At 39.4% G+C, this 54,332-nt stretch carries 46 protein-coding genes and 1 tRNA gene (1 of these 47 cut by a window edge); 15 read left to right on the forward strand and 32 right to left on the reverse strand.

The features are described 5' to 3' along the window. Window positions 1-1,177: the 5' portion of a hypothetical protein gene (locus ACO1XM_RS07170; RefSeq protein WP_486227323.1), read on the reverse strand. 524 nt of this gene lie to the left of the window's left edge; the window shows 1,177 of its 1,701 coding nt (coding positions 1-1,177); its start codon is at window positions 1,175-1,177; its stop codon lies off the left edge, out of view. A 263-nt stretch (window positions 1,178-1,440) separates the two neighbouring features. Here ACO1XM_RS07170 and ACO1XM_RS07175 point away from each other — a divergent pair, with 263 nt between their 5' ends. Next, window positions 1,441-1,980: a DinB family protein gene (locus ACO1XM_RS07175; protein ID WP_486227324.1), complete on the forward strand. Its 540-nt coding sequence runs from the start codon at window positions 1,441-1,443 to the stop codon at window positions 1,978-1,980. 410 nt (window positions 1,981-2,390) lie between these two features. Here ACO1XM_RS07175 and ACO1XM_RS07180 read toward each other — a convergent pair whose 3' ends face one another. The 4 genes from ACO1XM_RS07180 to ACO1XM_RS07195 form a co-directional block, all read right to left on the reverse strand. Further along, a complete protein-coding gene (locus tag ACO1XM_RS07180; RefSeq protein WP_486227326.1) occupies window positions 2,391-3,263 on the reverse strand; it encodes a thioredoxin family protein in 873 nt (290 codons plus the stop codon). 307 nt (window positions 3,264-3,570) lie between these two features. Next, window positions 3,571-4,080, reverse strand: coding sequence for a hypothetical protein (locus tag ACO1XM_RS07185; protein WP_486227328.1), 510 nt, complete (start codon window positions 4,078-4,080; stop codon window positions 3,571-3,573). Between the two features lie 143 nt (window positions 4,081-4,223). Continuing rightward, window positions 4,224-5,057, reverse strand: a complete 834-nt coding sequence (locus ACO1XM_RS07190; RefSeq protein WP_486227330.1) for a hypothetical protein — start codon at window positions 5,055-5,057, stop codon at window positions 4,224-4,226. Window positions 5,058-5,259: 202 nt separating this feature from the next. Beyond that, on the reverse strand, window positions 5,260-6,741 hold the full coding sequence (locus ACO1XM_RS07195) for a hypothetical protein (protein WP_486227332.1): 1,482 nt from the start codon (window positions 6,739-6,741) through the stop codon (window positions 5,260-5,262). A gap of 265 nt (window positions 6,742-7,006) precedes the next feature. Here ACO1XM_RS07195 and ACO1XM_RS07200 point away from each other — a divergent pair, with 265 nt between their 5' ends. Further along, the gene (locus tag ACO1XM_RS07200) at window positions 7,007-10,219 is read left to right on the forward strand and encodes a beta strand repeat-containing protein (protein ID WP_486227334.1); all 3,213 of its coding nucleotides are present in this window, start codon (window positions 7,007-7,009) and stop codon (window positions 10,217-10,219) included. After that, window positions 10,216-10,686, forward strand: a complete 471-nt coding sequence (locus ACO1XM_RS07205; RefSeq protein WP_486227336.1) for a T9SS type A sorting domain-containing protein — start codon at window positions 10,216-10,218, stop codon at window positions 10,684-10,686. The genes ACO1XM_RS07200 and ACO1XM_RS07205 overlap by 4 nt, the downstream gene beginning before the upstream one ends. Window positions 10,687-10,781: 95 nt before the next feature. Here the strand turns inward: ACO1XM_RS07205 and ACO1XM_RS07210 are convergent, their stop codons facing one another. From ACO1XM_RS07210 to ACO1XM_RS07245, 8 genes are all read right to left on the reverse strand, one after another. Next, on the reverse strand, window positions 10,782-12,710 hold the full coding sequence (locus tag ACO1XM_RS07210; RefSeq protein ID WP_486227338.1) for a sensor histidine kinase: 1,929 nt from the start codon (window positions 12,708-12,710) through the stop codon (window positions 10,782-10,784). A gap of 32 nt (window positions 12,711-12,742) precedes the next feature. Then, a complete protein-coding gene (locus ACO1XM_RS07215) occupies window positions 12,743-13,114 on the reverse strand; it encodes a hypothetical protein (protein WP_486227340.1) in 372 nt (123 codons plus the stop codon). Window positions 13,115-13,117: 3 nt separating this feature from the next. Further along, window positions 13,118-14,458, reverse strand: a complete 1,341-nt coding sequence (locus ACO1XM_RS07220) for a DUF4476 domain-containing protein (protein ID WP_486227342.1) — start codon at window positions 14,456-14,458, stop codon at window positions 13,118-13,120. Window positions 14,459-14,480: 22 nt separating this feature from the next. Then, window positions 14,481-16,652 (reverse strand): TonB-dependent receptor plug domain-containing protein, encoded by a 2,172-nt coding sequence (locus ACO1XM_RS07225; RefSeq protein ID WP_486227344.1) that lies wholly within the window; start codon window positions 16,650-16,652, stop codon window positions 14,481-14,483. 30 nt (window positions 16,653-16,682) lie between these two features. After that, window positions 16,683-17,186, reverse strand: coding sequence for a YfiR family protein (locus ACO1XM_RS07230; protein ID WP_486227346.1), 504 nt, complete (start codon window positions 17,184-17,186; stop codon window positions 16,683-16,685). A gap of 262 nt (window positions 17,187-17,448) precedes the next feature. Next, window positions 17,449-19,272 carry a tetratricopeptide repeat protein gene (locus ACO1XM_RS07235; protein WP_486227348.1) on the reverse strand — a complete coding sequence of 608 codons (1,824 nt, stop codon included), beginning with the start codon at window positions 19,270-19,272 and terminating at the stop codon, window positions 17,449-17,451. Between the two features lie 386 nt (window positions 19,273-19,658). Continuing rightward, complete coding sequence (locus tag ACO1XM_RS07240; protein WP_486227350.1) at window positions 19,659-20,936, reverse strand: acetyl-CoA C-acetyltransferase; 1,278 nt, start codon at window positions 20,934-20,936, stop codon at window positions 19,659-19,661. Between the two features lie 129 nt (window positions 20,937-21,065). Continuing rightward, window positions 21,066-22,124, reverse strand: a complete 1,059-nt coding sequence (locus tag ACO1XM_RS07245; protein ID WP_486227352.1) for a hypothetical protein — start codon at window positions 22,122-22,124, stop codon at window positions 21,066-21,068. 215 nt (window positions 22,125-22,339) lie between these two features. Here ACO1XM_RS07245 and ACO1XM_RS07250 point away from each other — a divergent pair, with 215 nt between their 5' ends. After that, window positions 22,340-22,801 carry a DUF4268 domain-containing protein gene (locus ACO1XM_RS07250; protein WP_486227354.1) on the forward strand — a complete coding sequence of 154 codons (462 nt, stop codon included), beginning with the start codon at window positions 22,340-22,342 and terminating at the stop codon, window positions 22,799-22,801. 50 nt (window positions 22,802-22,851) lie between these two features. Here the strand turns inward: ACO1XM_RS07250 and ACO1XM_RS07255 are convergent, their stop codons facing one another. Then, on the reverse strand, window positions 22,852-23,184 hold the full coding sequence (locus ACO1XM_RS07255; protein ID WP_486227356.1) for a hypothetical protein: 333 nt from the start codon (window positions 23,182-23,184) through the stop codon (window positions 22,852-22,854). 95 nt (window positions 23,185-23,279) lie between these two features. Here ACO1XM_RS07255 and ACO1XM_RS07260 point away from each other — a divergent pair, with 95 nt between their 5' ends. Then, on the forward strand, window positions 23,280-23,495 hold the full coding sequence (locus ACO1XM_RS07260) for a helix-turn-helix domain-containing protein (RefSeq protein WP_486227358.1): 216 nt from the start codon (window positions 23,280-23,282) through the stop codon (window positions 23,493-23,495). 223 nt (window positions 23,496-23,718) lie between these two features. Here the strand turns inward: ACO1XM_RS07260 and ACO1XM_RS07265 are convergent, their stop codons facing one another. After that, window positions 23,719-24,333 (reverse strand): transposase, encoded by a 615-nt coding sequence (locus tag ACO1XM_RS07265; protein WP_486227360.1) that lies wholly within the window; start codon window positions 24,331-24,333, stop codon window positions 23,719-23,721. 104 nt (window positions 24,334-24,437) lie between these two features. On the opposite strand from ACO1XM_RS07265, the gene ACO1XM_RS07270 reads away from it, so the two are divergent. Beyond that, window positions 24,438-24,614: a hypothetical protein gene (locus tag ACO1XM_RS07270; protein WP_486227362.1), complete on the forward strand. Its 177-nt coding sequence runs from the start codon at window positions 24,438-24,440 to the stop codon at window positions 24,612-24,614. 14 nt (window positions 24,615-24,628) lie between these two features. Here the strand turns inward: ACO1XM_RS07270 and ACO1XM_RS07275 are convergent, their stop codons facing one another. The 5 genes from ACO1XM_RS07275 to aceB all read right to left on the reverse strand — a co-directional run bounded on the left by ACO1XM_RS07275 (window position 24,629) and on the right by aceB (window position 31,392). Further along, the gene (locus ACO1XM_RS07275; RefSeq protein WP_486227364.1) at window positions 24,629-25,603 is read right to left on the reverse strand and encodes a hypothetical protein; all 975 of its coding nucleotides are present in this window, start codon (window positions 25,601-25,603) and stop codon (window positions 24,629-24,631) included. Between the two features lie 140 nt (window positions 25,604-25,743). Continuing rightward, window positions 25,744-25,814: transfer RNA gene (locus ACO1XM_RS07280), tRNA-Cys, on the reverse strand. Between the two features lie 204 nt (window positions 25,815-26,018). Further along, window positions 26,019-28,028, reverse strand: a complete 2,010-nt coding sequence (gene rpsA, locus ACO1XM_RS07285) for a 30S ribosomal protein S1 (protein WP_486227366.1) — start codon at window positions 28,026-28,028, stop codon at window positions 26,019-26,021. Window positions 28,029-28,419: 391 nt separating this feature from the next. After that, on the reverse strand, window positions 28,420-29,694 hold the full coding sequence (gene aceA, locus ACO1XM_RS07290; protein WP_486227368.1) for an isocitrate lyase: 1,275 nt from the start codon (window positions 29,692-29,694) through the stop codon (window positions 28,420-28,422). A gap of 87 nt (window positions 29,695-29,781) precedes the next feature. Further along, window positions 29,782-31,392, reverse strand: coding sequence for a malate synthase A (gene aceB, locus ACO1XM_RS07295; RefSeq protein ID WP_486227370.1), 1,611 nt, complete (start codon window positions 31,390-31,392; stop codon window positions 29,782-29,784). Window positions 31,393-31,629: 237 nt separating this feature from the next. Between aceB and ACO1XM_RS07300 the strand changes: the two genes are divergently transcribed. After that, window positions 31,630-33,132, forward strand: coding sequence for a helix-turn-helix domain-containing protein (locus ACO1XM_RS07300; RefSeq protein WP_486227372.1), 1,503 nt, complete (start codon window positions 31,630-31,632; stop codon window positions 33,130-33,132). A gap of 326 nt (window positions 33,133-33,458) precedes the next feature. Here ACO1XM_RS07300 and ACO1XM_RS07305 read toward each other — a convergent pair whose 3' ends face one another. The 4 genes from ACO1XM_RS07305 to ACO1XM_RS07320 form a co-directional block, all read right to left on the reverse strand. Beyond that, window positions 33,459-33,809: a translation initiation factor gene (locus tag ACO1XM_RS07305; RefSeq protein ID WP_486227374.1), complete on the reverse strand. Its 351-nt coding sequence runs from the start codon at window positions 33,807-33,809 to the stop codon at window positions 33,459-33,461. Beyond that, window positions 33,806-34,603, reverse strand: coding sequence for a J domain-containing protein (locus tag ACO1XM_RS07310; protein ID WP_486227376.1), 798 nt, complete (start codon window positions 34,601-34,603; stop codon window positions 33,806-33,808). Before ACO1XM_RS07310 ends, ACO1XM_RS07305 begins: the two co-directional genes overlap by 4 nt. A 57-nt stretch (window positions 34,604-34,660) precedes the next feature. Next, window positions 34,661-35,527 (reverse strand): universal stress protein, encoded by an 867-nt coding sequence (locus ACO1XM_RS07315; RefSeq protein ID WP_486227378.1) that lies wholly within the window; start codon window positions 35,525-35,527, stop codon window positions 34,661-34,663. A 63-nt stretch (window positions 35,528-35,590) separates the two neighbouring features. Further along, window positions 35,591-36,010, reverse strand: coding sequence for a hypothetical protein (locus ACO1XM_RS07320; protein WP_486227380.1), 420 nt, complete (start codon window positions 36,008-36,010; stop codon window positions 35,591-35,593). 97 nt (window positions 36,011-36,107) lie between these two features. Here ACO1XM_RS07320 and ACO1XM_RS07325 point away from each other — a divergent pair, with 97 nt between their 5' ends. Together ACO1XM_RS07325 and ACO1XM_RS07330 are read left to right on the forward strand one after the other, a co-directional pair. Beyond that, a complete protein-coding gene (locus ACO1XM_RS07325; RefSeq protein ID WP_486227382.1) occupies window positions 36,108-37,364 on the forward strand; it encodes a PAS domain-containing sensor histidine kinase in 1,257 nt (418 codons plus the stop codon). Next, the gene (locus tag ACO1XM_RS07330; protein ID WP_486227384.1) at window positions 37,342-38,406 is read left to right on the forward strand and encodes a response regulator; all 1,065 of its coding nucleotides are present in this window, start codon (window positions 37,342-37,344) and stop codon (window positions 38,404-38,406) included. Before ACO1XM_RS07325 ends, ACO1XM_RS07330 begins: the two co-directional genes overlap by 23 nt. Before the next feature lie 143 nt (window positions 38,407-38,549). On the opposite strand, the gene ACO1XM_RS07335 is transcribed toward ACO1XM_RS07330, so the two are convergent. From ACO1XM_RS07335 to ccoN, 6 genes are read right to left on the reverse strand one after another with little or no spacing between them, the layout of a single operon-like run. Further along, a complete protein-coding gene (locus tag ACO1XM_RS07335) occupies window positions 38,550-39,236 on the reverse strand; it encodes a sulfite exporter TauE/SafE family protein (protein ID WP_486227386.1) in 687 nt (228 codons plus the stop codon). Next, on the reverse strand, window positions 39,233-39,661 hold the full coding sequence (locus ACO1XM_RS07340) for a FixH family protein (RefSeq protein ID WP_486227388.1): 429 nt from the start codon (window positions 39,659-39,661) through the stop codon (window positions 39,233-39,235). The genes ACO1XM_RS07335 and ACO1XM_RS07340 overlap by 4 nt, the downstream gene beginning before the upstream one ends. A gap of 36 nt (window positions 39,662-39,697) precedes the next feature. Beyond that, a complete protein-coding gene (gene ccoG, locus ACO1XM_RS07345; protein WP_486227390.1) occupies window positions 39,698-41,122 on the reverse strand; it encodes a cytochrome c oxidase accessory protein CcoG in 1,425 nt (474 codons plus the stop codon). Between the two features lie 3 nt (window positions 41,123-41,125). Further along, window positions 41,126-42,058, reverse strand: a complete 933-nt coding sequence (locus ACO1XM_RS07350) for a cbb3-type cytochrome c oxidase N-terminal domain-containing protein (RefSeq protein ID WP_486227393.1) — start codon at window positions 42,056-42,058, stop codon at window positions 41,126-41,128. Continuing rightward, window positions 42,048-42,242 (reverse strand): cbb3-type cytochrome c oxidase subunit 3, encoded by a 195-nt coding sequence (locus ACO1XM_RS07355; protein WP_486227395.1) that lies wholly within the window; start codon window positions 42,240-42,242, stop codon window positions 42,048-42,050. Before ACO1XM_RS07355 ends, ACO1XM_RS07350 begins: the two co-directional genes overlap by 11 nt. An 11-nt stretch (window positions 42,243-42,253) precedes the next feature. Further along, window positions 42,254-44,383, reverse strand: coding sequence for a cytochrome-c oxidase, cbb3-type subunit I (gene ccoN / locus ACO1XM_RS07360; RefSeq protein ID WP_486227397.1), 2,130 nt, complete (start codon window positions 44,381-44,383; stop codon window positions 42,254-42,256). Between the two features lie 560 nt (window positions 44,384-44,943). Here ccoN and ACO1XM_RS07365 point away from each other — a divergent pair. The 4 genes from ACO1XM_RS07365 to ACO1XM_RS07380 all read left to right on the forward strand — a co-directional run bounded on the left by ACO1XM_RS07365 (window position 44,944) and on the right by ACO1XM_RS07380 (window position 49,624). Further along, complete coding sequence (locus ACO1XM_RS07365) at window positions 44,944-45,615, forward strand: Ig-like domain-containing protein (protein ID WP_486227399.1); 672 nt, start codon at window positions 44,944-44,946, stop codon at window positions 45,613-45,615. 33 nt (window positions 45,616-45,648) lie between these two features. Continuing rightward, window positions 45,649-46,185: an RNA polymerase sigma factor gene (locus ACO1XM_RS07370; RefSeq protein ID WP_486227401.1), complete on the forward strand. Its 537-nt coding sequence runs from the start codon at window positions 45,649-45,651 to the stop codon at window positions 46,183-46,185. After that, on the forward strand, window positions 46,185-47,504 hold the full coding sequence (locus ACO1XM_RS07375) for a hypothetical protein (RefSeq protein WP_486227403.1): 1,320 nt from the start codon (window positions 46,185-46,187) through the stop codon (window positions 47,502-47,504). The genes ACO1XM_RS07370 and ACO1XM_RS07375 overlap by 1 nt, the downstream gene beginning before the upstream one ends. Before the next feature lie 155 nt (window positions 47,505-47,659). Next, window positions 47,660-49,624, forward strand: a complete 1,965-nt coding sequence (locus tag ACO1XM_RS07380) for a PKD domain-containing protein (protein ID WP_486227405.1) — start codon at window positions 47,660-47,662, stop codon at window positions 49,622-49,624. A 163-nt stretch (window positions 49,625-49,787) separates the two neighbouring features. Here ACO1XM_RS07380 and ACO1XM_RS07385 read toward each other — a convergent pair whose 3' ends face one another. After that, on the reverse strand, window positions 49,788-50,618 hold the full coding sequence (locus tag ACO1XM_RS07385; RefSeq protein WP_486227407.1) for a YARHG domain-containing protein: 831 nt from the start codon (window positions 50,616-50,618) through the stop codon (window positions 49,788-49,790). A gap of 35 nt (window positions 50,619-50,653) precedes the next feature. Here ACO1XM_RS07385 and ACO1XM_RS07390 point away from each other — a divergent pair, with 35 nt between their 5' ends. Together ACO1XM_RS07390 and ACO1XM_RS07395 are read left to right on the forward strand one after the other, a co-directional pair. Beyond that, on the forward strand, window positions 50,654-51,289 hold the full coding sequence (locus tag ACO1XM_RS07390) for a DUF2306 domain-containing protein (RefSeq protein WP_486227409.1): 636 nt from the start codon (window positions 50,654-50,656) through the stop codon (window positions 51,287-51,289). 113 nt (window positions 51,290-51,402) lie between these two features. After that, on the forward strand, window positions 51,403-53,601 hold the full coding sequence (locus tag ACO1XM_RS07395; protein ID WP_486227410.1) for an acylase: 2,199 nt from the start codon (window positions 51,403-51,405) through the stop codon (window positions 53,599-53,601). A gap of 131 nt (window positions 53,602-53,732) precedes the next feature. Here ACO1XM_RS07395 and ACO1XM_RS07400 read toward each other — a convergent pair whose 3' ends face one another. Next, the gene (locus ACO1XM_RS07400) at window positions 53,733-54,260 is read right to left on the reverse strand and encodes an REP-associated tyrosine transposase (protein ID WP_486227412.1); all 528 of its coding nucleotides are present in this window, start codon (window positions 54,258-54,260) and stop codon (window positions 53,733-53,735) included. Between the last annotated feature and the right edge of the window lie 72 nt (window positions 54,261-54,332).

A 54,332-nucleotide genomic window follows, 5' to 3' on the forward strand; every position in this document is an offset into this window, starting at 1 on the left:
ATAATGCATGATGCAACGCCAAAATACCACCGCCATTATCCACATAGCTAACTAAAGCATTTTGCAAAGCACTATTCACACCTGTAGACCAATGTTTAAAAAAGATAACAGCATCAAAACCTGCCAGGTAGTTCTCTATTGAACTCTGATTGCCGGGAGTATAAGGTAGAGAAGTGCTGGTTATATCAACATCACTCACTATTAAATTGTATCCATCTGTATGGTTGGATTGCATTAATTCTTTGATATGAGAGAAGTCAGCAGGCAGATTAATGCCGGTACCATAGTTGCAGGGAATATCGTTGGCACGATTGGAAGGAGAGCAATTAGATGCATCTATCGGACCACCATGCAAAAGAAGTATCTTTTTTTGCATTTGCAAATGTGAAAAGTGAGGATAAGTCTCTATAATATTAACAAACACCTTTGTTGCATAGGCTACTGTCTGTGGATACCAATCACGTGAGGTAACAATTTTAGAATCTCCAGCCCTTGAATTTGTAAGGGCAATATTTGGACTAGATACTACTACTTTGTCATCACTTCTCAATATTGCTCCTAGGGTAGCATAGGTTGACTCAGTTAAAGGATCTGGATATCCAGCAGCTTGCTGTCCAAGTAACAAAGGCGTTTCCGTTCCGTCAATCTTCCAGAAAACCGGGAGGCTGGCGCCATGGCATTGGGCTAGAATTGGCTTTCCCGACTTTAAAGCTTGATTTGCAAGTGTGTTAAGCTTTATGGCTGCCAATTCTATATCCTCGGATGCAATGCCAGCCTGCACTTCATAATCTCCATCTGTTCTAAGGTTAAGCACTCCAGTTCCACCAGGAATAACAATTCCAACATAGTCATCTAAATTGTTTATTGAGAATATTGATTTTAATCCCACAATTTTATCAGGCATGATATTATGACTTTGATTCCAGTCATTACCAAATAAATCTTTAAACTGTAACTTAAAATCATTGTACTTAGCATTTCCAGGAAAATTGTCCGCAGTTTCTTCAACTGTAGTACCAGCCGCTGGAACCATATAAAATGTTACATCCTGCGCCTTTACTGATACGATGTCAATATCATAACCTAACGCTGCGAGTGCTTCATGGGCAATGATAAATTCTGTGTAATAAACATTTTCTGGAGCCAGCACCATTAATATCCGCTTTTTGGCCGACAATGGTGTAGGGTCAGGGTTTTTAGAGCAGGCTTGCAAAAGGCCTAGCAAAACAAGAATACTGATTGACCTTATCAAATTTCCCATAGATATCAAATATTACATGAAACTAGCAAAGGGATTTTCTGATTAATGTTGTTAAAAGCTCAAATAATATAATTAATGAACTTAAAGATGATTTATTAGCTATATCATTTGATCTATTCGAAATATTCCATGAAGTAATAAAAGACTTATTTTATACTACAATTTTAAATAGAACATATATGGAAACGTTAACATTAACTTCGTCTTATACAGAACCCTTTAATCTGGAAGATAATGATCTAAGTGAGCTAAGGAAAATGTTCTCTTCATTATTTAAACAGAACAACGAGGCAAATGAAGATTATATCATACTCTTTGAAAAGTATGTTCATCTTCCGGTCAAATGTCTTGAAATTTTCGGGCACATCATTAACGTTCATGAGCTTTGGCTGAACAGAATTACTAATGTTCAGGATGGTGAAGTGAAGCCATGGAGAAACTTAAGTAAAATAGATTTTGCTTTACGAAATGAAGATAATTATTATGTAACGCTAGGGTTATTGGCTTCAGAAAGCTATGGCAAAAATTATAACTGGAATTTTACTTACATCAATCACGAAGGGAAAAAGGTTCAGACAAACTTAACAGAAGCATATTTCCATATAATTTCACACTCTGCATATCATCGAGGTCAGATAGCTTACATTCTTAAACAGAATGGAATCGCTTTACCCGAAACTCAATTTTCAATTCTTAAAAATAGCCAGAGTCCTTTTTGAACAAATTTAATCAGGGGCATTGTTATATATTGCAAATATAAATATTGCCTAATAGTAGGCTCAAGATAGTTGACTACAAGGTGGTTAAATAAGCAACTACCATGTATAAGAAATCTTTCTCTAAAAGGTGTGGTTATAAGGTCTCTGATAATCGAGGCAATATAAATAATGACATCTGGTACAAAAGTTAAAATAGGGGGCCTGCAAAAGAGATTTAGTAATCATTACAATTTTACGAGTCAGAAGAGTTTTTCTTGGTTACTAAGATAAACTCTTCTGACTTTATTTGTTCAGTGATTAACTTCAGAGACGATGCGTAATTTTCAACACATCTTTATCTAGGATAGGAATATAACACCATTTACAAAAGTGATCCAGAAAAAAAATATGACATGGCTAAATTGTAATGGTCAATTTGAAGCTACTTTAATGGCATAAAAGTTATTCAAAAGATATTGAAGCTCATTATCGTCCTTATTGTATCTGATTGCGTTTTCAATATTCTCTAGTGCTGCTTTATGCTGGCCATCTTTAGAAAGTGCTTTTGAAAGTATCAGATATGCCTCAGCGCTCTCGTAAAATATATAGCTATTCATTTTACTAACAGCAATAGCTTCTTTTAATTTCATTTGTGCGACTAAAACCTGGGCGCAAGAATTTAGCTCGCTTGGTGAAATCAATAATGGTTTTAATTGCTTAGCTAAGCCCCGTAATGAAACATTGGGGTTGACTAAAATTCCACGTTCTAACCACTGGTCAATCAGTTTATACGTTCTGAAATTAGGTTCATAATTATCACCATTTAAGATACTGTAGATATCCTCTTCTAAAGAAAAAACAGGATGCTCAGTAATTCGGCCAATTTCCACTCCGTTTTTTAAAATAATAAATGTAGCTACCCTGTAAATTCCTTTACCAAGTGTTTCAGCACCTGGAGATTGCTTATATGCCTCACCAGCATCTACAGCAACTAATCTTACTTTTGTTTCAGGAAAATCTATTGCATCTAATAGTTTAAAAAAACGAGGGACTTCACGTTTTGAATCTCCACACCACGTACCAAAAAATACTTCAAGTGTTATATCTTTTGAGACCTTTTTCTTTAAACTGTTAACAAGTCTAATATCAGGCTTATATTCCGAGTAGTTGGGTTCGAACCACTCCTTATACGGTACAGTCAACAAACTATCGCGATTACAAATCCCGGTTAAGTTTTTTCTCGCCTGTGCCAATACGGTACTTTGTAATATTACCAATGCTACTATTAAAATGAACTTATGCATATAGTTTAAATTTGTAAGCAATTTAATTTAGCGTATGCATACTTGCTTGGCATTAACAATTTTTTAACACCTTTCCGTTCTCTATGTATACCATTAAAATACTTAGATCACCTAAATTCGTTCAGAAAAAATCAATAGTTAAAAATCGTAATGACCTTGATGAAGCTGTAATGCTAAAGTCTGGTTATAGCTAGAAAGAACTTTTAACATTAAAAAGTTTCGAACTAATCTGATAAAATATCTTCAATGAAGGAATGGAACTAAAAAGTATAAATACATTTTTAAATTAGTAAAAATGTATTTATACTCATTTGTTAATGTATTTAGTATGAAGCCCTGCCACACTAATGAGGTATAAACCAGAAGGCATATTCATCATATCAATTTCTTTCAAAAGACTTCCAGCTTCGTTTGTAGTTCTATATTCATAGAAACAAAGATTGCCATTGATAGAAGCTATGGAAACAGGAACAGTTGTGTTTGGCCTAAGTCCGGATGCCTGAATTGAAAGTAGCTTATGCTCTTGTGGATTGATGAAAACAATTAGTTGTTGTTGTATGCTTTCAACTGATAACTTAATAATTGCAGAATAGTCAAAGAGACCACTAAAATCTGTTTGTTTCAAACGATAGTAATTATTACCAGCTTGAGGTTTAGTGTCTGTAAACTGGTACTCATTTACCTCATTACTTGTTCCTTTACCCGTAACATTGCCTAGCGTGATAATTTCATCTGATTCATTTAATCTTTCTATTGTAAAAAAATCGTTGTTGAGTTCGCTTACTGTTGTCCACTGAAGTAGTACATCTCTTCCCATTTGCTGCGCAGTGAAAGACACTAATTCGATTGGCAAATCTATGCTGCAAGCCTCTCCACCTGCTGAACACTCACAAAATGTTAAGTCTGAAGTATCATAAACACCACTTAAGCACCCTGCATCATCAAAAGACTCAGCTACTGTTATCTCACCCCCACCCCACCCAGCAGTTGGCTATCTGGAGTTGTGTTAAATATATTTAAGTCATCATTAACAATCAATGTCCCTTCAATGGTAAAATTACCAGACCCAACCAAAGTAGGAAAACTTGGTGAATCATCTGCGTTCGCTACATCTCCCGTTACTTCGGCAATTCCTCCTGGCTCAATCAGTACCGTACCATTATTATAAACAAGAAGATGCCCAATAATACCAACAGTAGCATCGTCCGTAATAGTTATAGATCCCCCGTTTACCTCCATATTCCCTTGGATTGAAAGATTTCCTTCTACACTTAGATTGCCCATTACTACGTTATCGCTAGTACCGCCTGTAATTAAATCGCCAGAAGCCGCTATAAAAATATTTGCACCACTGGCTATAGAGAAGGTGCTTCGCAGACTTTCCATATTTCCATAAATATTGAGTGTACCACTTACCGAAATTGCTTCTGCACAGGTTAAACTTGCACCTTCAGAAACAGTAATAATGCCTCCACTTAAAATATCGATCGGGCCGTCTGTATTTCCATTGACATTCCCATCATCAATTGTCACAACAGCTCCACCCTGAACATTCAATATTGCGTTGTTATCGATGACAATTCTTCCACTTCCTCCGTTAATAGTAAGAGTGCCGCTTGTCCAGTTAACAATTCCGGTAATAGTTACACTTGAACCTACTGAAACCAAACAATCTCCAAAAAAAATACCTCCCCCAGCCAAATCATTTTCATCAGTCGGACACTGTTGTGCATTGACCATAAAAGTTAACCCAAGCATGAGTATGCATAGTAGCAGTATCTTATAGCTTCTCATATAATACAAATTAGTTGAGAGTATGTGAGCTGAAAGATATTTGAAAGGATTAAGAAAATCTATTATTGAACTTTTTGCAATAACAATTAAACTATAAGGGTAATTGATCTAAAAAACACATGGATGATCTAATGCTTTATTAAAAATAAACATCATAGAATATTCTTATAGGGAGAAAATAGATCTTTTTAGCTTTGACTGGCTACTTTATAAACTTAGTGTGGAGTGATGCAACTTTAATAATGTACAAACCAGGATTCAGAGTTGTCGTGTCTATCTCTTTTAAAATAACACCACTCTCGTTTGTAGTCTCATACGTAGATAATATAATGTCTCCGTTAACTCCTAAAACAGAAACAGGAAGAATTGCAAATGGTATAAAACCACTGGCCCGCAAAGAGATAAAAGTCTCCTGGTTTATATTTGTGAAGATGCTTAACTGCTGTCTTACTTGATTCACATTGAGTTTAAGAGTTTTTGAATAAGTAGAATTACCATTAAAGTCTGTTTGTTTTAACTGATAATAGTTGTTTCCAATAAAAGGGTTTCGGTCGATAAAACTATACTCACTAATTTCGTTGGTTGTTCCCTTTCCAGGCATTTTTACTAGCACATTAATATCATCTAAATCTGTGAAGCGTTCTAATGTATAAGATTCATTGTTAAGTTCAGAGGCAGTAATCCATTTTAACAAAACACTATTGCCCATTTGCTCTGCACTAAAGTCAATAAGTTCAATAGGTAAAGATGCGCTACAAGCTGCTCCATTGCCTGAACAATCACAGAATGTTAACTCATCTTGCGTGTAGGTCTGGCATTCTGCATCAATAAAGTAGCCACCAAAAACAGATAATTCACCACCCACCTGACCGAGTAATTCACTATCAGGGGTGGTATCGTCTATATACAAATTATCTCCCACAACTAAAGTCCCTCCAATGATGATGCTTCCAGGTCCTGCAGGCGTTCGGAAATCAGGAGAGTCATCCGAGTTGGCCAAATTCCCAGCAATTTCTACATAAGCATTATCAATAATCTGTAGAGAGCCTCCACCATAAACAAATAAATCATTATCCAAATTTACATTAGCGTTATCGGATATAATGACCGAACCACCATTTATTTCAACATCACCTAACATGGTAAGGTTACCTTCTACATTTAATGCACCAACAATGGTAGCATCTCCGCTGCCGCCTAAAGATAAGTTACCAGTCGCGTCAACAAAAATAGTGCCTCCTGAACTTATATCGAAAGAACTCCGCAGACTTTGAACAGTCCCATATATATTGAAAGTACCATCATCCACCGTAATTCTTTCTGCACAAGTTATAGAAGCACCTGCAAATACGTTAATTGTTCCTCCGGGTAATACATCTATTGGTCCATCAGTGTTTCCATTAGAGTCACCATCATCGGTTGTAATAATGGCACCCCCTTGCACATTTAGTACTGCACCATTGTCTACTCGAATTCTCCCACTACCTCCCGTAATAGTTAGGGTACCACTGGTCCAGTTTACTGTTGCTGTAATGGTAACGTTTAATCCAACGGCTAAAGCACATGTACCAGAAAAAGTTCCGCCATCTGCCAAGTCATTCTCATCTATAGGACATTGTGCTAGACTAGTTAAGGTTGCTGCTATCAGGGGGATGGCTGATAAAAATTTCATGCGGTCTCTCATATCAACAATGGATTAAGTGAGAACTGTAATATTGAAAATCTATTTAAAAAAATAATGGATACCAATTATTGATCACCTATAGATGATAATTGATCTTTTTAGAATATACTTTTTAAAATAGCCCTTTTATTTATAGAGATTCTGAATTAAATATTAAGCTAATATTAATACCAACTGAGCTACGTATTACATCCTTGTTATTAAGAGGCTACTAATTTTATGATATCAAAATGCAAATACTAAAGTTCAATAAAAGGTCAATTTTATGAAAAATTACATACTCATATTATTTATTTTCATGAACATTCTTTGTCATGCACAAGCACCACTTCGCATAAATTTTCAAGCCGTTATCAGAAGTAATGAAGGAGATCTTATCACATCAGAGAACTTGGTACTTGAAATTGGATTTAAGTCTAGTCTCTCCTCCGCTGGTTTTGCATACCGTGAGTCTCATAATACTCAAACCAATGCGTACGGTCAAGTAGCTATTCAAATTGGAAACGGTACAATTTTAAGTGGAAACTTTAATGCTATCGACTGGTCTAGTGGTACAGTAACCTTTGAGGCGAGTGCTAATATTAATGGAGCCAATGTAGCTATTAGTCAACAACAACTTTCCTCGGTTCCTTATGCATTATTTGCCACAAAAGCGCAAAGTCTTAGTGGAGCAGATGATATTGATAATACAAACGAAATACAGTCTTTAAATTTTAATGGGACAGTGTTGGGTATTAGTGGGCACCCCACAACGATAAATCTTGCCTCATTACTTGACAATACCGATAATCAAATATTAAGTTTCAACAACAATAATCTTAGTATTTCCGGAGGAAATAGTGTTAATCTGAGCACACTCATTAATGATGATGACGCAGACCCGACAAATGAATTGCAAACCCTAAGTTTCTCCAACACCACATTAAGTCTATCTGGAGGTAATTCGGTTAACCTGACAACTCTTTTAAACGATGCTGATGCTGATCCTGTAAATGAAATTCAACACTTATCTCTTTCCGGATCAACTTTACAATTATCGCAATCAGGAAACACTGTTAATCTTGGGCCTTATGTGGGCACTAATACTGATGAGCAAACCTTATCGTTTTTAGGTACAAGTTTAAGTATCGCCAATGGAAACGCTGTTGATTTAGCTTCTTTACTCAATGATGCAGATGCCAGCACAACTAACGAAATTCAGGATTTACAGTTAAGCGGAAATATACTTTCGCTTACCAGTGATCCAAGTACTATTGACTTAACGCCCTATTTACAAAATGCACAACAGGTGGCATTTAGTAATACAACTTCGGGACTTTCCGCCACAACAGTACAAGCAGCTATAGATGAAGTGGTGGCAGAACAATTAAATAATTTACAGGAAGCTTATGGAGGCGGGTCCAGTATTCAGCTGAATGGTACCGATGAGTTTAGAATAATAAATAGTACGGCAGGTTCTGTACTTTCAACATCTAATGCAGTCAGTGGAGTGGGTATAGGCATTGAGTTGCCGTTACATAAAATTCATGTAGATGGTACCACTACCGCTACAACACATACTGGTTATGATCCTCTAGAAGCAATAACAGGTTCAAGCTATGAAACTGGTGAGCTACACTTTTTTACGGAAGGTGATGCAGCCAATCATGTAAATATTGGTGTGACTAATATTCTTAGCGGGACAGGATTCAATTTTGCTACTTTAAATATGGCAAACAATGTTGGTGCCACTCAAAATTATGGGAGTTATGGTTTTGCAACAGGCGCTTCGGGATCTAATGTTGGCCTAAGAGGCAGGGTGGAGGGCACAAATGCTACAAGCACAAATTATGGCTTGCTTACGACTGTTGATGGAGTCGGAAATTTTAATTTTGGTGTTAATGCAAGCAGCACTGGTTCCAGTAACGAAAATATTGGTGTTCGCGGTACCGCCAGTGGCGCTGCAACAACAAGCTATGGTGTTATTGGATTAACAACCGGTTCCGGCACAACCAATTATGGAACATACGGAAGGGCTTTCGGTACTGGTACAACCAATTATGGAATTTATGGTACTGCTAGCGGTGCCACCACTAATTACGCTGGTTACTTCCAGGGCAATGTTGCCGTTGTCACTGGAGGATTAGAAGTAAGCACCCTATCGAGTAGCGGTGCTACAGTAACTGTTAATGATAATCTTAGCATTACAGGAGGTGGACTGGAGGTAACAAATATCTCGAGCACTGGCACGACAGTGAGTATTAACGATAATCTTAGTCTAACAGGAAACATTACTGGAAGTGGTAACCTAAATATTACTGGAAATATTTCAAGCAGTGGCAATTTAAGTATAGCAGGGCCTTTGGTAAGAGGCTCAACACAAATTATTGATATCAGAAATGAAAGTGTATATGCAGGTCCATTAGCAGGATTAGGCAATGTAGGTGCTACATACAGAAATGTTGCTGTTGGGCATGCTAGCTTGCAAAGCCATACCACAGGACCTGACAATGTTGCTATTGGTGCGTACTCAATGAATGACAATATTGATAGTCATAGTAATGTAGCCATTGGTTCATTTGCAGGAGAACAACTAACAACTTTAAGTTCAGGAAATATTGCTGTAGGAAGTAATTCATTATCAGGGATTACAAATGGTTCTTCGAATAATATTGCAATAGGAATTTACAGCATGGATGCGGCATTATCGGGAAACTTTAACATTGCGCTGGGCGTATCTGCTATGAATACAAGCAGTAGTGCCGGAACTCAAAACATTTCAGTAGGTGGAAATTCTTTAACAAACATAAATGGTGCCGATAACAACGTGGTTGTTGGACATGGTGCTGGTCAAAATATTGACATAGAAAGCTCGAACGTGCTCTTAGGCTCATTTACAAATACAGTAGGTAATGTACAAAATGGCGTGGCGATTGGATACCAGGCTACTGTAGCCCAGAATGATGCTATCATTCTGGGTAATGTTGGCAACGGAAATATACGTGTCGGCATTGGAACAAATACACCCAGTGAAAAAATGCATGTAGTGGGTAATGCCATTGTCACAGGTATTGTGACGACCACTTCGGTGACTGAAACTTCTGACATAAGGTTAAAGGAGAACGTAAAAGGACTAGATGCAAATACAGTAATGAATATTATAAATGCCATTAATACTTATCAGTATACCTGGAAAGCCGACAGTATTGCTGATGAAAAGCGTATTCAATATGGTGTAATAGCTCAGGAGATAGAAAATATTTTACCAGAAATTGTACATACTGACGCGAAGGGTTTTAAATCAGTAAACTATACTGCGTTTATTCCATTTTTACTAGAGGCACTTAAAGATCAGCAAAAAAGAATTGAAGCCTTGCAAAAAAATAATGATAATTTAAGATCATTGTTTGAAAATGAGCTAGCTATTTTAGCTGATGAAATAAAGCTGATGAAAGCTGAAAAAGCTAATGACAAAAATCAAAATGCTAATAAAAAATGAGAGTAATAGGAATAATTGTTTGTATACTATCAGTCTGTTATGAATTAAAGGCGCAAACACTAATGGGTAGTGGAGGCGCTTATCATATTGATTCGGGAATGCAGCTCCAATGGTCCCTTGGTGAGAGTTTCATTGGAACCAACAATAATTCCAGTAACCATCTACTTATTGGTTTTCAACAACCAATAAGTACCCAAATTGTTGGGCTTAACGATATTGAGAAACTGGAAGGTATAGGTCTGTACCCCAATCCTTTGCTTAACCATCTCTATGTAAAATTACCTGCTGGGATAAAGGATGATTATGAACTTAAGATATCAAATATGCATGGCCAAAACATTGAGATTTTATTAGAGCTTGAGGCTGACCAATTAAAAATTGATGCTTCAAAATGGCCATCTGGTGTTTATCTATTGCAACTGAGCCACGCTAAGCAAGTATTTTTTGCAAAATTACTGAAACTCTAAAAAACATCCATTCTTGCTAGCGCTTCAAGTAATTGACAAAATAATTTACATTTTTTACTTCCAACTCTGACTAAAATAGATATTTAAATTTCCGATTAGATTCTAAAATTAAGTATAAAAGTTGAGCCTTCACCAGGCTCACTAATTAATTCAATTTCAATATTAAGTTTTTCGGCCAACAATTTTACAATGTATAAGCCCAAGCCTGTAGATGATTCTCCGGCTGTGGGTTTAGCTGAGAGGCGCTGAAATTTACCAAAAGCCCTGGTTATGTCTTCTTTTGTAAAACCTGGACCATAATCTTTTATTCGAATACTTTGCTCACTTATTGAAAAATCAATTTTTGACCCATATGATGAAAATTTAATTGCATTGGATAATAAATTCTCAATAATTCTGATCAAATAATTGGAGTAGCTCTCAATAACAACATCTGCATTAAGCTCAGTGTCGATTTTTATTCTTTTCTGTGTAGCAATCACATCCATATTATTCAGGAGTGGTGCTACCAGTTCCGATAAATTAATTTTCTCAAATTCTATACTATCACTTTGTTGTTCAATTTTTGAAATACTGCTTAGCTCATTAATCAATTTTATCCCATGGTCTGAGGCTTGCTCTATTCGCTTCAGCATATCATTCATAGCCTCTGCATCGTTGACATGGTTTATCAGCAATTTACCCAATGCTTTAGTCTGATTGAGTGGGCTCCTCAAATCATGAATTACGATATTGACCAGATTATCTTTTTCCTGCATGGCAGCCACAAGGGCACTATTTTTCTGTTCTAGCTCATTTGTACGCAACGCCACTGCCGTTAATAAATTACTATTTTGCTTTCGCAGTAATTTATAGTATTTTTTAATTACAGCACTCTGATAAATAAAAATGGCTATGGTAAAACAAATGGCTTCAGCTACTCCGCCAGACATGATCACAAAATCACGATAGAATCCCAGGTTGATAAACTGATTTTGAGCTGCAAGATAGATAGCAACACTAAACACCATTAAAACCTGCCCAACACCAATTAATCTGTAGTACGATTTAAAGACCCTGCTTTTATAAAAGCAGATGAGTGTCATGAGTAACACTGAGAATGCAATGAGCATTGACGAAATCTGAACTACAACAATGGCTTGGGAATACTGATTATTCCACAGAAAATAAACTGTTGGAAAAACAGGAAAAACTGTTAACACCCAGAAATTAAAATAGAACAATGTCCCGGCAAGTTCATTGGCTTTGAAAGCATACTTTAGAAAAGAAAGGATAAAATAGGAAACTGCAAAAGTATACAGCAGAAAAAGATAATTAAATATTGGATGTTCCGGCCAGATATTTTCAAAATAAATTCCGGATTCGACTAATGGTACTGTACTTGCAGCAACAATGAATCCGATATAGAATAAAAAATGGAATTGTTTGGTTTGTAAAACCAACACAATAACAATTATTATTATCACCAGCAATATCCCAATATATAATCCGTAGATTAAGTGACGTCTGTCAGAGTCTCCCGATATAACTGACCAATTTGTAATACGTAGATCCGTATTTAGAAAATGGCCGCTTTTTAAACGCAAATAATGCCAGTTTGAATCTGCATTGACAGGAAATACAAAGTGATCAGACAAGATTGGTCGTGTAGAATATTTTTTTAGAAAACCTGTAGATAAGTGGGAATAGCCTGATGAGTCATTGGGATAAAAGTAATCTAAGTAATGAATTGTAGGGGTCGATAGCTCTAGATACAATAGATTATTGTCTGAGCTTTTTAATTTCTGCTTAAATTTTATCCAAATTGCTGACTCGGTAATATTATAAAATAACTTATTCTGGGTTAGTGGTTTGAATCTGCCATCGTTATTAAGAATATCTGAAAGCTCATATCTTGCCATTGTATCTTCTAAGAACCAAAAAGTCAAATTGTCATTTGGCTGTCCCTTAATTTCAATATTTAAAAGCAACAACATTCCTAGAATAACAGGTGTAAACCGAAGTATAGTCAACCATTTAGACATTACGATTATCTTAATTGCTAATTGATTGCCAATCAAATTACAATCTGCTCTTCATTTCGCACCACTCGTATTGGCAAGCCTATTATTAAGCTTACAATTGATGCACCTACTAAAACAAGTTTGGAATCGGTTACTACCCAAATCCGATCGATATGCTTACTGACCCTAGCAATACACTTTTGAAAGATTACACGTGCTCTTGGTTCGTAGTTTTTCATATCTGTTGCATTAAAAACAATAACGAAAGTTTTTTCAGGTTGATCATGGCAAAATTTTTCCCATTGGTTGCAAAGATCCAGCGCTTTATTTTGCGTAAGAACCCCATTAAATTTAAAGCGTAAAAAATCTTTACCGGCACGTCTCACTTGTTCAAGCCAATTATCCTTTTGAATTAGATTTATCATATTCTATCGGTTCTTTTTTACAAAATTGCTTAGGTCTGTAATGCGATTTTCGTTTATAAAGGCTTTGTTGAGTCGGAAATATTTATCCTTATCTGAAGTACGTGAGAAAGCAAACTTTGCAAAATCTAACTTTCTATCTTCATCAATAAAAAGTTCCAAAACTCTGTAAACCTGATTTGTATTTAAGCACTCCTGATCAAAAACAGATTTTGCTACTTCCATTTTGTTATCTTCATTAATAGGTTCATCAACAGCCTCTAATGCCTCATCAAATTCATTTGATTCCATTGCTATACAAGATGAGCTGACGCTGGTTGTGTTATATGAGGGTGTTGGTGAAGGTTGCTGCTGAATATTTTCTTTCTCATTTATGTCTTCATCAACTGGCGTACTTTTTTTACTAGCTATTGGTAAGGCACTCCCCTTTGTCTGATTAGACCCAATAAAATTTATTAATTTCTCTTTATTGAAATCCGCCATTAGTGCATCTACTACCACTCCATAGTTAGCCTGGTCATAGGTTCGCAAATACCCAAGTTGTGCAACTTCATACTGGTAATCATTCATTTCAATCATCTTGACCAATTCTGCAACCTGGCTTGCCAACATGCACTGTTTATTCATAAATTCCTTTATATCTTTTGCCTTATACATTTCCATACTTACACTTGAAAGCTTGTACTTAAACTTCAAAAATGTTTGAGCATCCACTGAGGGGGCAGTGCACATCAGGCCATCATCTACTCCAGGAATCTGACTTGAAAAAGTACTTTCATTTGTGTTTGTCGCCTTTTTTTCTTCAGGAATTTGCAAGTTCATGCTAACACCATTTTGACTTACGGCTACCTGTAGTTCCGTATTACCATCTTGTGTCTGAATGTTTGTTGACGCATTACCAGTCTGGTTGGCATTTATATTCACAGACGCATCGGACTTATAGGCTGCACTTGTATTGGTCGAAGCATTTCCATTTAGTTTTTTTTGTTGACTATGCTGGTCGGGTGAAGTAATGATGTTATCAGAGATAAGCTTCAAAAATTGCTTGCCTTTTGTATCCTTAACAACTTTATAAGCCAATTGATGTATTTTACCATCATCTGCTAATTCAAGCTGAGCATTTAATTCAGGAATTCCTTTTCCCACAAATGCTATCCGAATATGATTACGTCCAATTCTGAGTCCATGAACAACGGCAACTGTATTTGCCATCGGACTAACATTGGTTGCATTAAGATAAAGAATGAAGGGTTCATTTTCTGAAACAATAGACAGGCTTGAAGTTTGAGCAATAGCTAAGTCTGAAATAAAAAGCATAATACTCACGAAAAGCATCATTTTTTTCATAATTAAAATTTCTAAATTAAGGTTACAATTTTGGTTTATAAGTAAATCCTAAGGTTACATCTATACCCCGCGCAGGAAAGTGATTAATAAAGTCCAGAGATGACGAAGGGTAATAATATGTTGCGTTCAATAAATTTCTGAACATCAGGTTAAACTGAAACGGAATTGTTGGTGGAGCCGCAACGAGATTAAGGCGAGTTACAAAATAATCTTTTATACCTTCTCGCATGTCATAAACAGGTTGTTCAAAACCGCCTCTGAAATTACCACCAAGATTAAAGCTCATCCATTTTACAGGAATTGTGTAATCAAAATTTAGCATTGTAGTAGGCATATACATGATTGATTCACCAATACCGTTATCGCTATTAAAGTATTGCGTAAAGTTTACCTGCAATATTGTTTTGGAAAACCTAGCTACTATTTTAGCATCCACTCCGTTATTCGACTGAATGATGCCATTCCCTACATTTACAAACTGACCTATAAAACCATTGGCTTTTAACTCGTCAGAAATATTTGCGTTTGTTTCCAATCTATTAGCAATACTTGAATGAAAAAATCCAGCCTCAGTTCTAAAGTTGGATTTCCAGTTTTTAATCCATTGCAGTTGATAAGTCTGTATTCGTTCTGGTGTATTGGTAGGATCACCTAATATTGACACTGAAGAAAGTGTTTCAAATCCATTAGGAATTCGGGTGGCCGTTCCTGCCAATGCTTTTATTGTCCCCGCTTTTTCTCCATCAAATACAAGCGCCATTTTGGGATTAAACTCAGAATATTGCTGGCTAGTTAATATTCCAGATCCTGAAAAATTGTCAAAACGTGCACCTACATTTAAGTAAAGTTGTTTAGTGATGTGATAATCTGCCTGTGCATAAAAGGCTAAGGTTTGGCGTGAGGCATCTAGATCGAATAACCAATTATTTTCAGCGTCACGGATTTCGCGAAAAGGATAAAACTGAAGGGGAACTAGATTCAATTCACTTGGCCTAACGGCATCAATTACTTTATCATCGGCTACATAAACACCTAATACAATGTTATTGCTATTCTTATAGTTATATGTCCATTGTCCTTCGGCATCTAATGATCTGGTGTCCGCTCCTTGTCCATCAATAAAAAAAGAAGTTTGAATATCCTCACCATTTCTATATAGAGTAACAACATCTAATTGAGGGGGTGCCCCTGGTGTAACCTGAGGAACAAAAATTGGAATGAGTGCTACTTCTGTCCAGTTATCGTTATGCCATCCACCAGAAATTTTGAAGGTAGATTTATTAATTTTTTTTGAATAATCTAAGCCCAATGAATAGGCATGCATGTATAATTCCAACTCGTCCATACTGGCAGGGTTAACTGCGTTAAAACCTGTAAAAGTATTTCGACTTTGCTTTGTAAATTTACTTTGCACATTAAGATTATTCCACGACATAACTACTTCTCCATCATAGGTATAATTAATCCCATCTCTGAGTTTTTGATTGCCAAAGAGCGTATTATTAACCTGAAGTTCTTGTCCATCTTCTTTCGAATAACGGAAGGCTGCATTTAAACTGCCCTTCTTTGAAATCGGTGTAAGCAAAGTTCCATTATAAATTACACCGCGAGCTGTTGGTGTCACCGCTGCACCTGCACTTGCAGTAGCCTCGGCATTACTTTTATTTAGTTTCTTTGAAATGATATTTATTACAGCTGTAAAAGCGCCTGTGCCATAAAGCGCAGAACCGGGCCCCCTGATAATCTCAATTCGCTCAATATTATCGAGCAGATATTCTTCACCTCCAAAACGATTACCGGGCAAAAAGGCATTTAAGCGTTGGCCATTAAACAGCATTAATATATTCTGGCCTGAGTCAAATCTAAAACCAAAACCAACGTTCTGGTGAATTGGCTCACCTATACCCCAGTTACTTCTGTCTTGGTGGTTATTGGCAATGTCATTTAATAATTGGCCCAGGTTTTGATAACCTCGTTGCATGAGTTGTTCAGCAGTAATTACCTCTGTTATAGCAGGGGCTACATCGGCTTTACCAGCGGTTTTTGTGGCTGTGGTAATTTCAAGATTTAGCAGATCCTCTAAAGAGAGTTCAAAAAGATCCACTACTTCTTCAGTATTAGACCCTTGGGCATACAAAAGGTTTGCACATAGCAACAGCGTAATGCTAAACCAATAGTGTTTAGTTGATTTCATAAGGCATCATTTTTAATTTTTGAACAAAGGCTAAATAATTTTTTCTGCCATGGCAGAAAAAGAACTGGCTACTTTTATTTTCTTTTCTTGGAGTGCTGAAGCGTTCAGCTGATAGAACAATTTATCGCCCTTTTTAATAAAGTTGAGATCACTACCTTTCTCTAAGAGCCCATCAGCATTGGTAACAAGTAAAATGGGTTTAGCACTGGGCACATTTGATAAAGTTTCATCTTGCGCATTACCCGTTAAAATTATAATGTGACATGATGGTAGGCTGGAAAGATTCTTTACTTGCTTTACCATAACTGCACGATTCCCGATCTTTCTTGATTTAGCAATTTTCTGAAGTTCATGGAAAATTTCTCCATCACCTACAACTACAATTTCAAAATTGGCTAAATCATCGGATGGCCACTCCAAGTATTTAATAGATTGATATAAGAATACAGCCTGTAAAGTGGCTGAGCTAACTTGGCTATAAGCGAATTCTACACTGAATAGCCAAAATAAAATTAGGGCTTTTATCGTTCTCATCGGCATACTGTTTATTGAACCAGGAACGATATAAAAGTAGAACTTGAAAAATCAAAGAGAGGTTTTGATTAGCTCAATATATGTAGGAAATGGGTCAGTGTAGAAAATAATTTCAATTGGAACTTAGTGAAGTAAGGTCATCCAATCCATCAAACTATTTTATTGTGCTTATCGATAATCGCTAGCTTTAATAAGAATCTTTGGTTTTGTTTAAAATCGCAGCTGCTAGTTAATGCTGGCTTTTAAAAGAGTGGCGGGGATGTTAATCTAGATTTTGGAAGAACGAATGAATATCAATTTCCTCGCTCAGGTTTAATTTTTTCTTTAGTCTGTATTTGGCGATTTTCACGCTTGATGACTCTATATTTAATATAGACGCTATTTCTCTGTTTGTAAGATTCATTCTAATCAGGGAAGCAAGGCGTTTTTCTGAAGTGGATAACTCAGGAAAATCAGTATTCATTTTATCGAAAAAATTACCATGAACGGTTCCAAAGTAGCGGTTAAAATTATCCCATTCTTTTTCAAGTGTTCTATTCAACTGAAGATTACTGAGAAGTTGTCTTACATCTTTTGCTGAATCCGGAGATTGAAAATGAAGGCGTTTCAGGCTTTCCTCTATCTCCATGAAACTATTATTCATGTATATCATTTTAAGTGCCTGATCATGTAAATCCTTATTTTTTTTATCTAATTCCTGCTGAAGAAACAAGTTATTAAGAATCTGTCTTTTTTGTCTGTTTCGATAGAATAAAACTAAACTAACTAAAAGCGAAATGAATGAAATGGAGCCAAGTGCTATAGCAAGTATCAAGTTTCTGTTTTGAACCTGATCTATTTGATTTTGCTTTTCTAAGGCATCTATTTCGTTTTGCTTTGCCAATGTTTCAATTTCAGCATAGAGTGAACTTAACTTTCTTTGATTTTCAGTATTAAAAAGTGAATCTTTACTTTGGTGATAAATAGCACTATAATAATAGGCTGAATCGAATCTAGCTTTTGATTTAAATACCTCTGAAAGAACGTACGCACTATTGATGGTTTCGAATTTCATGTCTTTTCCTTCAACTGCCTGATACGCCCTTCTTCCATAATATAATGCGCTGTCCATGTTGTTTAATTTCAAATAATTATAGGACAGATGACTCCATATTCTTGAGGTTAGCATGAAATGGGAAGAGGTATTCTGACTAAGCATTTTCAATAAAATAGCGCTTGACTCCTTAAAGTCACCTTTGAGTGCGATTAACGCTGCTATGTCTAAATCTAAACTTGCATGCGTGGCTTTGTCATCCGAAGTTGAAAGTAAATGCTTAGCCTGTTGATAATAATACATTGCACTATCCAGATTGTTCTGTTGCTGGTGAATATTACCCATGAGCTTAAATATATTAGAATTATTAATACTAGATGAACTTGGGATATAAGCCTTGCGCAAGTATGCGAGTGCCTTATCATATTGCCCCATCTGCTCATATATATCTGCTACTTTCTTCAGTTCGTATGCGTATGTGCTCACATTGAAACCAGCACCTATCTTATGCCTCAAAGCTTGTAAATAGAAATCTAAGGCCTTTGAATAATTTTCTTGTAAATACTTAATATTACCTAGCTGTAAGAATACGGCCGCGATACCTTTATCATTCTTATTCAACTGATAATTTTTCATAGCCTCAGTAGCATACTTTTCTGCTTCAGCAAATTGACCTCTTCGTATGGTTATCTCAGTAAGTAAAAAATTGTATACTCCCGCTTCAACTAATTCAGCTTTGTCGTTACCTGTTTTAAAATAAGCTTCGCACTCATTTAATAGTTGCTTAGCTGAGTCAAGCTTCATTCTATTAATAAGATACAGTGAGCGCATAAGCTTTCCCTTTACAAGACCAAACTCATTACCCTCCTGTTTACTTAATACTATTAAATTGTTTGCAACAATTCTTAGACTGTCTCCTGCCTTTCCTTTTATCGAATTTGCTAAAGTATATAAGCTGTCAATTTTTTCTTCCACTAAGCCCTGAGCAGATAACTCGATACTCCATATCACATAAACCGAAAACAGTAAATAAAATAACCCTTTACTTTTCATATCAGAAAATTCTATTTATCAACATATTTATACCATAACTGGCCTTTAATGCCTAAGTATCAATAAAATCTTTACAGCACGTTAAACTATATATCAATATAAATAAAGGTTAGACAAATACCATTGGTTAATACTATTATAATAATCAGATGGTCAGGATTTACAATAAACTAAATACGTATTAATACGGAGTAAAGGAGATAATTATGCAAATAAACCAAAGAAAACTTATGAATAGTAGTACTCTTCAAGCCTAACGAAGGAGATTGCGATTAATTATTGAGATGAGTTTCATTTGTCTAGAAAACGCTGTGCCTTATTCTGATGACATAACTTTATAACTGTGTTTTAGTAAGCCTAAATATCTGTTAATTCTAAAAGTTGAATTATTTCTCCAGTATTACTGTAATACCCTGACCACCGGCAGCGCATACAGAAATAAAGCCACGCCCAGAACCTTTTTGGTGCAGTAGTTTTGCCATGACTGCCAACACTCTTCCTCCTGTAGCAGCAAAGGGATGGCCAGCCGCCAGACTACTTCCTTTCACATTCAGTTTAGTTCGATCAATACTCCCAAGCGGCTGCAATCCAAATTGCTTGCTTAATGCTTCGCTCTCCCATATTTTAAGTGTTGCGAGTACTTGCGCTGCGAAGGCTTCATGTATCTCGTAAAAATCAAAATCCTGCAAACGCAAATTTGCCTTTTGCAACATACGGTTGGCGGCATATACCGGAGCCAACAATAAGTTTTGCTTAGCATCTACATATTCAATAGCTGCCAGCTCTGCATAACTAATATAGGCCAGTACTGGCAGGTTGCGTTCGCGTGCCCATTGTTCGCTCGCCAATAAAATACAAGATGCACCATCTGTCAGGGGAGATGAATTACCAGCAGTGAGTGATCCGTTTTGTTTGTCAAAAGCAGGTTTGAGTGAAGATAGTTTTTCTAAAGTACTGTCTGCTCGTACAATATTATCGCGTGTCAGGCCAAGGTAAGGACTAAGCATATCGTTAAAAAATCCATCTGCATACGCTTGCGTCATCTTCTGATGGCTCGACAAAGCATAAGCGTCCTGATCAGCGCGGGCAATGCCATAATGCTTAGCGGTTATTTCTGTATGACCTCCCATGGCCAGGCCGGTGCGTGGTTCCATGTTAGCGGGGGCCACAGGTGCAAAATGAGAAGGTCTGATTTTTAAAAACTGAGCAATTTTCCCACCAAAGGTTTTGCTACGGTTAGCCGCAAGTAAAATTGTTTTTAATTTTTCGCTTAATAATAGGGGTACGTTGCTTGTGGAGTCAACTCCCCCAGCTATACCGACTTCTATTTGCCCAAGAGCTATTTTATTGGCAATGTATACTGCCGTTTCAATACCAGTATCACAAGCTTGCTGTATATCGCAAGCAGGTGTGTGTGGATCGAGATCAGTGCCCAACACACATTCGCGCGTAAGGTTTAGTTCTTGTGGATGTTTGATTACAGCTCCGGCTGCCACTTCACCTAATCTTAAACCCTGGAGTTGATATTTTTCTATCAAACCTTTCAGCGCAGCGGTGAGCATGTCCTGATTGCTGGCAGTGGCATACGCTGTATTTTGCCTTGCAAAAGGAATACGGTTATAACCGACAATGGCCACTTTTCGTGCAGCTGGAGTAGTAAGCATATAGAGAATTTATAAGATGAATGTACAAAAAATTAAATAGCAAATTGATAATTCCATTGGTAAATCGTGTGTGATCTCAGTATTCAGCTGAAAATAATCTATTCACCAAAATGGCTTGCAAGCGTTAACTTACGAAACGTCATGAACAGAAATATAGCAGGGTCTTGCTTTTTCCTTGGCAATAGAATCATGGGGCAACTGATGGTGGCGTACAATTACATTTCCATGTACTTCGGGTGATAATTTTGCCAGCCAGCCCAAATCAATTTTATTGGTGAGCTCGTACAGCGATGAAGCATTATCCACCACTATAATGGCAGTATGTAATCTGAATTGACAGAGCAATTTTTCTAATAAATTTTCAAAGACTTGCTCATGTCCGGCTTTGCAATAAATACCCTCCACTGCTAAAAAGCTGAAGTGTTTAGATAAAAGTCGGGATAGAAAAGGAGTGCTATTAAAAATGTTAAGCAGTACTTTACCATACTTGCCGGGCAAGGTTAATACCCGCCATGCATCAGCGTTCACCTGAACGCCAGCAATAATTTCGCCTGCTTGATTTTCTATGTAATAGTAAGTCTTGTTCAAGTTTTCGAAACTAAAGTGATTGTAGTCGCTGTAGAAATTATTAAGCAGTTCTCTGATCTTCTCAGAAGAAGTAGTGGTTTCATTAATCTTAAGATTAGGGTGATGCTGCGGGAAAATACGACTGAAAATTCTTGTTGTATATTTTCTGATAGGCACAAAGCCAAATTCTTCACATATATTGGCTGACCGTGGATTGCGCGGATCAACATAGGCATAGTGGAAGAAACCAGATTGTCTGTCATGCAGGAGGCCAGTGCCATTCAGTAACGTTTTTACTTCACTGCGAATAATAGAGGTTTTTTGTTTGTCTTTACTCTGTGGTATTCCCTTTATTCTGAAATTATTTCTAAAAGCAAAGTAACGCACGTATAATCCCAGCGTACCTTGAAAATCGCGTTCACAAAAACAACAGGTGCCCATGATGTCATCATTTCGCTGCACTGTAATAAAATGGGGTTTGGCAATGTTGTGCAGTTTTTGGTCAACCCCCAAATGTTGATATAACATACTCAAACCGGGCGTACCAATAACATTACCTTTTAGCAAAGCCTCAATTTGAGGAGAAGGTTTTTTTTGTATGCTTAAGTATTTGAATGGCACTGGGAAAACGGAGTTGTGACTAACGAAGGTAAGTGAATGAATATATAGTTCATAAATATATACATCGGAATGAAAAAAATTAAAAATGTAGGCCCAATGTCGTTCTCTGAGAACTAAGCTGAAAGCGCTTAAACCAGGCATGCCTCTTCCTTAAAGTGAAGCGTCTTTCATTGTCAGTTATTTTTCTAATTACTTTCATCGGAGTATTTTGCAGCATGTATAATCGTGAGGAGGCATCGGTGATTCGGAAAGAGTTCTGGACGGCATTTGGAAAGTATATGAGCCCGATTCCATCTGCCGAGGGTTTGAAAATAAACTGGATCAATTACCATACTGGCGTTCGAGATGTGTTTTTTCGTATGGATGCCGGTATCAAGTCTGCCACTATAGCCATTTCGCTTGAGCACCGCGATACTGAGCTTCAGGAATTATATTACGAGCAGTTTCTGGAACTTAAAACTTTATTGCACACCACACTGGGTGAGGAATGGATGTGGCGCTTACACTTGACGGTGAATGAAAGCAAAATCATCAGTCGGATTTATTGTGAATTACCTGACGTTTCTGTTTTTAACAAAGCACAATGGCCTGAACTGATTTCTTTTTTCAAACCGAGGATTATTTCACTGGATAGCTTTTGGGAAAATGCGCGTTATAGTTTTGATGGATTGATTTGAGCCATGCAAAGTAAAGATGATCAGTTATCTGGTTTGGTGCATAGCTCCCTTCAACTTGATGTTTTGTCTTCTTGTTCCTGGAAAGTTATCAATGTGTTATAAACTTCCTGAGCGGCCTTATTCAGGTCTTTATTGTCAGCGGCCAGGTTTAAGGCGTGTTTACCCAGCAGGTTATAATAAAAATCTGTTACTTCATTAGAGTCAGTGTCGAGCCGAGCATAGGTAAGTATGAGGTCGCCAAGTTCAGAATGGTAGTAGTCATCGTCCAGGCCCGGTGCGCGCAGGCCATCAAAGAACCTACGGCTTTTGAGGTCTTGTGCTATCAGGTAGAGCAGGAGTTCTTTTTCTGTAGGTAGTTGATGATCAATCGTCTTGGTTTTCATATATCATACAATTATATGATAAAGATATTTAAGAGATTTTAATCATCATACAATTATATGATAATATTTTCAAACACAAGACTGAACTTTATGGTGTGACTAAAGAAAAGCTTAACATACTTATTGGCCAGCGAATTATTGCTCTAAGGACTAAAAAAGGCTGGTCACAGGCTGATCTCGCTAGAGCAGCAGAGAAATCGCCTCAAGCTATAGAGAAGGTTGAGAATGGGAAAGTGAACTCTTCAATTTACAGTCTGCATGAAATTGCTAATGCATTAGGCGTGTCATTATCGACCCTGGTAGATATTTAAAAATAACAAAGCACTGAATCGCCTATCCAGTGCTTTGTGGGTTTGTGCAGCAATTGACGCCAGATGGGCAGTCATTTGCAAGCTCAAATTTAAAAAGCCCGTTTAAATTTCGTTTAAGTAGAAATACCTAATGATTCGTATTTTTTGCCTCAATGCATGTTTCGTTAAGGTTGTTACAATGCATAGTACCGAATATAACGAATGATTTCTCTTGCAATAATGCTTATCGCCTTAGAAAAAATCTGTCTTCCGCCCATTTAGAGGGATTGTTTTTGATGTAGTTGGAAATTCGATGGTAAGCATCGGCAGACCGTATGATGTGGTCGTGAAAAAGCGATTGCCATTCAAATTCAATATTGTTTTTTCGGGCGTAGGTGGTAACGGCAGATTTGTATCCACGCAGGATGGATGCCAGGTTTTTGGATTGGGGTCCGAATTTGTTTTTGTATTCGGTGGATGCGCGATGCATCGTGGTGGTGGTTGTAGAGACGCCATGAATGGCGTCTCTACAACCACCAATATTATATTCATTTTTACCAATGATAATAATCCCATGTATATGATTGGGCATGACCACAAATTCGCCCAATTGCAAATTCATATCAGGTCGTATTTCGGGGGTTTTGTACCATTCATTGTGGGCAACCAAACCGATTTCGGATTGTACCATCCGTAGATGTGCCATGCATGGCGCATCTACGGATGGTACAATTTCACCAAAATAATGTTTTCGGTTTTTGGTGCATATGGTAACGAAATACATGCCATCATTGCCATAATCCCACGTCTGTAACCGTGTGGTTTCTATCCTGTATTTATTTTTAAACAATGCTGCCATGATAAATATTGTGTTTGATCTTATCGGATGTCTTCATTAGTTCAATCCAAAACAGTAAAATAAAAATGCCCATCTCACCTATTAAAAGATGAGTATGGGCATATATGAAAGGTAATATTAAAGCTGGAAATTATAAAACGCTCCGCATGAGGGATGGTAAGGGTGAGCCGCAGACGAAGTGCGCAGCACCGAAGCGAAGCGTAGCCCTGAACAGCCCGACCCTGGTGGCATGCGTGTGGCCTGCGCGCATCAGGGGCATGTCCAATACTTTACAATATTGAGGATAGTATTTGTTTTAACCAAACAAGTCTAACTGGCGCTTGCTTACTGCCTGCTGCTTTTGCTTATGTTTCTCTTCGGTGGTAACGATGGTTTTGCCATTCTCTGAATAAGAGCTTACGTGTATGATGTTGTAACCTGTAATTCTTTCGGCACCGGTACTGCTGATTTTCTTTTCTATTTCCAGGGTACAGGCTATGGTTGATCCGCTTTTGAACTCTACTTTACCGGATTGCACCATTTCCATAAAGTCATCGGATTTCATAACAAAGGAAATAGGAGCTCCGTTGTAATTACCTTTCCATTTGTGCCTTCCTTTTACTAATACAGGTGAAATGATTTCAATTTGTGCCTGCTCTATTACTTCTGGTGCTACTGTTGCTGAACTGAGTAGGAAATTTTTGAAATGATCGCGTAGCAGTACCTGCTCTTCTGTTACAGTTTTTCTGGCATCGTCAGTAAGGGCAATAGATATGCTCTGTACTTTCTGATATTTGCGCAGCAGGTCATAGAAGTTGGATCTGCGTTTTTTTATAACAGGATGCTGGTCGAGTTTGGTGATGTAATTAGCTGCCTCTGCTTTTATATGGTTAAGTGCCTGTTTGCGTTGGTCCCGTTCGGATTTATTCAATTCTTTATCGTTTACAAGGCTACTGAGTAATTGATGTAGTACTTCGCCAATAGATACCTGGTTGGTGGTAGCCATGCAGGAGGCCATGAGCATGTTGACAACTGCTATTTTTGAAGCGGGTGTTTTCTTGGGTGTTTTGGCAGTGAGGGTGAGCCAGGTTTTTAATCCGCCTTTGTTATTGTGTTCAATCTCCATGTTTACTGAAACCGTACACACTTTGGCAAGCGCCCTGGTGAGTTCAAGTAGCTCGCGCTCGCACTTGTTGTGTATGAGTGCGTCCATGGCATGCTTTTTATCGCTAAACCAATAGTGAAGCTGCAGCTTGCTGATGGTGTGGTATAGATCGGAGTTTTCCGTCATGGTATGATAAAAGCTGTTAAAGGGGGAACTAAATTAGGAAATTATGAGGGGAAAAGTAAACGCAAAGTTCTAGGTTGGGTGTAGACGACTTGGCGATTAGTTGGTAAAAAAAATGTCAACCCTTTCAGGTTGACATGTAGAGGTTCCGAGCGGATTCGAACCGCTGTAGGAGCTTTTGCAGAGCTCAGCCTAGCCACTCGGCCACGGAACCTTTTACTTTTTATTCCTTTTGCAGAGTTCATCACGCCAGGGGCGTGACACTCGGCCACGGAACCGGATTCAATTAGAAATTTGAAATTCAAAATTTCAAATTATGGTTCAAAAATAGCAATTATCGCTGTTGCAACAAATGCCCTTTGAAAAAGAAAGGTGGAACCTTTTCAGGAACCACCCTCTTCTCATTTATATACAACAATTACTTGTTGTCGCCAGTCATCTTGTTCTTCAAAGCACTTAATGCTTCGATATCGCCAAGGGTTGACTTTTCGTTTGACTGATTAATTGACTTCACAGAAGGTTGTGCGTCTTTAGCAGGTGCTTTCGCGCCTTTCTTAGCCGCTGCCGCACCAGCAGGTGCTGCTTTTTCTTCTTCAGTTGACCATAGTGCTTTCAATGAAAGTACAATTCTGCGGTCGTCTTTAGAGAACTCTGTTACTTTGAAGTCGATTGCCTCGCCTACTTCTGCCTTAGAACCATCTTCTTTAGCATTGTTTTTAGCTGAGCAGAAACCTTCGATACCATAAGGCAACTCAAGCACTAAGCCTTTGTCGTTCTTGCTGGTAACTGTACACTTGTGCACTGAACCTACAGTGAAAATGGTTTCGAAAGTATCCCAAGGATTTTCTTCCAAATGCTTGTGGCTTAATGCCAGTCTGCGGTTGGTTGCATCCAATTCCAATACTTGTACTTCCATGGTCTCGCCTACCTTCACAAATTCTGAAGGGTGCTTAATTTTCTTAGTCCAGCTAAGGTCAGATACGTGTACTAAACCATCGATACCTTCTTCTAACTCGATGAATAGACCGAAGTTAGTAAGGTTACGCACGATGCCTTTGTGCTTAGTGCCAACTGCATACTTGCTTAATACATCCTGACGAGTCCAAGGATCTTCAGTTAATTGCTTAATGCCTAATGACATCTTGCGCTCTTCGCGATCTAAAGTCAATACAACTGCTTCAACCTCGTCACCTACTTTCATGAAGTCCTGAGGATTGCGTAAGTGTTGTGACCAGCTCATTTCACTTACGTGGATCAAGCCTTCAACACCTGGTTGTAATTCTAAGAATGCTCCATAGTCGGCTACGTTTACAATCTTACCTTTTACTTTAGAACCTACTTCAAGCGTAGTAGTTAATGAATCCCAAGGATGAGCAGTCAATTGCTTCATACCAAGGCTGATGCGTTTCTTGTCGCCATCGAAATCCAACACTACTACTTTCACTACCTGGTCTAACTTCAACATCTCTTCCGGATGGTTGATGCGACCCCATGAAATATCCGTGATGTGGAGTAAACCATCTACACCACCCAAGTCGATGAATACACCGAAGTTGGTCATGTTCTTGATAGTACCTTCCAACACCTGGCCTTTCTCCAGGTTGCTCAGGATGGCTACCTTTTGTTGCTCCAGGTCTTTTTCGATCAATACTTTGTGTGATACAACCACGTTGTCATTAGTGTAGTTGATTTTCACAACTTTCACTTCCATGGTCTTGTTTACATAGATATCGAAATCGCGGATAGGCTTCACATCAATTTGTGAACCTGGCAAGAAGGCTTCGATGCCGAATACATCGACAATCAAACCACCTTTTGTTCTGCGTTTTACGAAACCTTCGATGATGGTATCGCCATCCAATGCTTTTTGAACATTGTCCCAGCCCTTCATCAACTTAGCTTTTCTGCGGCTCAATACTAACTGGCCCATTTTGTCTTCGCGCTCTTCAATAAAGAGGTCAACAACATCACCAATTTTTAAGCTTGCACTATCTTTAAATTCAGCCAATGGCACAAGACCATCAGACTTGAAACCGATATTCAAAATAACATCACGGTCATTGATGCCTACTACGATACCTTCTACTAACTCACCGCTGTTAACAGTAGTTACAGTGTTACCGTAGAGATTGGTCATCTCTGTACGTTTTTCTTTAGAATAACCTTCACCGAAACCTTTAGTCTCATAGGCATCCCAATCGAACTCGCCAGCTACTTGCTTAGCGTAAAGTTCTTTTCTCAATTGTGAAGCAGGGATTGCTTCAGAAGTGATTTCTTCTTCCTGGCGCTTAAATTCTTTAGCAGCCTGGATCAGGTCCTGACCAGCGATATCATCTGCTGATTTAGGTCCTTTTACTTTTTTTACAGGAGCTTCTTGCTCATCTGCGGTTTTTCTTGGTCTTGAAGGACCACCTTGTGCTTTTGCCATAATGGACTTTACCCTGGATTACATGCAGTAAACGGGCGTTTTTACTGCAAATTGGTTTACAATACCTGCTGAAACCTATCAGCAAGCCCCGTCCGCATAGTATCGGATTAGGGGGTGCAAAGGTAGGGCTTTTTGTGAAATTTGGAAGTTTTGTTCCAGAAAATCAGCCAGTTGGCTAAGCAAAACAGGTTAAAATCTAGGAATGGTGAGAGAATTGACTGACATCGTGTCCCAATGACATGTTCTTAAATCGCTTGAATAATAGCAGAAGACAAGTTTTCGCTTCAGGCCGCTGGCCTCGCATAAGAAATTCAATTCTTCGCATGAAAAATAATCTATCTAAACTTGACAAATCCGGAATCAGATTCCGGATTTGTCAAATCTTAATCTGTTAAAACTGTGCCTCCTCGGTTGATCCTTTCAAGGCCACCGTGGAGCTTTCTCCCGCGGTGATCGTCTCCTGCACCGCATCGAAATAACCCGTGCCCACGAAAGCCTGATGTTTTACCGCTTTAAAGCCGCGTGACTGCAGTGCAAATTCGCGTTCCTGTAATTGAGAGTAGCCAGCCATGCCCTGATCGCGGTACAATTCTGCCAACTCGAACATAGAAGTATTCAATGCGTGGAAACCTGCCAGGGTGATGAATTGAAATTTATATCCCATCTCTGCCAGTTTATCGCGGAAACTGAGCATGGCTTGCTTGCTTAATTTAGATGCCCAATTAAATGAAGGCGAGCAGTTGTATGCCAGCAATTTGCCTGGATACAGTTTGTGAATGGCATCTGCAAATTCTTTGGCTTCGCCCAAATCCGGATGTGATGTTTCGCACCAGATTAAATCGGCAAAGGGTGCATAAGCAATACCACGACTGATGGCTTGCTCGATACCATTTTTTACCTGGTAAAAACCTTCCATGGTTCTTGATCCGTAGACAAAAGGTTTGTCTCTGTCGTCAATGTCGCTCGTGATAAGGTTGGCCGCATCGGCATCTGTACGTGCCACTAATAAAGTTGGAACACCCATCACGTCTGCTGCCAAACGTGCTGCCACTAATTTGTCAATTGCCTCGCGTGTGGGTACTAATACTTTTCCACCCAGGTGTCCGCATTTTTTTGCCGATGACAATTGATCTTCAAAGTGCACGCCTGCTGCACCTGCTTCAATCATCATCTTCATCAATTCAAAAGCATTTAAGTTACCACCGAAGCCTGCTTCTGCATCGGCAACAATGGGGGCAAGCCAGTGCAGATGGTTCTCACCTTGTACCGTTTGGATCTGGTCTGCTCTTAACAAAGCATTGTTGATGCGCTTCACTACAGCAGGCACACTATCAGCTGGGTACAAACTTTGGTCGGGATACATATTGCCTGATAAGTTTGCATCGGCAGCTACCTGCCAGCCACTGAGGTAGATGGCTTTTAAGCCTGCCTGTACTTGCTGCACAGCCTGATTGCCAGTAAGTGCCCCCAGCGCACCAACGTATTGTTCTGTATGAAGTAAATTCCACAAACGTTCTGCGCCTAAACGTGCAAGGCTGTAATCAATTTTTACAGAGCCGGAAAGTTTCAATACTTGTTCAGCAGTGTAAGGTCTTTCGATGTTTTTCCAGCGTGGGTTGGTAGTCCAGTCGGTAATAATTTGGTTTATCTTTTCTGAAGTTTTCATTTTATATTATTGATTTAGTTGGTTGATATCATTATTAATTCAAGATTTCAAATTCAAAATTTGAAATCTGAAATGTTGAATTTGAAATTATAAGTATCGGTACGCTAGTGTGGTTAAAAAATCTTCGAAGTCATCGCTGAGTACAAGTTTGTCTAACAATTCTTCTGCGCGATTTAGGTACGTGAGGTCTCTTCCTTCTTTACGAAACTGAGTAAGCAATGCATTTAATTCTTCATCATAAAGCTTCAAGTAGAGGTCGAGGTTAAAGGCACGACCATCCTCGAGTTTTACATTTTCATGATTAAGCCATTGCCACAATTGTGCGCGTGAAATTTCTGCAGTTGCTGCATCTTCCATCAGGTTGTGAATGGCTGCTGCACCCACACCGCGTAACCATGATTCGAGGTAGAGTAGAGCTACATTAATGTTGGTGCGTACGCCCTGTTCTGTAATTACATGTCCGGCACTGCTCACCTGCAATAAATCGCGTGCACTAACATTCACATCATGGCGCATGATGCTTTTTTGATTGTATGTATCTTCTAATACTTTATCGAATTCTGCTTTCGCGATCTCTACCAGACGTGGGTGCGCCACCCAGGTACCATCAAAGCCATGCAATACTTCACGCACTTTATCTTGTCTTACTTTTTCGAAAGCAATTTTGTTGATGGCTTCATCTTTACTGGGTATAAATGCCGACATTCCACCCATAGCGTGCACGTTGCGTTTATGACAGGTTTTTACCAATAGCTGTGCATAGGCTTCCATAAAAGGAACGCCCATGGTAATATTCGTTCTGTCTGGGGTGACGAAGTTTCGGTGGTTTTTAAACTTTTTAATAATGCTGAAAATGTAATCCCATCGACCAGCATTTAAACCAGCCATATGCTCTCGCAATTCGTAAATGATTTCTTCCATTTCGAAAACTGCCAGAATGGTTTCAATCAGTACAGTGGCTTTTATCGTACCTCTGTTGAGCCCTATACTTCTTTCAGCAAAAAGGAATACATCGTCCCACAAACGTGCCTCTAAATGACTTTCTAATTTTGGTAAATAGAAGAAGGGACCTCTGCCCTGCTTGGCCAGTAGTGTACCGTTGTGATAAATAAATAAACCGAAGTCCACCAGCGATGCTGAAACGGGCTGGCCATTAACAAGTATATTTTTTTCTTCTAAATGCCAGCCGCGTGGTCGTACATTAATCACTGCCGGTGTGTCACTCACTTCATAGGTTTTGCCTTCTGGCGATTCGTAGGTGAGGGTATTCCGCACGGCATCCATCAAATTGTATTGGCCTTCAATAATATTGCGCCAGGTAGGCGATGTCGAGTCTTCAAAATCGGCCATGAAAACTTTTGCGCCCGAGTTAAGCGCATTGATAATCATTTTGCGGTCTACCGGGCCGGTTATTTCTACTCTACGATCTTGCAGGGATGCGGGAATAGGTCCCACCTGCCAATCTCCTCCACGGATGTAGGCAGTTTCTGGAAGAAAGTCGGGCAGCTTTCCCTGATCAAGTTGTTTCTGTCGTTTTCGTCTTGCTTCCAGCAATAAGAATCTGCGTTGCGCAAATTCGTTATGCAGCTTCAAAATAAAATCGAGTGCGCCTTGTGTTAATACGCGTTCTTCCTGAGGCATAACAGCACCCGTAATTTGCAGTCCTGTTTGTGTTTTTGTTGCTTCCGTGGTGACCATAGCTGTTGATTTGATTAGATCAAACTTAGGTCAACGAAAAACATATTTCAAGCGAATTTTCGCTAATCAAATTTATTCGCTATTTTTATCGTTGCAGCGAATGTGATTTAAAGCAATTATGGCCATTTTTATGATTTCAACCGTTTGAAAAATATTTTCTTTCGCTATTAAGCGAAGGGCATTTTAAACGATGAAACCTCTTTTATAACTGTCAGACAACCCCAAAGCAGCAGGTTTATGAAGCAAAAACATGTACTCGATGAAACCAATCTTAAGCTTCTTTTCGGACTGAAATTGAAGCAACTCAGGCTCGAAAAAAACCTCTCCTTACAAGCACTGGCCACGGCTTCTGGCGTATCTGTTTCGTACCTGAATGAGATAGAAAAGGGTAAGAAATATCCGAAAGCCGAGAAAATTGCCAGCATCGCCAATGCCCTGGATGTTAGTTATGACTGGATGGTGTCTTTGCAGATGAGTAAGAAGCTGGGGCCAGTCAGTGAGTTGTTACAAAGCAAACTGTTAAAAGAATTGCCCTTAGATGTTTTTGGCATTGATCGCTCGCAGCTCTTTGAATTACTATCCAGTGCACCTGTAAAACTCAATGCCTTCATCAATACCGTGATTGAAATAAGCAGAAACTATGGTATGCGCGTAGAGGACTTATATTTCTCGGCTTTGCGGTCGTATCAGGAAATGCATGACAATTACTTTGAGGATATTGAACAAATGGTTGATGCCTTTATCAGTAAACACAAACTGGATCCCTCCAAACCAATTGCCGCTGAAGCTTTGGCTACAATTTTGGAACAAGCATATAATTATGTGATTGTTGAAGATGGCTTGTCGCAACAACCAGAGTTAAAAGAATTGCGGTCTGTGCTTATACCAGGCAAACAACCTCGCTTATTGCTGAACAAGGATTTAAGCAAAACCCAAAAGGCTTTTATTTTCGGTCGCGAAGCTGGTTTTATGTTTATGAACATCAGTAGTCGTTCGCATACTACTTCATGGGTGGCTTTTGATTCGTTTAATGAGGTGATCAATAATTTTAAGGGTTCTTATTTTTCATGTGCGCTATTTTTGAATCGCAGCAATGTGATTAGCTGGCTTAAGGAAATACTGGCAGAACGATCACTCAATGTTCAGCACTTTCAGGATTTAATGAACCGCTACATTGTTTCTCCGGAAATTTTACTTCACAGGCTTACCACTTTATTACCACGCTACTTTGGCATACACGAATTATTCTTTTTGCGTTTCAGTACACAGCATGGCACTGAAGAATATGAGCTGACAAAAGAAATTCACTTATCTGGCTTACAAAGTCCACACCCTAATATGCTCAATGAACATTATTGCAGGCGTTGGGTGAGCATCAGTATTTTACAAGAACTTGCTAAAGAAGTAAAGATGGGTACGTACACACAGTCTCTTTGCCGCGTGCAACGCTCTAAATATTTTGGTTCTAACAAAGAGTATCTGATTATTAGTTTTGCCAAGCCCATGGTATTTGGTTCACGAAAGCACAATAGTGTATCCATTGGCTTGCTGATAAACGATCAGCTAAAGAAAAAAGTGAAATTCTGGAATGATCCACAAATACCCATACGCATGGTGGGCGAAACCTGTGAGCGTTGTATTGCCAGTGATTGTAATGAACGCGTAGAGAAACCGTTGTTTATAACTCAACAGCAAAAAATAGAAAATCTGAAGTTGGCGCTGGCTGCATTGAGGGATTAGGTTCAATGTTCGAGGCTAGAAGTTAGAGGCTGGAAGCTTGACGTTTGAAACAAGATTTCTAAAATCATTTAGTAAACATTAATAGTTGTAAGATTCCTGCATCGTCCCTGCGGAGACGATGCGAGGACAGCAGCTGGCCTTGGCTGCGTTAAGGGATTAGAATTTAGAAGGTAGAGGATAGTATATAGAATCCAGTGGCTAGAATGAAGGCGGTAATCTGCATCGTCCCTGCGGAGACGATGCGAAGACGGAGAAGCCTGTAGCTTACAGCCTGAAACCTGAAGCCTGGCTCAAGGCTATAGGCTCGAAGCTCGAAGCATCGGAAATCAATTCCCCCTTTTCGCCTTGTATCCTTCTTTCAATAAAATCTGCACAAGTTTATCTCTGTGGTCGCCCTGAATTAATATCTCGCCATCTTTTACAGAACCGCCTACCCCACATTTGGATTTCAACAATTTACCAAGCGCTTCTAAATCGGCAGCTGTACCCACAAAACCGATTACCATGGACACCTGTTTGTCTGCGCGCATGCTCTTATCTAATTGCACACGTAGGTTTTGTTGCTGGGGAGGCAGAGTGCTTTGTTCTTCGTCTTGTTTGTAGTTATAATCAAAATCGTTGCTGGTCGAGTAGACTACACCATCGCGTTTCTTCCAATCGTTCTTTTTAGCACTCATAACTTAGTCACTAAATAATACACAAGATTAAAAATAAAAATTAAAGCAGCCGTTATCCCCATATTAAAACCTTTGCTTACATTTTTTCTGTACCAAAAAGCCACTACAGAAAAGATAATCAGGGCTAAGGGGGCAAAAAAGAAGCCGCCATAGATAGAAGAGAAAATCTTGGCGTGTTGCTTTCCACTCTTTACTTCCGTGATTTCCCTCAACAACCACGATTTACCTAATACGATAGTATCCATACCGACAATGATATCGAATTCATCGGACTCTAATCTAAAGGAACTCCCCTCTTTTGTGTAAATGATAGCATGGGTATTGCCACCGTGCCTTGCGCTGGATGTTCTTAGCTGACGACTTTTAAACTGCTCTGTGATTTGTTGTCGAGGTAATATATAATCGATAAATAGGAGAGCACTAATTACTAGTAGTGTTTTTGTTATTAAAACAATTCTAGGCAAATACTCCTTCATTAGTTCGTAGGTGTCGTCCGTACGACTGGCATGCTGCCTGGTTGCATGCGGTCTGTATTTAGGATCGCGGTGAGGCTGCTGGGTTTGTGGTTGGGGACTTTGATAAACCGGATTGCTCAGGCGTTGATCGTATTCATAACGTAACTGAGGGTCTCCAAGCGTTTCGTAGGCTTCATTCACTTCTTTAAAAAAGCGTTCTGCCTCTGGCCTGGGATTTTTGTCTGGGTGATATTGTAAGGCCAACCTGCGATAAGCACGCTTAATATCAGCCGCATGTGCGCTGGGGGATACACCTAATATTGTGTAATAATTTTTCATTAAAAGAAAAGCCCTGTTTTACCAGGGCTCTTAGCTTGTGCTTACTAAAGTTTAGATTTATTTCTTCTTACGCTTGGTTACGAAGGTCAGCACAGGGCGCTTGCTATGGCTTACCACATCTTCTGCAATGCTACCTGCCAACACGTGTGCAAAACCGGTACGACCATGTGTGGCCATGGCAATCATATCAGCGTCAATGCTATCAGCAAAATAAACAATACCTTCTTCTTCGCTCAAGTCGTTGAAAATATTGATGGTGAATTTTTTCAGTTGAAGTTTCATAGCGAAGTCTTCCATGGCCTTACGCACCACTACATCGCGTTGGAAATTAGAAGGAGTGTTGATACGCACAAGGTGTATCGTTGAATCATACATCTCTTGCGCTTTCTTCACAAAACGAGAGAAAACCTCTTCGTCTTTGTTCATTGCGGTAGCATACACAATATCTTTAAAGTTTTTGGTGCCTGGTCTGCCGTGCACTGTTAACACCGGACATCCAGCATGTCTTACCACTTTCTCAGTATTTGATCCGATCACCATTTCTTCTAAAGCAGACTGACCTGATGTTCCCATCACCACAAGATCAACTTTGTGTTCAGTAATAATGGTTGTCATGCCATGAAACGGAGAACCAATTCTGAGTTCGCGCTTGATCTTAATGCCTTCCAACTTTGGATCGGTGGCCGTTTTTTCCATCATTTTTTTAGCGCGTTCTATCATCTTAAGCATGAACAGACGGTCTTCCATATCACCTTCCAGGTTTACCTGGCCTGCAACACTAAAAGAACCACCTCCGGAAGATGCTTCTTCAATAACGTGCAGAAGGGTTAGTGTTGCTCCTGATCTCTTAGCAATATCGGCCGCTACATAAACGGCTGTCTGTGCTATTTTTGAGAAATCGGTAGGTACAAGAATTTTTTTCATAAGCTACTGCTATTGGGTTTGAAGAGAATAAAGATAAGTAAATCTTTTAAAAGGCAAACAAATTCAGGGAACCAATACGATGGGTATGGTCAGGCGTTTCATGAAGGTGTTCCAATCATTGTCATTGACTCCGGCTATGGCTATCTCCTTACTGATCACGATTACACGTAAATCAGCGCTATGCATGTGTACTTCCAGCCGGTCGGTTTCAAAGCCCACTTCTGCCATAAAAGTGTGGGGTATTTTTTTGAGGATAGGTAAGGCTGCTTTTAATTTTTCAAAACGTTCTATGGCCTCAGCCTCCAGCTGTTTTTTAACCATGGGTCTCTGCTCTCCATCTCGCTGAAACTTAAGTCTATAGGGATATAGAATCAGCAAATTTGATTTATGCTCCAATGCATCTTCTGCTGCCCATTTCAGGACTTTTTCAGTATGGACCGACAAATCGATCATGCATAGAATTGCCTTGCTAGTATCTTTCACAATGCTAACTTACAAGCTTGGGGAGGCTTCTTTCGTGGACTTTCCTCAAGTAAAATTATGACTTTTGTCATTCGTACTTTGGTGCTATCTTTCAGGTATGAATAGGGAGACCCCCATACAGTTCCAGGAAATTTTTGAAGGCTCAACTGAGGGCATCGTTATTGTAAACAAATCAGGTACAATCGTTGAAGCCAATCCTGCTTCTGAAAGAATATTTAATTACGACAAGGGGGAACTTATTGGTAAAGGACTTGACTGTTTGCTACCTGATCGGTTGCGGATAAAGCACAAACAATTTCGTGAAGATTTTCATAACGCCCCTTCACCACGCAGTATGGGTATGGGGCGTGATCTAATGGCCTTACGTAAGGATGGCTCTGAATTTCCGGTGGAGGTTAGTCTGAGTTACACCGAATCTAACGGCCAGTTTTTGATCATGGCCTTTGTCATTGACATTACTCAGCGCAAAAAAGCCGAAAATGCACTTAAGCAAAGTGAAGAACAACTGATCGTCTATGCCACAGAGTTGGAAAGAAAAGTAGAAGCCAGAACTGAGGCATTAAATGAATTAGTACATAAGCTGGAGAATGAAGTACTTGAAAGAAAAAAAGCTGAGGAAGAAGTAAGAAAATCCTTAGAGCGGGAAAGGGAGCTCAATGACCTTAAATCAAAATTCGTTTCGATTGCCTCCCATGAATTCAGAACACCACTCAGCACGATACTGAGTTCAACTTCACTGATCCAGCAATACAAAGAAAGAAATGAATTTGACAAGCAGGATAAACATATTAACCGCATTAAGTCATCGGTGAATCACTTAACCGGTATACTGAATGATTTTCTTTCTCTTGGTAAGTTAGAAGAAGGAAAGCTGGAAGTACTGCGAGAGACTTTTACCTTGCAGGACTTTCTACATGAGGTGCTGGACGAAGTAAGGCCCACGTTGAAAGAAGAACAAAGTCTTGTCATTGATATGGCGAAGAATTATCAGGTGGACACCGATCCTCGTATGCTTCGAAACATCCTTTTCAATCTTCTGTCAAACGCAAGCAAATATTCAGATAGGGGGAAAAAGATTACCTTACAATGTGCCTGTGAAAGTGGGAAGCTGATACTGAAAGTAAGTGATGAAGGTATTGGTATTCCTGAGTCGGAGGTGAAATATTTATTCGATCGTTTCTTCAGGGCCAGCAATGCCACCAACATACAGGGCACAGGTCTTGGTCTTCATATTGTAAAACGTTATATCGATCTTTTAAAAGGAAGCATTTCTTTTGCAAGCGAAGAAGGAAAAGGAAGTATATTTACAATTGAGATACCATTAACACAAGATGAAAAAGATTTTGCTTATTGAAGACAATCAGGATGTGCGTGAAAACACCGCTGAAATTCTGACCCTTGCAGGATACCAGGTAAGCATTGCACCCAATGGCAAAGCAGGCGTGGAAAAAGCCCTGCAGGAAAAACCTGATCTGATCATCTGTGATATTATGATGCCTGAACTTGATGGTTTTGGCGTATTACACATTCTCAATAAAAATGTAGACACCGCTGCCATCCCTTTTATTTTTCTGACTGCCAAAGCTGAGAAGACAGATATGCGTAAGGGTATGACCCTGGGGGCTGACGATTACCTGACAAAACCTTTTGACGATACTGATTTACTGAATGCTGTTGAAGCGCGGTTGCGTAAACGCGAGTTGCTCTTGCAATCTTACGATAATACAGAGGCCGGTTTACAAACCTTCATTAAAGATGTAAAGAAAATACTGAAGATTGAAGACCTCGCTAAAGACCAAAAGCTTAAGAACTACAAAAAGAAGGCTACCATTTTTGATGAGGGTGAAAGTGCCTCCTCACTTTACTTTGTTAAATCGGGACAGGTAAAGCTTTTTAAAGCCCATCCTGATGGCAAAGAGCTGATTGTAAGTTTACATAAAGCGGGTGACTTTTTCGGCTTCGAGGCCATCTTGCAAAATGAATCTTATACAGAATCTGCTGTGGCCTTAGAAGATACAGAGTTACACCTGTTGCCCAAAGCAGATTTTCTCACCATCATGTACGGCAATGTAGAAATTGCCAAAAGCTTTATCTCCCTGCTTTGCAGTAAAGTGCAGGAAAAGGAAGAGCAACTGTTGCACCTTGCCTATAATTCTATCCGTCAGCGTACTGCTGAATCTTTATTAAAACTTCATTCACTGAAACCAAGCGAAGACACCTTAAGCATTGCCAGAGAAGATTTGGCTAAGATGGTGGGTACGGCTACAGAATCTGTTATCCGTGTACTTTCAGATTTTAAAGATGAAGGCCTGATCGATATTGTTAGCGGCAAAATTATTTTAAAACACACCGGCAAACTGGAGCAAGTAGTTCGCTGGAGTGTAGCCAGAAAATAATCAAGGTTTCTTCGTCAACAATGCGGATTAGCCTCATCCCCCGACCCCTTCTCCATGGGAGAAAGGAGAGTGTGTGATAGGTGTAGCTATTAGAAAGACATTGAATGTATAGTTGGTAGCAAACGTGAATCGGATCAACTATTTTAATCGCAAACAACAGGTGTAGAAACAGACAGGGGCTCTTGCAAGCCTGCATGATGATGTGCATGCATGGTACGTCCAATCAATAATACACCCAATCCGATCATCATTACGGTAGTCAGTTTACTATAATTGATTTTTACATAGCTGCCAATGAATTTGAGCAGATAAGGCATACCAATCATGACAGGAAAAGTGCCTAAACCAAATAACAGCATAAACAGAAATCCTTCTCCCGGAGTATTCAACGTAAGGGTATAAGAAAGTGCCAGGTAGGTAAGTCCACAAGGTAATATGCCATTGAGTGTACCCAGTATAAAAAGACTTACTGTATTTTTCTTTTTTAACTGAGTTGAAAATTTACTTTTAATCATCAAATTAATCTTATTGATGAAAGTTGAAAGGAAAGGTATACGAATGGATGAGATTGATCCTATGCCCAACAGAATTAACAACACGCCCAAAGCAATGGATAAGTAGATTTGAATAGCCTGAAAATTAAACAGCGATCCGAAAGTTGCTACCAGGGCTCCGAAAGAACCGTAAACAAGAATTCTTCCGGTATTGTATACAAACCTGTTGAACAAAAGTTGTTTATTAAACGAAGTAACAGCCAAAGCAAGCGGGCTGCACATACCTGCACAATGCAGGCTGCCTCCAATACCCAAAAGCAAAGCTGTCCAGATCATATTACTATGGTTTTGTCAATGCGGTATTGCTTCGTACCTTCTGTCCATTCTAATCTCAATTTATAAAGCCCACTGCTCAAATTCGATAATTCAAATTGCTGCACTGAATCTGCTTGCTGCTTAATTATAAATATTCGATCCTGGTTGGCGTTTGAAGGGCGCATCAAGGTCAGGGTTCCCTTCTCAATTTTTTCAAAATCGGCATAGTTAATGGTAAGCGATTTAGTGATAATGCTAACTGTTGGTTTGTTTGCCAGTGCATTCGCATTTTCGTAAGCTTCAAATTGCTCCTGGTAGTGAAGGTCATCTTCGTAATATTTCTTGGATACCAGGCTCACATCTTCACGGAAACACACTACTACCAATACAGTAATGAAAGCTGCAAAGGATATAAATACCAGTACAATCGACTTACCCCAATTCATAATTTTAAATTTCAAATTAATACTAAAACAAAACGCCTAGTTCTTAATCGAGACAGGGCCTATGAATTTTGTTTTTACCACTTCTATCACCTCACCCTTCTCACTTACTTCCAGTATAATATTTGTTTTTGCCTGCTTGATAGCATTTGCCGGGAGTTCCAGAATGATCACACGTTTGATCAGTTGTTCTGCCGGTAATTTGATAAGCGGTTCTCCAATAAGTTGCAGACTGGTTTCTTCAGGGGAAACCACACGAATAGTCAACTCACGGTCTTCAAATGATTTATTGATAAATTCTATGTTATACAAATTTGTAACGCCACCCCTATCTGTTTTTTGAAACAGCGTACCTGGCACTTTAAGTAAAGTAGTTTCAATGGGCGATCGTGTAAACACCATAAAACTTAACAATACCAGCAAGGCAACTAAAACAACTGAGTAGCCCATCACGCGCGGGTTCCACAATTTTTGAACCTTGTTAACAATTGAATTATGAGAAGCAAAACGAATCAAGCCTTTAGGCTTATCAATTTTTACCATTACATCATCGCAGGCATCAATGCAGGCAGTGCAGTTTACACATTCTAATTGTGTACCATTGCGTATGTCTATTCCGGTTGGGCAGACGTGCACACACAACTTGCAGTCTATGCAATCGCCTTTGTCCAGTCTGGGTTCGTTCTTCTTAATTTTTCCACGTTGCTCGCCCCTCAGCCAGTCGTAGGCTACTACAATCGACTCCTTACCTAATAGTACACCCTGCAATCTTCCATAAGGACAAACCGCAATGCAGGCCTGCTCACGAAACCAGGCAAATACAAAATAGAAGATACCTGTAAATGCAAGCAGCCCTATAAAGCCTGCCATGTGCTCCGCAGGAGGTTGTTGCACAATAGCTATTACCTGATCAAGGCCGATGAGATAAGCCATTGCCGTGTGGGCAATTAAAATAGCAATGGAAACAAAGATAATTTGCTTACCACCTTTCTTTATTATTTTCTCGATAGTCCACGGTGCGGCTTTGAGTTTGCGTTGCTGGTTGGCATCGCCCTCAATCCAATATTCAATTTTTCTATACACCATTTCCATGAATAAAGTCTGAGGGCAAGCCCAACCACACCAAACCCTGCCGAAGACAACCGTGAAGAGAATAACAAAGACAAAAAATGTAATAAGCGTTAATGCCAGCAAGACAAAATCCTGCGGCCAAAATACCTGACCGAATACAATAAACTTTCTCTCAAAAATATTGAAGAGCATAAAGGGTTGCCCACCAATTTTAATAAAGGGTCCACTAAAAAAGAGTGCCAGTAAAATGATGGTTGCAAGTACACGCTTATTGTGAAAAAAGCCAGCGGGCTTTTTGGGATAAACCCACACCCGCTTGCCTTTTTCATCAACAGTACCTATTGAATCTCTAAACTCTTCTTCGTATTGATAAAGCTGGTCTGTATTCTTCATGGTTTATAAAGAGACTTGCGCCTTCACTGAATCTGCCTGCACACGCTCCACCTTCACTTCTTCTTTCCAAATTGTACCTTGTGGTGCTTTCGCATTAGGCGGGTTAGTGCCTTTCAAACTCATGATGAAGAATGATACATCGCGAATCTCCTCAGGTTTCAAAATTGCATTCCAGGCAATCATACCTTTTTCAGGCACACCATTCTTTACAGTTGTAAAAATATTCTGAATACTGCCACCATGTAGCCAATACGCGTCAGTCAGGTTCGGACCAATACTACCTTCGCCTTTATCCTTATGGCAAGAAGCACAGTTGTTTTTAAATACCACGGCTCCTTTACCAATTAAGTCGGCATCGGCAGTGTAGCTTAGTGCTGCTTCATCAATAGCCGCTACAGGTTCAGCTGCACGGATCTTTCTTAGTTGCTCTTCTGCCATCGCAACTTCATTTTCATATTCTTGTTGTTGCAAGGGCACGCTATCCGTAACATGGTACACCACCAGGTAAACTACAGACCAGGCAATGGTTCCGTAAAACAACCACTTCCACCAGGGTGGTAAGTGATTATCAAGTTCTTTAATACCATCATAATTATGGTCTAACTCAATCGTGGCCTCTTTTTCAAGCGGGATTGCGTTAGTCAGTTTCCTGTCTAATTTTTGCCACCAGCTTGGTTCAGGTTTATATTCAATACCCAGGGCTGCAGCTTTTTCGCGTGCCGCTCTCTCCACAAAAGTATTCAGCACTTGCAGCAACATGATGGCTACAATAAATACCAATACTGTAACTAACACAACCAATGCCATCAATGCATAAAAAGGTGCCATCGGATGATGAATGGGATCATCCCAAAATCCTTTTGTTGCAGGCGCTTCTTGTGCCCACACACTGGCAGGCAGCAGTAACATGATTAAAGTGATTATTCTATTTTTCATGGCTGGCAGGATTTGATTTACTACTTGCATCATCAATAGGCATGTTACTCATATGATTAATAAACTGCTTGTTGACTGTGAAAGTCCACCAGATCAGTATGAGAAAAAAGACAAAGAAAATGACAAACGATATGACAGGCCAGATGGCTATGTTATCGATGCTTTGAAGAATATTTTTATACATAATCGTATTCGTTATTGATTAGCAGATATAGTCTTGTCCTTCACCTTAATGTCTGTACCCAATCTTTGCAGGTAAGCAATCAGCGCAATAATTTCTGCGTCTTGCATTACTTCTATCCCCTCCATCTGAAGATTCTCTACAATGCGTGCTGCTTGTTTATCCAAGTCGCCATTGGCTGTTTCTTCGTAACCTTCGGCATAAGGAACACCAATGGTGCGAAGCGCATTTATCTTAAGGGCTGTTTGCTCTTTGTCAATTTGCTGTTCGTACAACCAGGGGTATGCAGGCATAATCGTTCCTGCAGATACGGAGCCGGGGTCAAGCATGTGATAATAATGCCAGGAGTCACCGTACTTACCACCTACACGTTGCAGATCCGGACCGGTACGTTTCGATCCCCATAAGAATGGATGATCATATACATATTCACCAGACTTTGAATACTCTCCATAGCGTTCTGTCTCAGAGCGGAAAGGTCTTACCATTTGTGTATGGCAGTTCACGCAACCTTCTCTTATGTAAATGTCGCGACCGTGTAGTTCAAGCGGTGTATAAGGTTTTACACTGGCAATCGTGGGTACGTTAGATTTTATCAGGAAGGTTGGCACCATTTCTATTGCACCACCAATCAGGATTGCCACCAGCGCCAACGTTGTAAATACAATCGGCTTACGCTCCAATACTGCATGCCAGCCTGTGTTGCCGTGCGATGCTGTTGTTAAGGGAGCCGCCTGCGCATCTTCATTGGCAATAAACTTACCAGCATACGCTGTTTTAATTAAGTTATAGGTCATGATGATTGCACCCGTCAGGTAGAGTGCACCACCCGCGGCACGCAGCATGTGCAGTGGCAGAATTTGAACCGTAGTTTCTAAAAAGTTTTTATACACAAGAAAACCCTCAGGTGTAAATTCTTTCCACATCAGACTTTGCACTACACCAGAGATGTACATCGGCAGTGCATAAAAAATAATTCCTAAGGTGCCCAGCCAGAAGTGAAGGTTGGCCAGTTTGCTGGAATAGATTTTAGTATCCCACATTTTAGGAACCAACCAATACAACATACCGAAAATCATAAAACCATTCCAGCCTAAACCACCTACGTGTACGTGTGCCACTATCCAATCGGTAAAGTGTGCTATGGCATTAATGTTTTTTAAAGACAAGAGTGGCCCTTCCAATGTAGCCATACCATAAGCCGTAACAGCTACCACAAAAAATTTCAATACTACATCTTCTCTCACTCGATCCCAGGCACCGCGTAGTGTCAGCAAACCATTGAGCATACCACCCCAGGAAGGTGCAATCAGCATAATGGAAAATACAGTACCTAAACTTTGTGCCCAGTCAGGCAGAGAGGTGTATAATAAGTGGTGAGGTCCTGCCCAGATATAAATAAAAATCAAAGACCAAAAGTGAATGATCGAAAGTCGGTATGAGTAGACAGGACGATTTGCAGCCTTTGGCAAGTAGTAATACATTAAACCTAAAAAGGGTGTAGTAAGGAAGAAGGCAACCGCATTATGTCCATACCACCATTGCACTAAGGCATCCTGCACACCAGCATACCAGGAGTAACTCTTGAAAAGATTCACCGGCATTTCGAATGAGTTCACCACATGCAAGACAGCCACCGTAATAAAGGTGGCAATGTAAAACCAGATGGCTACATACATGTGTTGTTCACGTCTGCGCAAGATGGTACCGATCATGTTTATACCAAACACCACCCAGATAAGGGTTATGGCGATATCAATGGGCCATTCCAACTCCGCATATTCTTTCGAAGTAGTCATACCCAGTGGCAGTGTAATGGCTGCGGCCAGAATAATGGTTTGCCAGCCCCAGAAGTTTATCCAGCTCAGTTTGTCGCTGAACATTCTTGTTTTTAACAAGCGCTGCATCGAGTAATAAATACCTGCAAACATGGCATTGCCTACAAAGGCAAATATGATGGCGTTGGTGTGCAGCGGTCGTATGCGGCCGAAAGTTGAATACTGCAAATCAAAATTGAAGATGGGCCACACTAGTTGCAGAGCAGCCGTAAGTCCTACAAGCATGCCCACCAGGCCGAAAACCACGGTGGCAATGATAAAGGCCCTGACAATTTTATTGTCGTAACTGAATTTTTCGAGTTCCATAGGCAGATTAAGCTTACGTTTGTTTGATGGGGTAAAAGTACCTTCAGTAAAAAGTCTCAAGACTGACGGTACTTAGAGTGAAATATGATTTTTGTCAGGTTGAGTATTTGGCCAGATCTGAGCGACTGTCAAATCAACTTGGTTTAGCTAAGCTTCCTTACAAACTGCACAACCTATGACTACCGGATACACGGTATTACCTAAGTCTATCAAAGTTTTTACTAGTCTAGAGTCTTGAGGTTCAATAAGCAGTATGGGTACTTATTTTCAACGATGGTCCTATCGGTAAAACAGACTATTAACCACTTATAAAAATATCGGGGCGTTTGCGCAGCTTTTCACCCCTGCTATCCCCTGACTAACAACCTTATGTTCAGGCTTTTCGTACAAAAGTCGTTGATCTGAAAAATCCAATGAATACAGCTTTAATCCAGGGGTGTTTATGAAAAAAGTGTTTCTAAATCCATCTGATTGCACTCAAGAAGTTTTTTTGTGACACCCAGAAAAAAAAATATTGCCAGGCAACCCTTTTAGATCACCCCCTGTCTTAGCTGGGTATTATGAAAAAGTCAACGTTCCTTTATACCGTCATTTGTTTGTCATCCCTGGCATTTTCTGCTTGCGATGAAGAACCACTGGTAGATAGCATACCCCCCAGTTTCCTGGCTGTAACGCTGAACCCGGATCTTATCTATATCTATAATACAGGAAACCCTATTGGCGTACGACTTGATCCTTTGGTGAATGACAGCATCAAAGTAGATGCTACCCTCTCTTTCAGTACACCCAATCATGGTGTAATTAACTTTATTCAAAATGAGGGATGGTATTATGTGGCCAATGCCGGTTTTGTTGGCACCGATTATATTACCTATAGTGTTTGTTATCAAAATGCCTGTGCCAATGCCCTTATTACCATGCAGGTAGAAGCACTCCCTGATTTTAATAATTGCACCTTTTCTATTACCGGAGAAAATATTCAAACAAAAAGAGATCAACCCATCGCTATACGCATTTTTGATAATGATGTGGTTTGTCCATACATGGGTAACAGCATTCAATCACCAGAGAAGGGACGCTTCAATATATACACCTATTCAGGCACTTTTAAGAATACCGTGTATGTCTACTTCCCGCCAAAAGGTTATGTCGGTACCGATCGCTTTCGCTACAGACTGTTTACACCCGATGGCTACCTGGAGGCGTATTGCAACATTACCATTACCAATTAAAAAAATACGCAGCCGGAAAGAGCGCCACACCGCATGACTGAAAGTGAAATCATACAAGGATGTTTAAAGCATAAGGCTGCCGCCCAAGAGCAGCTGTATGCCTTATACTCCCGTAAGATGATGGCCATTTGTCAGCGCTACACACGCTCGCGTTTTGAAGCTGAAGATATTTTTCATGAAGCGTTTATTAAAGTATTTAAAAACATACACACCTGGCAGGGTGGTACTTTTGAAGGTTGGATGCGAAGAATATTTGTAAACACAGCTATCAACCACTATCATCAACACAGAAAATACCTGGATCATGTAGATGCCTCCTATGCGGAAAGTATGCTCAGTTCCGCAGACAACATCATATCTACTTTATCCAATCAGGAGTTGATTCAAATGATCAACAAAATGCCTGAAGGCTACCGGCTGATCTTCAATTTATATGTAGTTGAAGGTTATAATCACAGTGAGATTGCAGAAATGCTGAACATCGCAGAAGGCAGTTCTAAATCACAGCTTTCGAAGGCCAAAAACTATCTAAGAAAAATAATCGAGGACAGACTTGTCTCAGCTGCATAATGGAAAGAGATTTTGACGATATCGCAAGACGTCTTCACGACTTAGAGGCTGAACCTCCTACCAATGGTTGGGAGAAGTTAAGACCTGTTGTTGTCACTGAAGGCCGTAAGTTCAAGTGGTTCCAGAAAAACTGGTGGATTCCCCTGTTATTACTCGTACCTGCTTCTTACTATCTGATTTCCTCTGCTCCTATTGAACAGACACCGGTAATTGCAGAAGCTTCAATGAATGCAAGCAACAGTAAACAGCCATTACAAGAAGCTGAGCGTATTGCGCAGGCATTAAAATCTTTACCAACAGCAGATACACAAACGACAAATAGCTCTATACGTGCTGAACGTAGCAGAAACGAACAACATCAATTAAACGCAGGCAATCTGAGTGCAGGTGCTGAGAAAAGTATTAAAAGGAACATTGAATTATCTGACCTGCAAGAACCACTGGTACAAAAAACATCAGTAAAAAATAACATTGAATTGAATACATCACCGAACAATGCTAATCTAAAAAAGGCTGTAGCCTACACTGACTTGTCATCCGCAACAACGGAACCGCTATACGAAAGCTTGCAAGTAGACACACCATTAAATGAACAGCCTACAATTGATGCCGATCAGGAATCAAGTCTTGTACACGAGGCAAAGAAATACAAGCTTCTACTTGCTGTTACCCCCGTATTCACGTCAGCAGTAAGTCGCCCCAAAGCTTCAGATGAAGTGCTTATTACGCAGATCAAACAAATAAACAAACCTGTTAATACAGGATTTGGTTTTTCAATAGGCCTTGGTAAAGTAATTAACGATAAACTGAGTCTGGATGCACAATTATCTTTCCGATCGATCAAACATAAAACTGCTTTTTCATATACAACAGGTGTTATTGATACGCTGCTGGCCATACAGCAAACGGATCAAAGTTTTCTGATAAGTCCTGTATATAGTATTAATGAGAGGGAAGTTTCTACCAACTACGGTTATACCGGCTTACAACTTGGATTTAGTTACACACTATTAGCCATGCGCAGCGGTCAGCTCAGTGTATTCGGAGCTGCGTCTTCTCAATTCCTGGTTTTCGCTGATGCGAAAGAAAAATTAAATAACAGTTGGGTATCCATCGAAGCAGATGGTGTGCGCAAACTAAACTTCAACATGATGATCGGCCTGGCTTACACCAGAAATTTGAGTCGCGGATGGGACCTAACCATGAGCCCTGCACTTTCTTATTTTTTGAAAGAAGCCGGAAACAGAAATCTACCGTACAATACGAGCAGGCAGTCAATGGGTTTAACCCTAATGCTTTCTAAAACATTGTCTAAGTAATACGCAATTTATTTTCGTTTCGATCTCAGGTGTTTATGAATGCTTCTGCCGCTTAACGTAGTGGCCTGCGAAGAAAAAATAAATTTCATTTCTTTTTTTTAAAATACGCAGGCAACCCTTTTCACTGCGCACCTGTCTGAGAGCAAAACTAAGTTATGAAACCCTATTCAAAATTATTAAGCACATTACTCCTGGCACTCTTTGCATTTACTACAGCCTGCGAGGAAAGCGAAGATCAAATCATTGTTCAACCACAAAATCAACTGGTGGCTGTTGCCGGATCTGATAAAACAATTTTTGTCAATGAAGAATTGACACTGGACGGCTCTGGTTCCTTCGACAGAAACAATAAAGCGTTTAGCTACTCGTGGTCAATTAAATCCAAACCACAGGGAAGCGCTGTTACATTATCGCAAGCGAATAATGTGTCTACAATTATTAAACCCGATGTCAGCGGATTGTATGTAATAGAACTACAAATAATTCAGGGACAATGGACCGCTAAAGATGAAGTAAACATTCAGGTTAATAATGTCGTGCCCAACGGACCCACTACTGTATTGCTGGAAGGGAATATTAACACCCATACAACTTTGGTTAATATTTTCGAAGACCCTGCAAGCATCGATTATATCGTTACACAAGACATAGAAGTATGGGCTGATTTAACCATCATGCCAGGTGTTACTATGGCTTTTCAGGAAGACAAGGGAATGCAAATTATCGGTGGATACATTAAAGCCAATGGCAGCAGCACTAGCCCCATTCTATTTACCAGTCTGGAAGAACAAGGTGCGTACTGGAAAGGCATCGCGATTTACAGTAATAGTGAATCAAACGAATTTAACTTTGTTACTATAAAGAATGCTGGTAGTGTCGCTTTCAATGAAACTGGCATTCGCGCCAACCTTTTCCTTTCCGGTAATGATTTCTCTGTCGCTGCCCTGAAAATTAACAACAGCCATTTCAGCAACAGTGGCGGTTACGGATTGTACGTGCAAGGTGGCTCTTCAATATCTGGCCAGCAGCAAATTACTTTTTCAAACAACCAGCAAGCGGCCGCTTTTATTCCAGCCCGCTTATTACACAGCATAGATCCTGTAAGCTATAATGCTCTTAACATAATCGAAACGGGAGGTCTTGTATCTCAGGAAACTGAATTCGTGTGGAAAAAACTAAGTGGTGGTTCATACATAGTGACAAAGGACATTCAATTAAAAGCAGGTATCACCATCGAAGCAGGTGCTTCTTTTAAAATGAAATCAGGCGTAAGCATCAGTGTTAGCGATAATGGCTACCTGAAAGCATCCGGAACACAGGCCGCTCCTGTTCAATTTACATCTACCGGCAATCAGGTGTACTGGAATGGTTTATATTTCAATTCTTATAATTCCAACAACATCCTGACTTATACAGAAGTGTCGAATGCTGGTATGCAAAAAATAGGCGATGGAAGTTATCCTGCCAATATTACCGTAAGCGCACAAGGTTTAGTGAAGGTTGAGAACTCAACAGTAATGAATGGCCTGGGCTATGGCTTAGTGGCACAAAATCAAAATGCCTACAATGAAAACTTCACTGCCTCCAATACTTTCAGCAACTTACAAAGCGGTATTGTGTTTCCTCAGATTATTGAAAATCCATTAGGCACACTCACCGGAGAATGGGTAGATTATTGGTCATTCACACAAGGACTAAGCAGTCTTGCTGCCAACTTTTATGATAAAGAGAGTGGCGTATGGTTTAACGGAGCAGCCAATCCATGGGCAATGAATCCGAGAGGTTTTGGCCTTCGTTTTACTGAAAATGGAAACTTTGTGTGGACTATTGCTGAACATTCACCCATGACGGGTTGTGAATCGTATTCAGCAGAATACATTACGGGAAGTTTTGAAATTTTAGCCGGAAGTATTTCCTTCAACCAGGATTATTGGAGAAGTAAATTTACCAATTCATGCGATGAAAGTCAGGAAGTAGATATTGAAGTGACGCCTTCGGTAATACCCATACAATATCAAATCAGCAAGGTGAACAATCCATTCACCAATACAGAAGTATGGAAACTGACCTTTACCAATCCTGGCGGATCAAGTTTCTTCTTCTATAAAAAGATTGAGTAAAAAGGCTGAGTAAAATCGCTCCTCTGCCATAGTTCTTCGATTGCTGTCACAAATTCACGCTTGATTGTTCCTTATGATCAGGCGTGAATTTTAAAAATTGAATAGCTCAAAAGCAAGTAAACGTTTTCATTCATCTACTCAAAAATAATAACACAAACTTCTGTTATCTGCCATAATCATCATAGCTTTCATTGTAATACTCCTCATATCGGTAAATTAAATCAATATTTTGTACTTCAATATCTGTTAGCTTTTCTCTTATATCAATCCCCATGGGTATGTACCAATCTTCAAAATCAAACTGTCGCCTGTCTTCCATATCTTTAAACGAATAACCGTGGCGGGCGTAAATTTCATTACGCATATATTCTAATTCTTCTGGTAATAGATTCTCGACATCACTTTCTGTTAAAAGTCGTGTAGATGCCTCAGGATATTTTCCTAAATCTGGTTGATAGGAATATTGTACATTTTCCAATATATAAGACTTAGATGAAGTTACTCCCTTTTTAAAAGGAGACCAGTCACCCTCCAGAAATTCTCCATAATTATCAATCGTAAAGTTGAACTTACCATCATACCTATCGGTACCAGGTTCACTCATCTCAAAATAATAAGCATCTTCTTTAATCTCCACAGTACCTGAAATCGGACGATAGTTACCAGCACAAACAGTATAACCTATGGCTTTACCATCTTTTATTTCTGCCAGCGCTATATTAATTTTATTCATTCCAAACATTCCTACCCAGTACCCAACGCCCACAACAGAATCATTTAGATTGATTGTCATTTTCTCAATTGCCTCCTCAATCTGTAATTGTTCGGAAGATTTTTCAGGGCCAATAGTTCGAGCATCTTTGCTAACAGCAAGTGCGACCACCGAATCTTTTTCAGTTTCCGTGACGACCTCTGTAAATTCGGAAGTTTTTGGCTTGGCACATGATATCATGACCAATGTCAGGAGTAGTATTTTATTCATAACTTTTTTCATTAGAAGAAATTTAATAACATTTCCTAATATTACACATGCCTGTTAAGTTGAAAATTCTAGTATTGAACGTTACACTACTATTTTTTACCTTTTTAATGGTGAGGATTACACTTCCATACCGTTTTCTGGATTATGATGTAGCCTTTCTTCGAATTAAACAATGGATAATTGATAATGAAATATGGAGGACTGCTTTTTTCGTTCATGTTTTTACAAGCTCTATTTTGTTGCTGGCCGGATTTACACAATTCTACAATCCCTTTAAAAAATTTAACAAAATTCACAGGCAGCTTGGGAAAATCTACGTTTTTGTGTTATTGATCTTTTCAGCGCCTGCAGGCTTAATTATGTCGCTCTATGCCAATGGTGGGCTGTTGTCGCAACTTGCATTCACCCTATTAAGTTTGTTATGGATATTTTTCACTTTTAAAGCTTACATTTTCATTCGAAAAAAGGACTTCATTTTGCATGGAGACTTTATGTTACGCAGTTATGCACTTACACTTTCAGCATTAACATTACGTGCCTGGAAATATATTATAGTATTACTTTTCCATCCTAATCCCATGGATGTATATATGCTAGTAGCCTGGTTGGGTTGGGTTCCCAATCTACTTATTGCAGAATGGTTAATCCGAGCAAAATTTTCTGCTAGAATTATTAGTCGATAAAAGCTTAATGGAATCTTTCCTTGAGATACTCACACTTAACATCATCAAAATTTGATGAAAGGCATTCTACTGATGGCAATTAGCTTTATCTTAAAGGTAAAATTGCCAAACCTATGAGAATCCTGTGCTTTATCTTATCCATTACCCTACTTTCCTCTTGTAATCTTAAAAAACAGGAAACAGAACGCTGGGAAGAACACGCAGCCAACACTACCATTTACCGCGATGATTTTGGTGTGCCGCACATCTATGGCAAAACAGATGCGGATGCCGTATTCGGTTTATTGTATGCACAGTGTGAGGATGATTTTCCTCGCATAGAGCGCAACTACCTCTGGGCGATAGGGCGTATGGCTGAAGTTGAGGGAGAAAAGCAAGTGTATAGCGATGTGCGCGCTAATCTTTTTATGTCGCGCGAAGAAGCTATAGCACAATACGAGAACAGTCCGGAGTGGCTTAAAAAATTGTGCGATGCTTTCGCAGATGGCATCAACTATTACTTGCACACACATCCGGAAGTAAAACCTGCCTTGCTTACGCGCTTTGAACCCTGGATGCCCATGTATTTTAGCGAAGGCAGCATTGGCGGAGACATTGAATCTATTTCCACAGAAAAACTTGAAGCCTTCTATAAGCAATTAGGAGAAGACTCCAATACCGATGCCGTTAATCAACAACAAGCAACCGCTTTACTAAGTCAAAAAAATACTGCTCATGATTTAGATGAACCACAAGGTTCTAATGGCATTGCTATCTCAGGAAAGTTGACACAAAGCGGTAATGCCATGTTGCTTATCAATCCACACACTTCCTTCTACTTCAGGGGCGAAGTACATGTAGTGAGCGAAGAAGGTTTGAATGCCTATGGTGCTGTAACCTGGGGGCAGTTTTTTATTTACCAGGGCTTTAATGAGAAAAATGGCTGGATGCATACTTCCTCTTACACGGACGTGATGGATGAATTTATGGAAAGCATTGAAAAGAAAGAAGATAAACTCTATTACCAATATGGGGAGGAATCACGACCAGTAGAAAAGCGCATGGTTACAATCGCCTATAAAACAGACAGTACAATTGCACAACGCGCATTTCCGATTTACAAAACACATCACGGGCCTATTACCGAAGCGCTGGCAGACAAATGGATTGCCACTGCTATGTTGTGGGATCCATCCCGCGCCTTACAGCAGGCTTTTATCAGAACGAAAACTGCTTCTTATGATGAGTTTAAAAAAATGATGGACTTCAAAACCAACTCATCTAACAATACTGTTTACGCTGATGCGGATGGCAACATTGCTTTTTTCCAAGGCAACTTCATCCCTAAACGCGATACCACTTTTAATTATGAATTACCTGTGGATGGCAGCAACAAGGCCACTGACTGGCAAGGTTTGCATGCTGTAGAGGAAAGCATCCATTTATTGAATCCAGGCAATGGATGGATACAAAATTGTAATTCAACACCTTTTACTTCTGCTGCCGAATTTAGTCCAAAGAAAAAAGACTATCCTTACTACATGGCCACCGAACCTGAAAACTTCAGGGGTGTGCACGCTATTAAAGTGTTGAGCAACAGAAGTGGTTATACACTTGACTCATTATTATCGCTGGCGTATGATCCCTATCTACCTGCTTTTGAAAAATTAATTCCCGGATTAATTACAGCTTTCGATCAGGCTGGTAAAAAGTATGTTGCATTAAAACCAGCCATTGAAGTATTGCGCCAGTGGGATATGCGTACCTCAAAGGAATCAGTAGGCATGGCCTTAGCACACTACTATATTACTGCATACCTGCAGAAAGGACCACGCCCGGAAGGACTCAGCATGATGGAACGTGTCAATTATTTTGGAACAGGCACAAACAACGATGAACGTCTGCAGATTTTTAGTGAGGCTGTACAAAAAATAACAGACGACTTCGGACAATGGAATACACCCTGGGGTGAGATTTGCCGCTTACAAAGATTGGATGGTGCCATCTCACAACAATTTGATGATACGAAACCTAGCATACCCATTGGTTTTGGTTCTGGTAATTGGGGTGCATTGGCTTCTTTTGGTGTGCGTGGCAAGCAAGACACAAAAAGATATTATGGTACTTATGGCAACAGCTTTGTGGCAGTAGTTGAGTTTGGTGAAAAAGTGAAAGCCAAGAGTATTTTAGCCGGTGGCCAAAGTGGCGATCCAACCTCTCCACATTTTATGGATCAGGCGCAACGTTATGCCGACAGAAATTTTAAGGATGTAGCTTTTTATAGAGAAGATGTAGAAGCCAGGGCGGTGAGGAAGTATCATCCGGGTAACTAGTTTTTTTTTGAAAATTCTGGTTGAGTTACGAGCTACTAGCTTTGAGCTACTAGCCCGCTATTCGACTTGCTGTTCGACATGTTAGCGCAGCGCATGTCGAACTTCAAATAGAACGGATTTTTAATCCGTCCCTAGAACTCAGCTAGTTTCAATAATCCTTTCCTTGTCCCATAGTAATCAGCACAGCTGCTATACATATACTCCTCTTCTTTCTCCACCATCCCCGCTCGAACAGGGTTCATATGTATATAGGTGATTTTACTATCAAAGAAAGACTGACTGGTAATTTCTTCTCCATGATAGCCTTCTTGCCAAAAAATTATCTTATCCTCCTTATGCAGCAACCACAACAACCAACTTTTACGACTTTCTTTTGCATTTTCCTTAATAGCCTCTACAATTTTTGATGAAGTAAATTTTTTAAAATCGCGAATAATATCACTAAGTTTTTCTTTATCACTGCTTACAATCATGTGAATATGATTGGTCATCACTACCCAGGCATAAACTTTTAATCCTTTATGTTGCTGACAATGTCGGATACTCGCTAATAAAATATCGATATAAGTTCTTCTTGTAAATACGTCTATCCACTGATTGACAGTGCAGGTGATAAAGTACTGACCAAATTGATCATAAATACGGTAAGCATAGGCCATTGATAAAATTAATAGTCACCTCCGCTTTTACTAATGCTTTAAAGACTTATTAATATCTTGATTTGTTCAAAA

The sequence above is a fragment of the Chryseotalea sp. genome, from assembly GCF_057350905.1.

Excerpts from the sequence above, each read along its gene's own strand:
- ACO1XM_RS07215 (WP_486227340.1), bottom strand. The coding sequence starts at position 13,114 with ATGATAAATCTAATTCAAAAGGATAATTGGCTTGAACAAGTGAGACGT.
- ACO1XM_RS07225 (WP_486227344.1), bottom strand. The coding sequence starts at position 16,652 with ATGAAATCAACTAAACACTATTGGTTTAGCATTACGCTGTTGCTATGT.
- ACO1XM_RS07335 (WP_486227386.1), bottom strand. The coding sequence starts at position 39,236 with ATGATCTGGACAGCTTTGCTTTTGGGTATTGGAGGCAGCCTGCATTGT.
- ACO1XM_RS07340 (WP_486227388.1), bottom strand. The coding sequence starts at position 39,661 with ATGAATTGGGGTAAGTCGATTGTACTGGTATTTATATCCTTTGCAGCT.
- ACO1XM_RS07230 (WP_486227346.1), bottom strand. The coding sequence starts at position 17,186 with ATGAGAACGATAAAAGCCCTAATTTTATTTTGGCTATTCAGTGTAGAA.
- ACO1XM_RS07195 (WP_486227332.1), bottom strand. The coding sequence starts at position 6,741 with ATGAGAGACCGCATGAAATTTTTATCAGCCATCCCCCTGATAGCAGCA.
- ACO1XM_RS07330 (WP_486227384.1), top strand. The coding sequence starts at position 37,342 with ATGAAAAAGATTTTGCTTATTGAAGACAATCAGGATGTGCGTGAAAAC.
- ACO1XM_RS07210 (WP_486227338.1), bottom strand. The coding sequence starts at position 12,710 with ATGTCTAAATGGTTGACTATACTTCGGTTTACACCTGTTATTCTAGGA.
- ACO1XM_RS07310 (WP_486227376.1), bottom strand. The coding sequence starts at position 34,603 with ATGAAAAATTATTACACAATATTAGGTGTATCCCCCAGCGCACATGCG.
- ACO1XM_RS07220 (WP_486227342.1), bottom strand. The coding sequence starts at position 14,458 with ATGAAAAAAATGATGCTTTTCGTGAGTATTATGCTTTTTATTTCAGAC.
- ACO1XM_RS07325 (WP_486227382.1), top strand. The coding sequence starts at position 36,108 with ATGAATAGGGAGACCCCCATACAGTTCCAGGAAATTTTTGAAGGCTCA.
- aceB (WP_486227370.1), bottom strand. The coding sequence starts at position 31,392 with ATGGTCACCACGGAAGCAACAAAAACACAAACAGGACTGCAAATTACG.
- ACO1XM_RS07380 (WP_486227405.1), top strand. The coding sequence starts at position 47,660 with ATGAAACCCTATTCAAAATTATTAAGCACATTACTCCTGGCACTCTTT.
- ACO1XM_RS07300 (WP_486227372.1), top strand. The coding sequence starts at position 31,630 with ATGAAGCAAAAACATGTACTCGATGAAACCAATCTTAAGCTTCTTTTC.
- ACO1XM_RS07305 (WP_486227374.1), bottom strand. The coding sequence starts at position 33,809 with ATGAGTGCTAAAAAGAACGATTGGAAGAAACGCGATGGTGTAGTCTAC.
- ACO1XM_RS07315 (WP_486227378.1), bottom strand. The coding sequence starts at position 35,527 with ATGAAAAAAATTCTTGTACCTACCGATTTCTCAAAAATAGCACAGACA.
- ACO1XM_RS07205 (WP_486227336.1), top strand. The coding sequence starts at position 10,216 with ATGAGAGTAATAGGAATAATTGTTTGTATACTATCAGTCTGTTATGAA.
- ACO1XM_RS07250 (WP_486227354.1), top strand. The coding sequence starts at position 22,340 with ATGTATAATCGTGAGGAGGCATCGGTGATTCGGAAAGAGTTCTGGACG.
- ACO1XM_RS07190 (WP_486227330.1), bottom strand. The coding sequence starts at position 5,057 with ATGAGAAGCTATAAGATACTGCTACTATGCATACTCATGCTTGGGTTA.
- ACO1XM_RS07365 (WP_486227399.1), top strand. The coding sequence starts at position 44,944 with ATGAAAAAGTCAACGTTCCTTTATACCGTCATTTGTTTGTCATCCCTG.
- ccoG (WP_486227390.1), bottom strand. The coding sequence starts at position 41,122 with ATGAAGAATACAGACCAGCTTTATCAATACGAAGAAGAGTTTAGAGAT.
- ACO1XM_RS07385 (WP_486227407.1), bottom strand. The coding sequence starts at position 50,618 with ATGAAAAAAGTTATGAATAAAATACTACTCCTGACATTGGTCATGATA.
- ACO1XM_RS07270 (WP_486227362.1), top strand. The coding sequence starts at position 24,438 with ATGAAAGGTAATATTAAAGCTGGAAATTATAAAACGCTCCGCATGAGG.
- aceA (WP_486227368.1), bottom strand. The coding sequence starts at position 29,694 with ATGAAAACTTCAGAAAAGATAAACCAAATTATTACCGACTGGACTACC.
- rpsA (WP_486227366.1), bottom strand. The coding sequence starts at position 28,028 with ATGGCAAAAGCACAAGGTGGTCCTTCAAGACCAAGAAAAACCGCAGAT.
- ACO1XM_RS07175 (WP_486227324.1), top strand. The coding sequence starts at position 1,441 with ATGGAAACGTTAACATTAACTTCGTCTTATACAGAACCCTTTAATCTG.
- ACO1XM_RS07390 (WP_486227409.1), top strand. The coding sequence starts at position 50,654 with ATGCCTGTTAAGTTGAAAATTCTAGTATTGAACGTTACACTACTATTT.
- ACO1XM_RS07240 (WP_486227350.1), bottom strand. The coding sequence starts at position 20,936 with ATGCTTACTACTCCAGCTGCACGAAAAGTGGCCATTGTCGGTTATAAC.
- ACO1XM_RS07400 (WP_486227412.1), bottom strand. The coding sequence starts at position 54,260 with ATGGCCTATGCTTACCGTATTTATGATCAATTTGGTCAGTACTTTATC.
- ACO1XM_RS07185 (WP_486227328.1), bottom strand. The coding sequence starts at position 4,080 with ATGGGAAGAGATGTACTACTTCAGTGGACAACAGTAAGCGAACTCAAC.
- ACO1XM_RS07200 (WP_486227334.1), top strand. The coding sequence starts at position 7,007 with ATGAAAAATTACATACTCATATTATTTATTTTCATGAACATTCTTTGT.
- ACO1XM_RS07265 (WP_486227360.1), bottom strand. The coding sequence starts at position 24,333 with ATGGCAGCATTGTTTAAAAATAAATACAGGATAGAAACCACACGGTTA.
- ACO1XM_RS07235 (WP_486227348.1), bottom strand. The coding sequence starts at position 19,272 with ATGAAAAGTAAAGGGTTATTTTATTTACTGTTTTCGGTTTATGTGATA.
- ACO1XM_RS07370 (WP_486227401.1), top strand. The coding sequence starts at position 45,649 with ATGACTGAAAGTGAAATCATACAAGGATGTTTAAAGCATAAGGCTGCC.
- ACO1XM_RS07355 (WP_486227395.1), bottom strand. The coding sequence starts at position 42,242 with ATGTATAAAAATATTCTTCAAAGCATCGATAACATAGCCATCTGGCCT.
- ACO1XM_RS07350 (WP_486227393.1), bottom strand. The coding sequence starts at position 42,058 with ATGAAAAATAGAATAATCACTTTAATCATGTTACTGCTGCCTGCCAGT.
- ccoN (WP_486227397.1), bottom strand. The coding sequence starts at position 44,383 with ATGGAACTCGAAAAATTCAGTTACGACAATAAAATTGTCAGGGCCTTT.
- ACO1XM_RS07395 (WP_486227410.1), top strand. The coding sequence starts at position 51,403 with ATGAGAATCCTGTGCTTTATCTTATCCATTACCCTACTTTCCTCTTGT.
- ACO1XM_RS07180 (WP_486227326.1), bottom strand. The coding sequence starts at position 3,263 with ATGCATAAGTTCATTTTAATAGTAGCATTGGTAATATTACAAAGTACC.
- ACO1XM_RS07275 (WP_486227364.1), bottom strand. The coding sequence starts at position 25,603 with ATGACGGAAAACTCCGATCTATACCACACCATCAGCAAGCTGCAGCTT.
- ACO1XM_RS07375 (WP_486227403.1), top strand. The coding sequence starts at position 46,185 with ATGGAAAGAGATTTTGACGATATCGCAAGACGTCTTCACGACTTAGAG.
- ACO1XM_RS07255 (WP_486227356.1), bottom strand. The coding sequence starts at position 23,184 with ATGAAAACCAAGACGATTGATCATCAACTACCTACAGAAAAAGAACTC.